32 protein-coding genes (2 of these 32 only partly in view) are annotated in these 57,671 nt (G+C 42.9%); 27 read left to right on the top strand and 5 right to left on the bottom strand.

Translation table 11 applies throughout. The features are described from left to right. The 3 genes from polA to ychF all read left to right on the top strand — a co-directional run. Positions 1 to 971: the final stretch of a DNA polymerase I gene (gene polA / locus IEY67_RS02170; protein ID WP_183670097.1), read on the top strand. It extends 1,810 nt beyond the left edge of the window; the window shows 971 of its 2,781 coding nt (coding positions 1,811–2,781); its start codon lies beyond the left edge, outside the window; its stop codon occupies positions 969 to 971. Between the two features lie 35 nt (positions 972 to 1,006). Then, positions 1,007 to 2,170, top strand: coding sequence for a DUF4934 domain-containing protein (locus IEY67_RS02165; RefSeq protein ID WP_183670099.1), 1,164 nt, complete (start codon positions 1,007 to 1,009; stop codon positions 2,168 to 2,170). Positions 2,171 to 2,706: 536 nt separating this feature from the next. Beyond that, positions 2,707 to 3,810 (top strand): redox-regulated ATPase YchF, encoded by a 1,104-nt coding sequence (gene ychF, locus IEY67_RS02160; RefSeq protein WP_122355306.1) that lies wholly within the window; start codon positions 2,707 to 2,709, stop codon positions 3,808 to 3,810. An 86-nt stretch (positions 3,811 to 3,896) separates the two neighbouring features. On the opposite strand, the gene IEY67_RS02155 is transcribed toward ychF, so the two are convergent. After that, the gene (locus tag IEY67_RS02155; protein WP_183670101.1) at positions 3,897 to 7,883 is read right to left on the bottom strand and encodes a hybrid sensor histidine kinase/response regulator transcription factor; all 3,987 of its coding nucleotides are present in this window, start codon (positions 7,881 to 7,883) and stop codon (positions 3,897 to 3,899) included. 226 nt (positions 7,884 to 8,109) lie between these two features. Between IEY67_RS02155 and IEY67_RS02150 the strand changes: the two genes are divergently transcribed. The 10 genes from IEY67_RS02150 (at position 8,110) to IEY67_RS02105 (ending at position 24,678) form a co-directional block, all read left to right on the top strand. Beyond that, on the top strand, positions 8,110 to 11,394 hold the full coding sequence (locus IEY67_RS02150) for a SusC/RagA family TonB-linked outer membrane protein (RefSeq protein WP_122374656.1): 3,285 nt from the start codon (positions 8,110 to 8,112) through the stop codon (positions 11,392 to 11,394). A 37-nt stretch (positions 11,395 to 11,431) separates the two neighbouring features. Next, on the top strand, positions 11,432 to 13,042 hold the full coding sequence (locus IEY67_RS02145) for a SusD/RagB family nutrient-binding outer membrane lipoprotein (RefSeq protein WP_183670103.1): 1,611 nt from the start codon (positions 11,432 to 11,434) through the stop codon (positions 13,040 to 13,042). Between the two features lie 132 nt (positions 13,043 to 13,174). Beyond that, complete coding sequence (locus tag IEY67_RS02140; RefSeq protein WP_183670105.1) at positions 13,175 to 15,574, top strand: glycoside hydrolase family 3 N-terminal domain-containing protein; 2,400 nt, start codon at positions 13,175 to 13,177, stop codon at positions 15,572 to 15,574. Positions 15,575 to 15,732: 158 nt separating this feature from the next. Next, positions 15,733 to 16,299 carry an RNA polymerase sigma-70 factor gene (locus IEY67_RS02135; protein ID WP_183670585.1) on the top strand — a complete coding sequence of 189 codons (567 nt, stop codon included), beginning with the start codon at positions 15,733 to 15,735 and terminating at the stop codon, positions 16,297 to 16,299. 108 nt (positions 16,300 to 16,407) lie between these two features. Beyond that, a complete protein-coding gene (locus IEY67_RS02130) occupies positions 16,408 to 17,373 on the top strand; it encodes a FecR family protein (RefSeq protein WP_183670107.1) in 966 nt (321 codons plus the stop codon). A gap of 168 nt (positions 17,374 to 17,541) precedes the next feature. After that, on the top strand, positions 17,542 to 20,949 hold the full coding sequence (locus IEY67_RS02125) for a SusC/RagA family TonB-linked outer membrane protein (protein ID WP_183670109.1): 3,408 nt from the start codon (positions 17,542 to 17,544) through the stop codon (positions 20,947 to 20,949). 12 nt (positions 20,950 to 20,961) lie between these two features. Then, positions 20,962 to 22,482, top strand: coding sequence for a SusD/RagB family nutrient-binding outer membrane lipoprotein (locus IEY67_RS02120; RefSeq protein WP_183670111.1), 1,521 nt, complete (start codon positions 20,962 to 20,964; stop codon positions 22,480 to 22,482). Continuing rightward, positions 22,479 to 23,534: an endonuclease/exonuclease/phosphatase family protein gene (locus IEY67_RS02115; RefSeq protein WP_229800940.1), complete on the top strand. Its 1,056-nt coding sequence runs from the start codon at positions 22,479 to 22,481 to the stop codon at positions 23,532 to 23,534. The genes IEY67_RS02120 and IEY67_RS02115 overlap by 4 nt, the downstream gene beginning before the upstream one ends. 146 nt (positions 23,535 to 23,680) lie before the next feature. Next, positions 23,681 to 24,040 (top strand): hypothetical protein, encoded by a 360-nt coding sequence (locus tag IEY67_RS02110; RefSeq protein WP_122374661.1) that lies wholly within the window; start codon positions 23,681 to 23,683, stop codon positions 24,038 to 24,040. Further along, the gene (locus IEY67_RS02105) at positions 24,019 to 24,678 is read left to right on the top strand and encodes an ATP-binding cassette domain-containing protein (RefSeq protein ID WP_122355290.1); all 660 of its coding nucleotides are present in this window, start codon (positions 24,019 to 24,021) and stop codon (positions 24,676 to 24,678) included. The genes IEY67_RS02110 and IEY67_RS02105 overlap by 22 nt, the downstream gene beginning before the upstream one ends. 286 nt (positions 24,679 to 24,964) lie before the next feature. Here the strand turns inward: IEY67_RS02105 and IEY67_RS02100 are convergent, their stop codons facing one another. Further along, on the bottom strand, positions 24,965 to 26,104 hold the full coding sequence (locus IEY67_RS02100; RefSeq protein ID WP_183670113.1) for an acyltransferase: 1,140 nt from the start codon (positions 26,102 to 26,104) through the stop codon (positions 24,965 to 24,967). Between the two features lie 66 nt (positions 26,105 to 26,170). After that, positions 26,171 to 27,298 carry an AraC family transcriptional regulator gene (locus IEY67_RS02095; protein ID WP_183670115.1) on the bottom strand — a complete coding sequence of 376 codons (1,128 nt, stop codon included), beginning with the start codon at positions 27,296 to 27,298 and terminating at the stop codon, positions 26,171 to 26,173. Between the two features lie 205 nt (positions 27,299 to 27,503). On the opposite strand from IEY67_RS02095, the gene IEY67_RS02090 reads away from it, so the two are divergent. From IEY67_RS02090 to IEY67_RS02030, 13 genes are all read left to right on the top strand, one after another. Further along, on the top strand, positions 27,504 to 28,466 hold the full coding sequence (locus IEY67_RS02090) for a fimbrillin family protein (protein ID WP_183670117.1): 963 nt from the start codon (positions 27,504 to 27,506) through the stop codon (positions 28,464 to 28,466). Between the two features lie 594 nt (positions 28,467 to 29,060). Next, positions 29,061 to 29,615 carry an RNA polymerase sigma-70 factor gene (locus IEY67_RS02085; protein ID WP_122355284.1) on the top strand — a complete coding sequence of 185 codons (555 nt, stop codon included), beginning with the start codon at positions 29,061 to 29,063 and terminating at the stop codon, positions 29,613 to 29,615. Positions 29,616 to 29,693: 78 nt separating this feature from the next. Beyond that, positions 29,694 to 30,638, top strand: a complete 945-nt coding sequence (locus IEY67_RS02080; RefSeq protein ID WP_183670119.1) for a FecR family protein — start codon at positions 29,694 to 29,696, stop codon at positions 30,636 to 30,638. Between the two features lie 251 nt (positions 30,639 to 30,889). Continuing rightward, positions 30,890 to 34,192, top strand: coding sequence for a TonB-dependent receptor (locus IEY67_RS02075; protein ID WP_229800939.1), 3,303 nt, complete (start codon positions 30,890 to 30,892; stop codon positions 34,190 to 34,192). Between the two features lie 11 nt (positions 34,193 to 34,203). After that, the gene (locus IEY67_RS02070) at positions 34,204 to 35,931 is read left to right on the top strand and encodes a RagB/SusD family nutrient uptake outer membrane protein (RefSeq protein WP_183670123.1); all 1,728 of its coding nucleotides are present in this window, start codon (positions 34,204 to 34,206) and stop codon (positions 35,929 to 35,931) included. An 87-nt stretch (positions 35,932 to 36,018) separates the two neighbouring features. Then, a complete protein-coding gene (locus IEY67_RS02065) occupies positions 36,019 to 38,751 on the top strand; it encodes a polysaccharide deacetylase family protein (RefSeq protein ID WP_183670126.1) in 2,733 nt (910 codons plus the stop codon). 558 nt (positions 38,752 to 39,309) lie between these two features. Beyond that, positions 39,310 to 39,888, top strand: a complete 579-nt coding sequence (locus IEY67_RS02060; RefSeq protein ID WP_183670127.1) for an RNA polymerase sigma-70 factor — start codon at positions 39,310 to 39,312, stop codon at positions 39,886 to 39,888. 75 nt (positions 39,889 to 39,963) lie between these two features. Beyond that, the gene (locus IEY67_RS02055; RefSeq protein ID WP_122355272.1) at positions 39,964 to 40,938 is read left to right on the top strand and encodes a FecR family protein; all 975 of its coding nucleotides are present in this window, start codon (positions 39,964 to 39,966) and stop codon (positions 40,936 to 40,938) included. Between the two features lie 212 nt (positions 40,939 to 41,150). Then, complete coding sequence (locus IEY67_RS02050) at positions 41,151 to 44,390, top strand: SusC/RagA family TonB-linked outer membrane protein (protein ID WP_229800938.1); 3,240 nt, start codon at positions 41,151 to 41,153, stop codon at positions 44,388 to 44,390. Between the two features lie 6 nt (positions 44,391 to 44,396). Then, positions 44,397 to 46,028 carry a RagB/SusD family nutrient uptake outer membrane protein gene (locus tag IEY67_RS02045; RefSeq protein ID WP_183670132.1) on the top strand — a complete coding sequence of 544 codons (1,632 nt, stop codon included), beginning with the start codon at positions 44,397 to 44,399 and terminating at the stop codon, positions 46,026 to 46,028. 77 nt (positions 46,029 to 46,105) lie between these two features. Beyond that, on the top strand, positions 46,106 to 48,649 hold the full coding sequence (locus IEY67_RS02040; RefSeq protein WP_183670134.1) for a GH116 family glycosyl-hydrolase: 2,544 nt from the start codon (positions 46,106 to 46,108) through the stop codon (positions 48,647 to 48,649). Between the two features lie 4 nt (positions 48,650 to 48,653). Beyond that, positions 48,654 to 49,244, top strand: a complete 591-nt coding sequence (locus IEY67_RS02035; protein ID WP_183670136.1) for an RbsD/FucU domain-containing protein — start codon at positions 48,654 to 48,656, stop codon at positions 49,242 to 49,244. 142 nt (positions 49,245 to 49,386) lie between these two features. Further along, positions 49,387 to 52,992 (top strand): glycosyl hydrolase, encoded by a 3,606-nt coding sequence (locus IEY67_RS02030; protein ID WP_183670137.1) that lies wholly within the window; start codon positions 49,387 to 49,389, stop codon positions 52,990 to 52,992. Positions 52,993 to 53,087: 95 nt separating this feature from the next. On the opposite strand, the gene gadC is transcribed toward IEY67_RS02030, so the two are convergent. Beyond that, positions 53,088 to 54,641 (bottom strand): glutamine/gamma-aminobutyrate antiporter GadC, encoded by a 1,554-nt coding sequence (gene gadC, locus IEY67_RS02025; protein ID WP_183670139.1) that lies wholly within the window; start codon positions 54,639 to 54,641, stop codon positions 53,088 to 53,090. Between the two features lie 199 nt (positions 54,642 to 54,840). Between gadC and IEY67_RS02020 the strand changes: the two genes are divergently transcribed. Beyond that, entirely contained in the window at positions 54,841 to 55,605 is a 765-nt protein-coding gene (locus tag IEY67_RS02020; RefSeq protein ID WP_122374674.1) for a potassium channel family protein, read from the top strand. A 104-nt stretch (positions 55,606 to 55,709) separates the two neighbouring features. On the opposite strand, the gene IEY67_RS02015 is transcribed toward IEY67_RS02020, so the two are convergent. Continuing rightward, a protein-coding gene (locus IEY67_RS02015) for a hypothetical protein (protein ID WP_183670141.1) crosses the window boundary here: on the bottom strand, positions 55,710 to 57,671 show its 3' portion. It continues 1,500 nt past the right edge of the window; 1,962 of the gene's 3,462 nt are visible here — the last part of the coding sequence; its start codon lies beyond the right edge, outside the window; it ends in the stop codon at positions 55,710 to 55,712.

The following is a 57,671-nucleotide window of genomic DNA, read 5'->3' as shown; positions in this document are numbered from 1 at the left end:
ACAGTACCAGCGAAGATGTGCTGGAAAAACTACGATCGAAACATCCGGTCGTAGACAAACTGCTCGAATACCGGGGACTGAAAAAACTGTTGAGTACCTATATCGATGCACTGCCCGAACTGATCAGCCCGGTAACAGGCAAGGTACATACTTCCTATAACCAGACGGTGACCGCCACCGGACGCCTGAGTTCGACCAATCCGAACCTCCAGAATATCCCTATCCGGGATGAACTGGGGCGCGAAATCCGTAAAGCGTTCATTCCCGATAACGCAGATTGTACCTTCTTCTCTGCCGACTATTCGCAGATCGAATTACGTATCATGGCTCATCTCAGCAACGACGAGCATATGATCGAAGCATTCCGCAGCGGAGCCGATATCCATGCTGCCACAGCCGCAAAAATATACGGTATTCCGGTCGAGGAAGTAAGCAGCGATATGCGGCGTAAGGCAAAAACGGCCAATTTCGGGATCATCTACGGCATTTCCATATTCGGCCTTGCCGAACGGTTGAACATTCCCCGGGCGGAATCCAAAGAACTGATAGAAGGTTATTTCAAAAGCTATCCGGGTATCCGCGATTATATGGATGAAAGTATCCGTATTGCCAAAGAAAAAGGATATGTCGAAACAATCTTCAAACGCAAACGTTACCTGCCGGATATCAATTCACATAATGCCATCGTCCGCGGTTATGCCGAACGAAATGCGATCAACGCCCCTATCCAGGGAAGTGCCGCCGACATTATCAAGGTAGCTATGGTACGTATCTTCAACCGTTTCGAAGCAGAAGGTTTGAAGAGCAAAATGATCCTCCAGGTACACGATGAATTGAACTTCAATGTCTGCAATGACGAGCTGGAAAAAGTAAAACAGATCGTCCTGGAAGAAATGGAAGGTGCCATCAAACTACAGGTTCCGCTGATCGCCGATTGCGGCGAAGGTGTAAACTGGCTGGAAGCACATTGACAAGAAAAACAAGTTCCTTTATAACACACTAGGATATGAAATACCTCATTCTTGCTCTAACCTTATCGTTCGTTTGCTCATGTAAGCAGGCGAACGATAAAAATATACAACTGGTCACAGTCGATGTTGCAAAAGACTATCAACCGAAAGAAGTCTGGCTGCAAGATATTGCGGATATAGAATACATTCCTTTGGCAACATCCGATTCAATGCTCGTCAACTCCACACCTTCCGTCGTGTCAGATAAGGGAATAGCAATAAGAGGTGGAAAAATCGGAGAAATCCTACTGTTCGACAAACAAGGACAAAAGCTGCAAGGCCGTATATGCCGCAGAGGAGAAGGACCGGAAGAATACACCGCAGTTATTTTCAACATTGTCGACTGGCAGCGGAAAGAGGTATTTATTGCCGACTTCACCAGCCTGAAAGTGTATGACTTCTCCGGAAAATATCTCCGCACGCTGAGCCGTCAAAGCATAATGGACCTGAATATCATAGACCTGAACACAGATTACCTCTTATGCAGCATTTATAAAGAAGGGGAAGAAAACCCGTATGTCCCTTATTTTCTTCTCTCTAAAGAAGACGGAAAAATAGATACGTTATCGATAGAAATTCCCCGTTGTATAGCCAGCAACCGCAAAATCCTATGGGATGACGGACACACCAGCAGTGCCTACGGAATCTTACCTCAATTATACAATTGCACAGACAAGATCTGGTTAACAGACGTCGCATTAGACACCATCTTCGTAATGCATCCGGACCAGCATCTCGAACCGGTCATGGTACCTCTCCACGCTCCCACCGCAGACCAGGAAGCTCCCCTCCTGTTTTTCCGGGGAATGAACGACCGGTATGCCTGGGTAAGCAGGATACCCCGGCAGGTAACAGTCAAAATGAGCGATATGGCCGCCAACCGCGAGAAAAGGGAAAAGCTGTACATGTATGACCGTCATACCGACGAATGGTTCGAACCAATCTATCGTAACCGGGCCATAAACAATCGTGAAACGGACCCTAAATATATTGATATAACTTCTGTCCCCTACGGTTACGGTTTAGTTCAACTGAATGCCATGGACCTGGTGGAAGCCTACAGCAAGAACCAGATCACAGACGAAAAGTTGAAAGCAATCGCATCCCAGTTGCACGAAGAAGATAATCCTGTACTGATGGTGCTGAAGTTCAAGATGTAAGACTAGAGTTCCACAGCTCCCGATAGTATCTGTTTATACGCAGCCTTACAGATATTTACCCGAAATAAGCAATCTGATTTGATGAAAACAATAGTAAATAGCCGGTGAGATGCCTGTCTCACCCCCTTTTACACCCCCATCTCAACGATCCTCACACCCGGGTGTCAAGGGTACTGACACCCGGGTCTCAGCGGACATTACAAGTTATCTTTCTGATATTAAACTATATACTTTCAAAAAAAGATATAAGTCCACACCTCACGGATGATAGGTATGATAGTTGATATGATAGTTATTACAAGCGACTATCATAGAGTAAATATCTATTTTACAAATAGTTAAACACGAATATGATAGTATGATAGTTACTTTACAAAACATTTATTGGAACCAGTACCTACGAGAAAAGACAGTATATTCCCTGTTCATGAATAATATACAAGAAAGATTGGTTATCTTTGCAAGCTGAAAAAGCTGCCGGGCGGTAGCTTCTACAAAGAAATATTGCAAATAGATAATAAAACAATATATATTTTATGGCATTACAATGTGGCATAGTAGGTCTTCCGAATGTAGGGAAATCTACTCTTTTCAACTGCTTATCGAATGCAAAAGCACAGTCTGCAAACTTCCCGTTCTGTACGATCGAACCGAACGTAGGTGTAATTACCGTCCCTGACGAACGCCTGACCAAGCTGGCAGAACTGATCAACCCGAAACAAATTGTTCCTACCACAGTAGAGATCGTCGACATTGCAGGCCTGGTAAAAGGAGCCAGCAAGGGAGAAGGACTAGGGAATAAGTTCCTGGCCAATATCCGCGAAACAGATGCTATCCTGCACGTACTGCGTTGCTTCGACGACGAAAATATCGTACATGTAGACGGTAAAGTAGACCCTGTACGCGATAAGGAGATCATCGACGCAGAACTTCAGATCAAAGACCTGGAAACGATCGAAAGCCGTATTGCCAAGGTACAGAAACAAGCCCAGACAGGCGGTGACAAACAAGCTAAACAAGCCTACGAGGTGCTGGTAAAATATAAGGAAGCCCTGGAACAGGGGAAAAGTGCCCGCACGGTTACTTTCGAGACGAAAGACGAACAGAAAATCGCTCACGAACTCTTTCTGTTGACCAGCAAACCCGTTATGTATGTTTGCAACGTAGATGAAGCAAGTGCCGTAAACGGTAATAAATATGTCGATGCCGTACGTGAAGCAGTGAAAGACGAAAGCGCGGAAATCCTGGTCGTAGCAGCCAAGATCGAAAGCGAAATAGCCGAGTTCGAAACCTATGACGAACGCCAGATGTTTTTAGGCGAAATCGGTCTGGAAGAATCGGGTGTAAGCCGCCTGATCAAGTCTGCTTATAACCTGCTGAACCTACAGACCTACCTGACTGCCGGCGTACAGGAAGTACGTGCCTGGACATTTGAAAAAGGCTGGAAAGCACCGCAATGTGCCGGAGTGATCCATACCGACTTCGAAAAAGGATTTATCCGTGCCGAAGTGATCAAATACGACGATTATATCAAGTACGGTTCGGAAGCTGCCGTGAAGGAAGCCGGAAAGATGAGCGTGGAAGGAAAAGAATATGTCGTACAGGATGGCGACATCATGCATTTCCGCTTTAACGTATAAAAGACTTTACTGTCCATCAGATAAAAGGGGTGTGTTGCAAAAGTCTCATTATAATCTATATATGAGATCTTTACAACACACCTTTTTCATTTTTTCGAGTTCCTGTACTGCAACGGAGTGACTCCGAAATACTCCTTAAAACATTTCCCCATATAGCCCGGACTGGAGAACCCCGCTTTCCAGGTTATTTCGGAAATAGTCAAATCGCTGTTTTCCAGAAAATAGGCACATCGCCTCAACTTGATCTGCAGGATGAAGTCATTCAAGGTCAGCCCGGTAATACTTTTTATTTTAGCTCCCAGACGTGTACGCCCCACAGCGATCTCACGGCACCACATATCGATATTGAACTCTTTGTTCTCCATATTCTCTTCAATGATCCGGACAGAATCTTCCAGAAGCTGTTGATCCAGGCGGTTCGTCGCCAACTCTGCCGGGGTTGTTTCCGCCTCCGTACGGAAACGGGTCTGCTGCCGTTTCAAGGTGGCGATGATGTTATTACATTTCAATAATAGCAACTCCATGTTAAAAGGTTTCATTATATAGTCGCTGGCCCCGCATTTGAGTCCTTCCAAAGCACTTTCCAGATCGACACGCGCCGTCAGTAAGATGATCGGAATATGGGAAGTTTCCAGCTTCCGCTTCAGCCGCTGGCACATGGCCGTGCCGTTTATCACCGGCATCATCACATCGCTGATGATAAGATCGGGCTGCATCTCCTCCGCCATACGGATACCTTCTTCTCCATCACCGGCTTTATATACTTTATATTTGATCGAGAAAGCCTCTTCGAGTACCTGAAGTAAATCCTCATTATCTTCCACAAGCAAAACGGAAAGCGATTTTTCCGCTTTTCCCTTATCCGTTATCTTGTCAACAGGAACGACCTCCGGCGAGCCATACATTGCAATAGCTTCTTCCGGCTTCGCCTCCTGTACGGGCAACATATCGACCGGTTGCGGTTCCGTCGATTTCTGTTCGGAAGCAAGATGTTCATCCCCGAGTGGCAAAGTGACTGTAAAGGTTGTACCCTCTCCCAGTTCGCTCTTCACCCCGATATCTCCTTTATGCTGCATGATGATCTCCTGGGTAAGTGCCAAGCCGATACCGCTTCCGGAAAGGGAAAGGCCGGTTGCATTGTCCGCCTGATAAAACCGCTCAAATATATGGGCTTGTTGGCTCTGGGGAATCCCAGAGCCTGTGTCGGAGATCCGGATCTCCGCAAATTCCTTTTTACGGAGTATGCTCACGGTTATATTCCCCTCTTTCGGAGTAAACTTGAATGCGTTTGAAAGCAGATTATTAAATACTTTACGTATCTGTACCGAGTCGAACCAAACGGGTATATCTTCATCTACCGTTTCAAACCGGTATTGAATCCGGTTCATAACAGCATAATCCTTAAATGAATCGAATATCTGGCGCATAAAAGCGACCAGATTCTGCTGACTTGCACGAAAAGGCATTTTCCCTTGTTCAAGCCGGCGGAAGTCAAGTACTTCCGTAATAAGCTGCTGCATCTGCGCCGTATATTGCCGTACTTTCAGCAATTTATTCCGGAGTGTCCCTCCCAGATCATAGTTCTGCAGGACCAGGTCGACCTGGCTGATCATCAGGGTGAGCGGAGTACGCAGTTCATGCGATATATTGATATAGAATTTCAGCTTCATCTGGTTCAGTTTCTCTATACGCAATTTCTCCCGCTGTTCGAGTTCCAGGGAAGCCTTCAGGAAAGCACGGCTGCGGTTAAAGCGGATCAGCCAGACCAGAAACGAAAGAACCAGTAAACCATACAGGGTAAAAGCATATACCGAAGCATAAAAAGGAGGACGGACACGGATAGACATCACTATTTGTTTACCTTCCCCTGCCTCCCGCAGCAACAGATTATAATTTCCCGGAGGAATGGAAGTATAAACGATCTGCTGATGCCGCGTGCGTGTCCATTGTTTATCCAATCCCTCCAGTTTATATTCAAATAAATTCTTATCGGCATAACGGTAATTGGTAGAAGTGAATCCCAGCGTTATGTTATTCCGGTCGTAAGGTAAAGTCAGCCGGGAGGTATACGAAACAGCCTCCTGTAAGATATTCGATGATGCAGACGGGTAGACAGGCGCATTATTCACCGACAGACTATTGAACGATATGGTATAAGGAACCGCGACGGTCGACAATCCGGATTCTTTCGTTGCGATCATACCTTCCACCCCACCGATAAATATCATACTGTCTTTGGGAGACAGATACACCCCGCAGTTAGAATTCAGCCGGTGCAACGGAGAGGAAGTACCCAGCAACGTATGCGTACTCTTCCCTGTTTTCATATCCAGCAAAGTTATACCACGGATAGAAGTGACCAGCAATCTGCCCAAAGGAGTGACCAAAGCCCGGAAAGGTTCGTTTGTCAGCAACTGGCCTTGTTCCTGATTATAGCATGCCCAGAAATCATTCATCTGGTCATAGCATAATACTCCAACACCAGTTACTACAAAATAGATATGCCCTCTCCCATCTCCTGAAATGTCAGGAACCGGTCTCTTTCCGATCATATTCCTCACAGAAGGTATTTTCTCTACCGTCCGGGTATCCATTCGGACACAAACAATTTCTTTATTCGCCGGAGCAAGCCATAGCCTGTTTTCATTATCGAGATAGACGGAACGGATAATCCCGTCGGTCTGGTTACGAAGATCGGGATCGGAAAACAAAGGAGACAGTTTCTGCGTCTCCAGATTCAACAGGAACAGTCCCTCCTGCGAGACAACGATCAGATTGCCCTGCCAGGGTATCAGATCCGTAATAATCTGCTGGCTGTCGTTCAGCAATACACCTGTTCCCAGACGTTCCAGACGGCCGGAAGAAGAATAACAATATAAGCCGTGTTGAAAAGTTCCGATATATAACCGGTCGTTTCCGGTATCATACCAGACAGATTTGGTTGTCCGGCAAGGAATACGGGAAAGACCGGAATTGAACCGTTTTACTTTCTGCGTATTGCGGTCCAGGCAGTTCAGCCGTCCATGCTCGGTAGCGATATACAGGTTTCCTTTCGTATCTTCTGCCATCTTACCAAACAGGAAGCCCTCCAGGCTCTCCGGATCGTCGGGAGAAATACCGTAGTATGTATAATCCTCGGTATTCGGATTAAAATAGCTTAACCCTCCATAGTAAGTACCGACCCACATTCCTCCCTGATCATCCTTATAAATTGCATAAACCGACGAATGCTTCAACGACCAGGGGACCTGCTCCTTGTGCGACAGATGGTAATAATCCTGAAGAAACGGGTTCACAACAGTGATGCCGGCATACGTACCGATCCATATATTCCCTTTGATATCCTGGTTGATAGAACGCACCTGGTCGTTAATAAGCGGATGGACGGCATCGTCCTCCCGCAAAGCGATCCACTTACCTTCGCTGAATACCTTAGCACCATTGGCCAACGTTCCGACCCATAATCTTCCCCAATAGTCCACAAACAAAGAAGTGATCGATTCATTCTCCAGCAAATTCTGAAACGTCCCGTCCGAAAAACGATACAACCCTTTCGTTGTAGCCATCAGCCAGCCGTCATTCACATAATACAGGTCTTTAATGATCAGTGTCGAATCAGGTAAAGCACAGAGTTTTTCCGAGACACCATTGGATTTATAACGATATAATTCGTTTCTGTAAGCATAATACAATGTCCCGTCCCGGTATTCCAGGGTATGTGCCAGCACGGTTGTCAGGCGGAACTCTTCGGTCCGCATATTAAAAAATACCAGCCGTCGATTAGCCAGCATATAAATACATGAATCCCCGTCTCCGCATATTCCGTGAATATTATTGTCTTCTACCTCTTCCAGATAGTTAGAAAGACGGAAAGAACGGACAATCCTTCCGTCATACACGTTAAAGTTATCGTTCCCGAACCAGATAGCCCCTTTTGCATCCTGATAAACAGAAATAGCGGAGGGCTGCGTAAAGCCGTCATTCAAATCAATATGTCTGAAATAAAGTTCTTTCGCCGGTAATGGAAACAATATACATAAACAAAGTAGTGTATATAAGAATTTAAGCCCCATAAATGTAGATATTTAATGCAAATTTAACCCATTTTTAGTGGTAAACAACAATAGCAGTGCACGTTAACTAAAAGCAAAATGGTAATATCCGTCAAAAAAATAGTAAAATCCGTCACCAACGGCATTTACCATTCTATCAACAGATTCTAACACACCTTTCTGTCAGCACCTTATAGCTTTGCAGCATTGAAATGAAATTTTCTTGAATCTAATTAAAGATTTGTTTATGAAAAAAGTATTGAGACCTATCGGACTTATTTTACTATCCGGCGCTCTCTGTTCTACCGGCCAGGTATTTGCAGCAGACGGCAAACCGGGAACTGTAACCAACATCGCTCAACAAAAGAAGCAGGTAAAAGGTACAGTAATTGATGCTTTCGGCCCTGTAGCGGGTGCTTCGGTTTCCGTGAAAGGAACCAGTGAAGGAACTATTACGGACATGGACGGAAACTTCTCCATCAACGTAGCTCCGGGAAGTACCCTGTCTATCTCTTTCATCGGTTATGTAACACAGGATATCAAGTACACCGGACAAGAAAGCTTGAACATAACACTAGCAGAAGATGCCCAAAAGATCGACGAAGTAGTTGTAACGGCTATGGGTATCAAGAAGGAAAAACGTGCCCTCCCTTACGCCATGAGTGAACTGAAAGCGGAACAGATCCAGACTGTCCCTGTACAAAACGTAGCGACCTCTTTATATGGTAAAGCTGCAGGGGTACAGATACAGCAAACGGCGATGGGACCGACGGGAGGTACCAAAATTCAGATCCGCGGTATCAACACAGTGGAAGGAAATACTCGTCCGCTGATCGTCGTAGACGGTATACCTATCAACGATACCGATTCGCAATGGGCCGGTCGTGAACGTAATGAAATCCAGCAAGGTTCTGCCCTCAACGACATCAATCCGGATGACATCGAATCCATGTCGATCCTGAAAGGGGCAAATGCAGCCGCCCTGTACGGCTCGCGTGCAACCAACGGTGTTATCGTGATCACTACCAAACGCGGCGGCGAAGGCAAAGGTCTGGGTATTCAGGTAAGTACCTCTTATTTGTATGACCAGCGTGCTTATATGCCGGAATTCCAGAATGTATTCGGCGGCGGTTCTAATCCTTACTTCACCACGAATGCAGACGGACAATACATATATAACGGCGATACTTACCGCAGCTTCGGTCCGCGTATGGACGGTACGGAAGTGCTTTGGTGGGACGGCGTAAAACGTCCATACTCACCGCAGCCGGACAACTACCGTGACGTATTTAAAGACGGTTTTACCAACAACAACAGCATCGCCATCACCAACGGAACGGAAAAGAACAGCATCCGTCTGGCTTATACCAATATGAATTACGGCGGTTACCTGGAAAACTACAAACAGAACAAACATAATTTCAGCTTCTCCGGTAATTTCAAAGTACACGAACGCCTGACATTCGATGCTTCGATCTCATTTAACATGTCTGATACCAAGAACATGCCGACCCGTATCGACCGTGTTTCAAATTATCCGATGCCTCGTAACGAGATCACCCAATTATGGAAAGATCATTATAAGAGTGAGGACGGTTATTTCCTGACCAAAGATATCCAGAATATCAGTTCGGGAAACCGCGACAACATCATCAAATACCTGATGTGGCAACAGAATGAGAACGAATATACACAGAAACGCGAACGTCTGATCGCTTCGATATCAGCCAATCTCAAAATATTCGATTTCCTGAACTTCCGCCTGCGTGGTGGTACGGACCGTTACCGCGATGACAAGGAAAACAAAGAATACTTTGAAAAGGCATCCGATCCGGCAGATATGACCAATCTTCAGGGAAGCTACCGCAAGGAAGATGCACACTACCAGAAAAACTATGTGGAAGGTTTGTTGATGTTCAATAAACCGATTGGCGAAGATTTCGATGTCAGCGCTACCCTCGGTATGTCGGGCGAAGATATCTCGGAATCAAAAATGATCTGGGAATCCGAAGGATTGAAATACAATGGCATGTTCTCAACCGAAAACAACAAGAAAGATCCGAAGAAAGCCAGCAAAGATAAAGTGATCAACCAGGGCGAATTTCTGGGAGCCGTATTCGCTTCCGCCCAATTGGCTTACAAACGTTTCCTGTATCTGGACCTGACGGCCCGTAACGACTGGTCATCCCGTCTGTCTGCCGGAAACCGCAGTTTCTTCTACCCGTCTGCCGGTTTGAGTTTCGTATTCACCGAGGCTCTGGATATGCCGGATTGGCTGAATTACGGTAAATTAAGAGGTTCATATGCTATCGTGGGTAACACGACACCTTCTATCTACTTCACCAACTCGGAATACCAGTACGGATTGTTCAACAACTCAGCCATTACCAACGAGTTCAAAGCGGATGTTCCGCCGACCAATATCAAACCCGAAAAGACTTACTCATGGGAGTTCGGTCTGGAAGGACGCATGCTGGACGGACGTATAGGTCTCGACCTGGCTTACTACACCAACCGGACAAAGAACCAGATCATCACCGTTCCTGTTGCTCCTTCCACAGGTGCTACCGGTATGAAGATGAATGCCGGAGAAATCGGTAACTATGGGGTGGAACTTCAGCTAACAGGAACTCCGGTCCAGACAAAAGACTTCAGTTGGGAAAGTATTCTGAACTTTTCATATACACACAATGAATTGATCTCTCTGGTCGACGGAATGGAAGACCGCCAGATCAGCAGCCCCTGGAGTGCAGCCATCTTTAAAGCCGTACCGGGATATGCAACACCGAGCGTATTTATCAAGAAGTGGATGCGCGACGACCAGGGACGTATCATTGTCGATAAGAACGGACATTATCAGCAGGAATCGGAATTTACTTATGCAGGCAGCGCTGCTCCTAAATTCATCGGTGGTTTCACAAATACCTTCCGTTACAGAGACTTCTCCCTGAGCGTGCATATCGACGGTTCATTCGGAGGAAAACTGCTTTCATTCACCAACAACTACCTGAAAGCATCAGGTGCAGGCAAGGAATCGTTGTGGGGACGTGACGAAGAATACGGCGGACTTCCTTATTATATTGACAAGAATACGAACCAGAAGATACCTTTGGAAAACCACAGCAGTTCGGCACCGGCCAACGCATTGGACGGCCGCGTTCGCCACGATGGTATCATCGTTGAAGGTGTGAATGCCAAAGGAGACAAGAACGATATTATCGTATCGGCTGCAGACTACTACAATAACCGCTATAACAAAGCCGGCTCAGAAGATAACTTGTATAACAATACGTATATCAAAATGCGTGAAATGAAACTGTCTTACCGTGTTCCGAAAAACATCGTCGCTAAGATCGGTTTACAGAACCTGAATGTTTCTTTGGTGGGTAGTAACTTGTTCTTTATCTACAAGAACGTGCCTAACGTAAACCCGGAAGCAACCTTGGGTACAGGCGGTACGAATCCTTATGTGGAATATACTTCTTACCCGTCAGCCAGAAGTTTTGGTTTCTCAGTCAACACAAGTTTCTAAATTAAGTTAGTTACACATACAAAAAACAGTATTTTTTATGAAAAACTTATTATATAGCCTGCTTTTAGGTACTGCCGTTGCACTCTCTTCCTGCGAAAGTAAACTGGATGAGAAGCATAACAATCCGGATGGATTTACCAGTGCCGAGATTGAATATCTCTTCAGCAAAGGTGCACTGAAAACCATAGAGATCGACTATGGCGATACCTGGAACTATAATTTCCGTCTGCTCGGAACCTATCTCCAGACAACAGCCAGACAGGCCGGAAAAGACCGTGTCAACCTCTATCAGAATATTCAGGACGACAAAGGACGCTGGGAAAATTATTATGTTACACGCATGAGTACGCTGACTGAAATAGACAAGATTTACGCGACCTTGTCTCCGGACGAACAGGCAAAATATCAGAATTATGTCGAAGCCGGTAAAATACTGAAAGCATACAATACGGCTATTGCTACCGATTATTTCGGGAATATGCCTTACACCGAAGCATTTACTGCCCGTAATGTAGTGTATGGAGGAAGCGTTATTCTCAGACCTAAATACGATACACAAAAGGATATCTATTATGCTATCCTGGACGATCTGAAATCGGCAGCCGCCTATTTCAAGACAGCGACCGGCGATGATACATTCAAACGCCAGGATATCATTTACAGCGGTAACTGCGACGGCTGGTATAAGTTTGCCAACTCATTGCGATTGCGTTATGCAATGCGTATCTCCAATGTCGACCCGGAGAAAGCCAGACAGGTGCTATCCGAACTTTCACCGGACCAGCTGATCACCACCAATGCCGACAATACGTATATCAAGGTATCCGGTATCGACACAGCCCCGGACGGTCTCTGGCGTGCAATGAGAGAAAGTCATTCAAAAAGTCATAGTTACTATATGTACGCCCCTGAACTGACTGTCAATATGCTGAAAGAAGCAAACGACCCTCGTTTACAGGTATTCTACCAACCGGCAACGAACGATGACGGAGATGTGTATGAAGACAGCAAAGAGATCATCGGTTATCCTTCGTCTGCCGACAAAGCCATCGCATTGGTTAACGGCCCGGACGGAACACGGCTTTTCGAAATCTACGGATGTTTGAACACGGTTACTTTCCGTAAGAACTATCAATTACCGGTAGGTATCGGTATGACGGCAGCCGAAGTTTATTTCTGCTTGGCAGAAGCCGCACAACGCGGTTTATTCAGCGGAAATGCCGAAGAGTTCTATAATAAAGGGGTTAGCTTGTCTATTCAGAATTATTACGAATATTATAAGAACAGCGATGCGGATAAAGGAAAAGATATGAATATTGCCAACAGAGACGTATCCGACGGTACTTTGGGCAGTTGGCTGGCTACTTCGACTTTCAAATTCAACCCTTCAAAGGCTTTGGAACAGATCGCTACCCAAAAATGGCTACACCTCGGCTTCCTGCAGATCTATGAAAACTGGGCGGAATACCGCCGTACAGATTTCCCGATCCTGGATGAAGACCGCGAAAACGGCGCTCTGCTGAATAAGGAAAATGCACCTGTACGTTTCCTGTATCCGGCGAAAGAAGCGTCCATGAATACAGAGAACTACAACGCACAGTCGGAATACAATAAGATCGACGCCCGTTTGTGGTGGGATGTAAAATAAGTCTCACTCCCTGAACATTAGGCATTGACCGTATGGTTGATAATTGTTACCTTTGCGCTAATAATTACCGGCCATACGGTTTTGTATTATGGATATAGTCAATAACGAATATTATAATCCCCGAAGAAAAACATGAATTTAAAGTATTTATTACTAGCTGCCGCCTGTCTGGGGACGGGAGCCGTACAAGCCAAAGACTCGATCTACAAAAAAGGGTGGATAGATCTCAACAAGAACGGCGTGAAAGACGTCTATGAAGATCCTGAAGCTCCCATCGAAGCACGCGTACAGGATCTCCTGAACCAGATGACATTGGAAGAAAAAAGCTGCCAGATGGCCACTCTTTACGGTTTCGGACGTGTCCTGAAAGATTCTCTTCCCACTGAAGGATGGAAGAACGAGATATGGAAAGACGGTATTGCCAACATCGACGAACAGTTGAACGGCGTAGGAAGTGCCCGCCGCAGGACACCGGAAATGATCTATCCGTTCAGTAACCATGCCGAAGCGATCAACAAAACGCAACGCTGGTTTATCGAAGAAACACGCCTGGGTATCCCCGTCGACTTCTCCAACGAAGGAATCCACGGGTTGAATCATACCAAAGCGACTCCCCTGCCCGCTCCTATCAGCATCGGCAGTACCTGGAACCGCGACCTGGTGCATCAGGCCGGAGATATAGCCGGTAAAGAGGCAAAAGCTTTAGGATACAACAATGTGTACGCACCAATCCTTGACGTAGCCCGCGATCCGCGTTGGGGACGGGTATTGGAAACTTACGGAGAAGACCCTTATCTGGTAGGTGAACTGGGCGTACAGATGGTAAAGGGAATCCAGCAGAACGGTGTCGCTTCCACTTTGAAGCACTTTGCCGTTTACAGCATCCCTAAAGGCGGACGCGATGCAGCCGTTCGTACCGACCCGCATGTAGCTCCCCGCGAATTGCATGAAATACATCTTTACCCTTTCAAGAAGGTCATCCAGAAAGCGCATCCGAAAGGCGTAATGAGTAGCTATAACGACTGGGACGGCGTGCCTGTAACAGCCAGTTATTACTTCCTCACCGAGTTGTTACGCCAGGAATACGGTTTCAGAGGATATGTGGTCAGCGACAGTGAAGCTGTAGAGTTCGTACAGACCAAACACCATGTAGCCGATTCGTATGAAGAAGCCGTACGCCAGGTGGTAGAAGCCGGATTGAACGTCCGCACCAACTTTACCCACCCGAAAGACTATATCCTTCCGGTACGTCAACTGGTTAAGGAGGGTAAATTGTCCATGAAGTCAGTCGACCGCATGGTTGCCGATGTCTTACGCGTTAAATTCGAACTGGGATTATTCGATTCTCCTTATGTAAAAGACCCGAAAGCTGCCGATAAGATCGTCGGTGCTGACAAACACCGTGACTTCGTACTGGATATGCAGAAACAATCACTCGTTCTGTTGAAGAATGAAAACAACCTGCTGCCACTGGATAAGAACCAGACAAAGAAAGTGCTTATTGCCGGTCCGCTTGCAAAGGAAACAAACTATATGATCAGCCGTTACGGTCCGCAGGGATTGGACAATATCACGGTTTACGACGGCATTAAGGATTATCTGGGCAATCAGACCGAAGTTGTCTACGCTAAAGGTTGTGAAATAAAAGATGCCAACTGGCCTGACAGTGAGATCGTCCCCACCGCTCTGACAGATGAAGAAAAGAAAAGCATCGCCGAAGCAACGAGTGCTGCTGCCGATTGTGACGTGATCATCGCTGTATTAGGAGAAGACGAATCCTGCACGGGCGAAAGTAAATCACGCACCGGACTCGACCTTCCGGGCCGTCAGCAACAATTGTTGGAGGCACTGCATGCAACCGGCAAACCGGTCGTGCTTATCCTGATCAATGGCCAGCCACTGACCATCAACTGGGCAGACCGTAACATTCCTTCTATCCTCGAAGCCTGGTTCCCCGGCCAGTTGGGCGGAGAAGCGATCGCACAAACATTATTCGGCGAGTATAACCCGGGCGGACGTTTGTCTGTCACCTTTCCGAAATCGATCGGACAGATCGAGTTCAATTTCCCGTTCAAACCGGGTTCACAAGACGGACAATACTTTGCTGGTCCCAACGGCTCAGGAAATACCCGTGTAAACGGTGCCCTCTACCCGTTCGGCCACGGATTAAGTTACACTACCTTTGCGTACTCGAACCTCGCAATCAAGCAGGAAACACCGTATTCGCAAAGTCCGGTAACCGTCACTGTAGATGTCACCAATACAGGCAAACGTACCGGCGACGATGTAGTACAGTTGTACATCCGCGATAAAGTCAGCAGCGTCATCGCTTACGAATCCGTCTTACGCGGTTTCGAACGTATCTCCCTGCAACCGGGTGAAACGAAAACCGTCACATTCGTCCTTCTTCCCGAAGATCTCCAAATCCTCGACAGACACATGGAATGGACCGTCGAACCGGGTGAGTTTGAAGTCAGGATCGGCGCTTCTTCCACTGATATTAAATTAAAGGATACTTTTGTTGTAAAGTAAAAGAAAGGTAATCATAGCCTATCCGCATATTTTATTCCCTCTTGCTTTCGAAACAATCCACAGATTTCGTAAAGTAAGAGGGAATATTTATTTGAAAAAAGAAAGATTAATTATCTTTGCCACAGAGATAAAGGAGAAAAGGCTTGAAAAATCACAAGATACAACAGAGAAACTCACTGGAAACACAAAAGTGTTTCTCACAGATCTACTCGACATACTTTATCAAAATGACACGCTTCTCACAAGCTTATGTCATTGCTGAAGAAGATGCAGAGAATATCGTACAAGATATTTTTCTCTACCTATGGGAACATCCGGAAGTTTTTAAAACGATTGATAATATGGATGCTTTCCTGTTTACCCTGGTCAAAAACAGATGCCTAAATTTCCTTAAACACAACCTGTATATAAATGAAAAGAAAAGAACTTTAGAAACAGCTGAAGAACAAGAAATGCAAATGAATTTATATTCACTCCAACAATTTGACGAATCATTTCTCACGATTTCGGAGGTTGAAAATCTGATTGACGAAGTGATCGGCAAATTACCGGAACGTTGCAGGGAGATATTTATCCTCAGCCGCATGGAGGGATTAAAATACAAAGAGATAGCCGAACGATTAAACATCTCCGTCAATACGGTTGAGAATCAAATGTCCATTGCTTTACGCAAATTAAAAATCGAGTTAAAAGATTACCTCCCTCTCCTGCTTTTCATAATATAAGAAGGACGGTAATATTCCTCCCCGTATAAAAAAACTACTTTTTTTCATTTTCCTTTGGTGGTAACTTCCGATGCTTTTGTCTTTAATATAGAGACAAACAAATATGCCATGAATGACAGATTAGATAAATATTTTTCCGGAGAAATGTCCACTGTTGAAAAAACAGCGTTTTTCCAATCGCTGGAAACAGATCCGGAAGCCAAAAAGGAATTTGCACGCACCAAGAATGCACTCGCAATCTCCGAGCTGGTCGACCGGAAGGAAGATGAAGAAAAGACCATCAGAGGAATCCGTGAGTTCGACAAGCGGCTTGGTAAACGCTCCGCCAGACAATTCCGGATCAATCTCCTGAAATATGCAGCGATAGCACTGATCCTGATAGCCGGTTCCTGGTTTGCCTCCCAACAGTACACCCGTCATCAGCAAAAGATTCTATTTACCGAAATAAACGTACCTAAAGGACAGCGTGTAAATATGACATTGGCCGACGGTACATCCGTCTGGTTAAGCCCACGAAGCAAAATCAGAATACCCAATGAATTCCAGGGAGATAACCGTACAGTCGAGTTAGACGGAGAAGGATATTTCTCTGTGACAAAAGATCCCAAACGGCCGTTCATCGTCAAGACGCAGCAGTTTAATGTGGAAGTATTGGGTACGGAATTCAATGTATTTGCCTATACTGAAATACCCCGCTTTGAAACCAGCCTCGTCGAAGGTTCCGTGCTTGTGTACAACAAAGACAACAGGAATGAGACAATCCGGCTGAAACCCAGGGAAAAAGTATCGGTCATCAACGATATCATGGTTAAATCGAGTTCTGATTTTGATAACAAGGATTATCTGGAAAGCGGTATATTCAGCTTCAGGTCAAAGCCTTTTGTCGAAATACTGGACTGCCTGTCACTCTGGTATAATGTCAGGTTCAAAGTGACCGGAACAGTAGCTCTTACCCAGAAAATATCTGGTAAATTCCGGCAAAGCGAGGAAATAGAAAAAATACTGGGTGCTTTACAAAACGTTTACCATTTCAATTTTAAGAGAATATCTGAAAATGAATTTGAAATCTATTGATCAATAAATGTCTAACCGATAAAAACGAATGCCCATGAAGTAAAAAAACAGCTATCACGATAGGGCCTAAAAAGGGTAAGTGCTGGAATCACTTACCCTATAGAGCCAATACTATCAAATCCATTTCGAGACAGATAACAGTATCAACTTTAAACTATCAGCAAAGTTATGAAAAAAAACTTGTTGCAACTATGCTATGTATTTAAACATGATGAATTAACACACATTATTCGTATTATGAGATTATCCGTGTTTTTTGTATTCGTACTATTTTTCCAGCTACATGCAGTCAATATGCATTCGCAGGAAGCACGAATCACCATCACCAAAAATAATCTTTCATTCGGAGAACTGATTACCGAAATAGAAAGACAGACCGATTATTTGTTCCTGTACGGCGATAAGGATATTAATCTATCCCAACCTGTCCGGGTCGATGCGAAAAACAAAACAGTGAAAGAGATTCTGGACGATGTCCTGGCAAATAAAGGGCTTACCTATAAAGTACTGGATAACTACATATCTCTACATTCAACAAAAAACAAACGTTCCATATCCTACTCCGAGTCACCGGCCGACACTCCCCAGGTTCCCGTTATCAAAGTTACAGGGACCGTGGTAGACCAATTGAACACGCCCATTATCGGAGCCAACGTGCTTCTTAGAGGAAGTACTTCAACCGGGACAGTGACCGATATCGACGGTCATTTCTCGATCGAAGTTCCGGCAAATGCCCATCTTGTATTCTCTTATATCGGCTATCAGAACAAAGATGTCGCCGTCAATAACCAAAAGACTTTATTAATATCCTTGCAGGAAGATTCTAAAAACCTGGAAGAAGTTGTAGTCACCGCCTTAGGTATCAAACGCTCGGAGAAAGCGTTAGGATACGCCGTACAGAAAGTCGGGGGAGATAAAATGACGACCGTAAAATCAGTTGACGTAGGAACTGCGCTTACAGGAAAAATCGCGGGTTTGAATGTTCAGAACAGTACCGAATTCAATGAAGCTCCCTCCATCCTTCTACGAGGTGAAGAACCTCTATTGGTAGTCGATGGCGTTCCCTACAATAATATCACATTAAGAGATATCGCATCCGATGATATAGAATCTGTCGACGTTTTAAAAGGAGCGACAGCATCAGCCCTTTACGGCTCCCGGGGTGGTTCCGGAGCTATTATGGTTACCACCAAAAAAGGAAAAGAAGAAGGGTTGAATATAGATATTAACAGCAGTACCATGTTCGAATCCGGCTTTTTAAAATTACCCAAAGTACAGACTTCTTACAGTGCGGGAGCCTATGGTAAATATAATTCAAACGAATTACTTTGGGGAGATAAACTAGATATTGGCAGGACTGCAGAACAATACGATCCCTATACCTATGAATGGCGGGAAATGCCCCTGGTATCGAAAGGAAAGAATAACTTCAAGAACTTCCTTGAATTCAGTTTTGTAACAAACAACAATGTGAGTGTTACCCAGAAAGGGAAATATGGCAGTTTCCGGACTTCATTAACCCATATTTACAATAAGGGACAATATCCGAATACCAAACTGAATAAACTCACCTATACCGTCGGCGGAGATATGAAATTCAAAAATTTCTCCGTAGAAGGAGGATTGACATACAACAAGAGGTTTTATCCCAATGATTTTGGAACAGGATACGGTGCAGGTGGCTACATATACAACCTGTTGGTATGGAATGGAAGCGATCTGGATATAAGGGATTATAAAAACTACTGGATAAAAGACAAAGAGAATGAGCAACAAAATTGGCCCAATACACTCTGGTATGACAATCCCTATTTCATCGCAAATGAAATAATCCACTCCAGTGATTACGACATAGTCAACGGTTATTTATCAGCAAACTATTCAATTAAACCATGGCCGAAAGTATCGCTTCGCTCCGGACTGGATATGTATAGCAACCGGGAAAAATGGAGAAATTCTATCGGAGCAGCAGGTGGTTGGGAAAGAAAAGGATATTATGCAGAAAAACGTTCAGGAGGATATAGTATTAACAACGATTTCCTGATCACAGCCGATCACAAATTCGGAAATATCTCGGTAGACGGTTTTGTCGGAGGAACAATCTATTTCTATCAGAACGACTGGCTGCAAAATGAAACACAAAACGGATTGACCGTACCTGGTTATTATTCACTGTATGGTTCTGTCGATCCGGTTAAAATGGGAAGTGCTTTAGAAAAGAAACAGGTAAACAGTATATATGGTAAAGCCTCTGCAGCATGGAAAAGTACATTCTTTCTAGATATAACTGCACGAAATGACTGGTCATCCACCTTACCATCCGAGACCCGTTCGTATTTCTATCCTTCCGTATCAGCCAGTGTTGTTCTGTCCGAATTTATACCTATGCCTTCATGGATTGATTTCTGGAAGATGAGAGGATCATGGACACAAACAAAAAAAGATTTGTCAATTTATGATACCAACAGGGCATATACCATTAAAAACAATAGTTGGGACGGTCTGAACGGTGCTACTTATCCTACAAAGATCAGAGGGGCTCTTATCAATCCCAGCAGTACACGTTCATTTGAAATCGGTACGGCACTACATTTCTTGAAAAACAGATTGAATCTTGATATCGCTTATTATCAGAAGCTTTTCTATAACCTGACGACAGATGCACAAATAAGTGATGCCAGCGGATTTCAATCTACTTTGATCAATATAGACGAGGAACATACCCGTAAAGGAGTAGAAATCTCTCTCAATGCCAATATTTACAAAGATAAGAACTGGGATTGGAACGCAACGGTCAACTGGTCATCAGACAGATATTATTATTCAAAAATCGATCCGACATATTCAACACAGAAAGACTGGGTAAAGAAAGGAGAACGCTGGGACTGGCTCGATTGCTATGATTGGGAACGCGATCCGGATGGAAACATCATCCATGAAAACGGCTATCCTATCGCTAGCCAGTACACATCCAAAGTAGGGCATACGAATCCTGACTGGATATTCGGATTCAATAATTCCTTGAAATATAAAAATGTAACTCTATCCTTTACCATCGACGGCCGGATCGGAGGAATGTCTCATTCCGTGATCGACCAGGCTCTGTGGATGTCGGGTGCCCATATAGGAACTGATAATCAATACAGATATGAAGAAGTTGTAAATGGAAACAGAACTTTCATCGGCGAAGGAGTAAAAGTCGTTTCAGGTAGTGTCGACCGTGATTCGAATGGAAATATCATCAGAGACGACCGTGTGTTTGCTCCTAACGACAAAGTTGTCTCATATGAGAGTTATATGAATCTATACAGTGGTACAGGAAATGTCTGGCAAGCCAGAAAACAATATCTCTATGACCAAACATTCATTAAGTTGAGAGAACTGGCACTGACATACAACCTTCCATCGGATTTATGCAACAAACTAAAAATAAAACATGCTTCCGTCTCATTAATAGGAAATAATCTGTTCATCTGGACGAAAGATTTCAAATATTCCGATCCTGACAAATCGAAAGAGAATCTGAATTCTCCTTCTTTACGGATGATAGGATGCAATTTAAAGGTTAATTTCTAAAAGATACTGAATATGAAAAAGATAAAATCAATAGTATACTTCATCCTTTGCACGATGATATCGGGTTGCTCCAATTTCGATCACCTGAATACGAACCCGAATACCGTAGAAACAGCAACATCTTCCCTATTAGCAACTTCAGTCATACTGGATATAGTCAGCCCTGACGGATACGCGGCAAACTTTATTCAGGATGCCTGCTTAGCCAAACAAATGATTTGGCTGGAGTATTTGCATGACTACAATTATAATGTGCTGGGACGAGCCAGCTTTTCCGGATACACTATGCTCATCAATGCAGATAAAATGAAAGAACTGGCAAAAGAAGAATATAAAGATGCATATGAGGCATTAGCTCTATTTGCCAAATCATATAAGTTATTCTATTTATCCATGCAAGTCGGTGACATACCTTTCAGCGATGCCCTCCAGGGAGAATCTGACAATACCAAACCGCGGTATGACTCCCAGGAAGAAGTGATGAAAACAATCCTGGACGATCTTGAAACAGCCTCCCGCTTGTTTTCTCTTGCCAACTCATTCGAAGGAGACCCGGTATTCCAGGGTGATGTTTCCAAATGGGAAAAGGTGACCAATACATTCCGGTTAAAAGTCTTGATGTATTTGTCGAAAAAGGAGAACGATCCCGGATTAAATATTAAAGAGCGTTTTGCCCGGATCTTCAATAATGAACCATTGATGACATCTAACAAAGATAACCTTCAGTTGGTATTTTCCGATAAATCAGGACAGCTGTATCCATACAATAAAGCAACATCAAAACATCATGTTTATGCTACAATTTCCAGCATCGTCATAGATACATTAAAAGCATATAACGACTACCGTCTTTTCTATTATGCCCAGCCGGCTAAAACGATGATTGACAAAGGGCTGCAACCAGACAATGCCGACGCCTATATCGGTCTTGATCCGGTAGCTGATTTCTCGGATATAAAATCTGAGTATGCCAAAGGAGCCTATTCGGCAATTAATTTAAGATATACCGATATTCCGGCCGGTGAACCTTATACACGTGTCGGTTATGCAGAGCAATGTTTCATTCTGGCAGAAGCTATACTGAGAGGCTGGATCAATGGAAATGCAACGGAATATTACAATGCCGGAATCAAAGCTTCGATGACATTTACCGAAGAAAACACGCCTGATGACGAAATGTATCACCATGGTAAAAAAATTACGGAAGACTACATCGGCACTTACCTGAACAGTGAACCTGTTATGCTAAAAGGCGATACGGAGCACAAGATCAAACAGATCATCATTCAGAAATATCTTACTTATTATATGCAATATCCTTTCGACGCATATTACGAATACAGGAGAACCGGTTATCCGGTTTTACCGATAAATCCTCTTACTAACAGGAATGCGGAAAAAGATAAAATTCCTGTCCGGTGGATGTATCCTACAAAAGAATTTGATTACAACAAAGAAAATGTGGATAACGCTGTTGCGTCACAATATGACGGGATCGATAATAATAACAAAATAATGTGGATACTGAAATGAAAGGGATCATAAACCTGGCGATCATTTTTTCCATGTTGCCCTTCTTTGCTTACAGTGCCACAGAAAAAAACGATACGCTGAAAGTACTGCAATTAAATTTATGGGGACAAGGGGAAACCGTACCCAACGGAGTTAAGGGCATTGTAGATATCATCGATCAGACAGATCCGGATATTGCCTTTCTCTGTGAGATATTCAGCCAAAAAGAAAAGCATTTTATGGATTATCTCACCAGTGAACTGAAAAAGAGAGGTAAACAGTATTACGGAGAAAATCTTAAACAGACAATGGGTGTCCTGTCAAAGATTAAAATGGATGAAGTCAGTTCATGTTTCACACTTGAGGATAAATCAAGGCCTAATCCGGTTTGTAAAGCGACAATCAGTCTAGGTTCAAAAAAGTTGATTGCATATTCCGTACACTGGGACTGGACACATTATGAATGTTATCTTCCACGAGGCTACAGCGGTACAACCTGGAAAAAGCTGCCGGAACCAGTATATGATGCAGACTCCATACTGGCAGCCAACAGAATCTCTTTCCGGGACGAAGGTGTCAAAGCCTTATTAGAAGATGCCGGAAAAGAAATTGAAAAAGGCAACCTGATCATATTGGGCGGCGATTTCAATGAACCGTCGCATCTGGATTGGCAACAAGATACCAAAGATATGCGGGATCATAACGGTTTGGTTATAAACTGGGACTGCTCCGTATTACTATATGAAGCAGGGTTCAAAGATGTTTACCGTGAAACATATCCCGATGCAGTAACATATCCCGGATTTACATTCCCTGCCGGAAATAAAGATGCAGACCTGAATAAACTGGTTTGGTTGCCTGATATGGACGAAAGGGACAGGATAGATTTCATCTATTATTATCCTGATCCTTCACTGAGACTGGAAAACGCTGTCATCGTTGGTCCATCCCAGAATATACTGAAAGGAGAAATCGTTGAGAATGATTCTGAGGATCAGTTTATAAAACCGACCGGGATATGGCCCAGCGATCATAAAGGAGTTTTCAGCACATTCTTAATAAAAAACAATTGATTAATTCAATATAACAAACATAAGTCAACAAAAGGAGATGAATAAAATCATCTCCTTTTATACTTTATTAAAAAGAATCTCACCTCTATTCCCTCCGATTTGAATATCTTAGCAAAAAATCAGTTATCCTCTTAAACCGATCGATTATGGATAGCCTGCAAAGATGGAAAACACAATACCGGTTTTACCGGACATTCTTCCTCAGTACATTAAAATTCAGTGTCCTGGTCAGCTTTCTCTTTGCATCTATGGGCAGCATTACTTCCTTTATTCTATATAATGGCAGCATTATGGATTCTGTCAAACTCTGGTTTCGCCTTATTCCCACGGTCGGACTGGGATTCGATTATATTTATAAAGAACTGACACACAAAGAAGAATACTTTTTCTATTACAATCAGGGCATCAGCAAATATCAACTCTGGATCGTTACATTTATCGTCATGTTCATCTGCTGTAATCTACTCAATCAAATTATCCAGCTATGCATACAGGCCTTGAAATAGACAGCGTACTTAAGTCGTTCGGCGAACGGACGATACTGGCAGATGTTTACCTGAAATGTTGCCAAGGAGACATTATTGCCCTTTTCGGACGGAACGGAACCGGCAAATCCACCTTACTGAATATCATCTTCGGTACGTTGAAAGCCGACCGGAGTTTTATCCGGATCGACGGAAAAGTCATGAACGGACCAGCTTTCCGCTCCCGTTTGCTTGCCTATCTGCCCCAGCATCCTTCCTTACCATCCCATCTGAAAGTATCACAGATTGCAGACTTGTGTATCGCCCCGGAAGACAGAAAACGTTTCCTGGCAGATAAAATACTATTCCGTATACGCACTTCCCGCATTTGTGAAATATCGACGGGAGAACAGCGGTATCTGGAAATCAAAACGACCCTATTCAGTCCGGCCCCCTATATATTGCTGGACGAACCTTTCAGCGGTGTCTCTCCTGTAGTGGCAGAACAGATACGCGAGCTTATGTCCGAAAGCGCACGGGAACACGGGATCATCCTGACAGACCATAATTTTCGCGAAGTACATAAAATAGCGAATCGCCTGACGCTACTTAACGAATGTTACCTGAAAGAGGTCAAAAACATCGAAGAACTGATACCTTACGGGTATTATCAACCATAAAAAAGGGATACCCTCACGGATACCCCTTAACACTGAAAAGATTTGTTTTTTATTCTAATCCATACTTTTGTATTGCATATTCACCCAGAACTTCCAGGTAATGCAAACACTTACTAACTACTTTTTTCATAGCGCTCCTCTTATTATTTAAAACGATCTATAAGCAAAACATGTTGTTGAAATATGTTTTACAGCACAAAAGTAGTAGTAATATAGATACGTTATACCGACCTTTTCCGGTTTTAACATCATTTGCACAAAAGCGGGACCTACTATCCGAGAGCCTTTATCCGATAATGTATTTCGAATAAGGCAGTTTACTCAATAAATAAGTAAACATCCAGGATGCAGCCAACGTAAAGATTGCCGATACGGGAACAATAGCCGGTACGGGAACACCCAGCCACAGTGTCAACAGATAGGACGGTCCTATGAAGAAATAATGTACACAGTAAACTCCGAAGCCTAACTTCGTAAGGTTTGCCAAAGCCCCGCAAATAAAGGGAGATGAGATACGGGCTTTCTGGACTAACAAGAAAATAGCTGCCGTCATCAGCATGGCATTCGGAGAACAGTAAGTGAAAAACAACTCCATGCCTTCCTCACTCACATGCGGATCGGAAGTCATATAACGGAAACCTGTAAAAGTGACCAGATAGCCTATCAGAAACAAAGGAATGGTGACTGCCAACGTTTTACCGGTCGACCAGTCATTCCCTTTTCCTAAATAATGGCCCAACAGCAAATAACCGTTGAAGCCGGCAAAATAATAGAACAACCCATAAGCATTCCATGAACAGGTCCCGAACAAATAATGGGAAACAAACTCCATCAAATAAGGGATGAACAGGGATACTCCCCAAATTCCAAGGAACCAGCGCTTCCCTTTGTCAGAAGCTTTCTCCACCCAGGCAGAAAAGACAGGCATATAAAGATATAGTCCGATCAATGTATAGATATACCACATGGGGGTCGCATAAACAGTAAATGTAACCGGAATCATCGCAATTTCTTTCAACGCATCTGTCAGGGAAGCAGAAGGATCGGGCGCATAGGGAAAGAAATCGGTCACCAGTTCAGCACTTCCTCCCGCCCACTGGATAAACCAGGGTGCCAGGTTGAACAGTACCGACCAGATCAGAAAAGGAAAAAATACACGTGGAATACGTTTTTTATAAAAAACAGAAGCCTCCTGTTTTACCGGCAACAGCAAAAAGCCCGTCATCATTACAAATAAAGGGACACAAGCCCTCAGCATCGAGCCGTAAGCCGATCCCCAGAAATTGAAATCAGGATTAGCACGCGACTCCGGAGAGGCGTTGAACGGGTCTGTACAATGACAGGCAATTACCATCAGGATAGCAACGAAACGAAGAACATCCAGCCAAACTATATGCGGACGTGTAACAGTAGTAGTGTTATTCATGATAAGATTATTTCTTCAAACTGGACGTAAAAATAAATAATCTTATCAGATAATACAAGGCTGACTTTATCCGCGCTTATATTCAGAAGGAATAATCCCCGTATGTTTTGTAAAAGCACGGCGGAAAGTACTGATCGAATGAAAACCGGAACGTTCGGCTATTTCCTGGATACTTGCCAGCGGCTCGGCATCCATCAGACGTTTGCTTTCTTCAATGCGGAACTGGTTCACATAATCAGAAAAAGACATCCCCAGCTCCTTATTGAATAATTGTGAGAGATAGGAACGACTGATAGGGAACACACGTTGCAGATCAGTCAGGCGCAAGTCATCGTTCAGATAAGGTTTTTCACGTTCGAACCAGGTATTCACCTCTTCCGCATAGCGTTTGAAAAGAGCACCACGCTGCTCCTCGTCATCATCATCTTCCTCTTCGTCATCGTTCGAGGGAAGATCCCATCCGTTCCTAAAAGTATGTTCGATCCGTATATTCTTAAGAAATAAAGCCTTATAGAAAAAGTAAAACCAAACAATCAGCATGATAGCCTTTATAACGACGTAGAGGATCGTCCGGTCGGTCAATAACAGGACTGCATAAAGGAAATAGAGGATAGATAAGACGAGCATTGTCCGCTTCAACCATCGCAAGTCATAGTTTTCAGGGTCTGAAACATTCTCGCTCAAATAAGCGGTATATTCATCGGCATATTTTACAACCAGATATATCGGCAGGATCATATAAAAAAGAGTAAGTGCAAGCACCAATAACCGCAGGAATACATCCATATTGAAATACGTAAACACATCTTTTATCGAATAAAAAATATGTATTTCCCCGCCCGATAAACGATAAGTAAGATAAGATAAACCGCCTATCACAACGGGCGAAAGAAAAACGGCAAATCGCCTGAAAGTAAGAAAACCGGGGCGCAGCTTTTCAATCACATAACTGGCAAGACAAGCAGTCACAAAACAACTAGCAATAAGTACGTCGGGATGGAACGCTTCCTTTACTTCATCCACGTAAGAATTAACAGAAATTCGGATTACAGCCATCAAGGCCCACATAATCATACTCCATGCCAAAATAAGTCGTGCCCTGTTACCAAATGACCTCAATAGCATCATAATGCCTCCTAATACGCACAGGCCTATTATTTGCATACTCAATAAAAACTGTATTTTGTCCAGCATATGTTACCGCCTCGTTTTAGTATAAACAATTTGAATCCTCAAATGGTTGATTTGCACTCTATTTAGACAATTTGACGCCTCTGGATTATTTGCACCATGCGTTTTTATACCATTTCATCGTGGTTTTATACCGTATGATCCCTCTTTCTCCTCAAACTGCCGGATATTTGCAATATGAAATTTGATACAAAAATAGCATAAAAGTATGAGAAATTTATTACTATTTATTACACTGATTTCCTGTTTGGCCGGTTGTTCTCACGAGAGCAATTTCGTAGCCATTGAGAGTATTAGCGCGAAAGAGAAACCATTAAAAATTATTACACGTATTTTAACTACTAAATCTGCGAATTTCGTACAGGAATTCAAGGAAGGATCGGAAATAGGACTACTGATCACACGCGAAGACGACGGTGGTCTTTATGACGAGGATAGTGATTATATAAATGTAAAAGCGCAAGCAAATTTAATTAGTAATAAAATCTCCTGGCAACAAACGCCGGAAGTCACCCTTAACTTCGACCCGGCCATCGTGTATGCCTATTATCCATATCAGTCGCAAATGAGACTGAGCACGGCAAGTATCCCTGTAAAGATCTCGCCGGACGCCACTCAGACACGCGACTATATGTACGGCACACACGCTTTGGGCCAAAAAGCATTGAACAGCATATCCCCTATGGTCTTGCTGAATATGGAACATGCTTTGTCGCTCATCTCCTTCCAGATAAACCTGGAAAAAACAGAAGAAGGAAGTTATGAGTTGGATGCCGTCCAGCTGGGAAATAAAGCCGGAGGAACAGCATTGATATGTAAAGGGATGATGGACATCAGAACCGGACAAATCACCGGAACGGCCTGTTGCAGTGTCGCCACCCGGCTCAATCTGGAGGAACCTGTTACACTGACAAAAGAGTTCTGTGATCCGCAACAGATCATGGTGATCCCGACAAGATCAGCACTTATGGCTGAAGGTGACATCGAGGCACTTTTTACGATCAACGGAACTTCGTACAAATATAAAATTCCCGCAAAGACCGTATGGGAAAAAGGATATAAATACCTCTACAAATTAACTCTCAGCGGAGAGGCTCTTACATTGAAAGAGGTATCCGTTACCGACTGGATGCAGGGTAACGGTGAAGATGCTACAAGCAGCATTATGTAAGTTTTATTTTATGTTTTGGTTATGGTTTAGAATCTCTGGGTAATCGTATTTTGTTGTGATGCCGATGATCTGCTGACCGGATGTACGGACAACAAGCCTGATTGGACAGACAGTCCGGCATCGCAAGAAGAAATACGGTTACCGCAAAGAAGGAAATAAAGCCTCGTTCCCTACCACGACATCCGGTAGCAGGGCTGAAGAACATCCTTCCGACAGGATTCTATAAGTGTAAACGCCGTGGCAAGCAGTCCCATTCTTCTTGCCACCGGCCACTACACCGATCCGAACATCCGGGAGCTGACAGCGGTCAGTCCTTTGAAAAAGAATTAACGAACTAACTCGTGAGAGTTACGTATACATTTAATTAATACTAAAATAGTAGTAATGAAGCCGGCCCCGAATACCGCGTCCTGCACTCAACTGGACGCATATTCCCTCTCAACTTATCGCCGACAACACTCTTTTATTTGACTATAAACCTTGCCGGGGCCGGTTTTCATTATACTACTATTACAATTTCACAGGAAATAGATAGGAAAATTAAAAATCCTATTTACATTTGCAAATAAACGTATATCTAAAGACGTTCAATAAATGGCGAATCCGGATGCAAATAACTTCAACTCATTATATACAAAGTATTACAGAAAGGCCTTTCTGTTCACAAAATCCTATGTACATGATGAAGCTGTTGCAGAAGATATCGTATCCGAATCGTTCATCAAATTGTGGGAAAAACTAAAACAAGAAGAGATCGACTATAGTGACTATCTTTTACTATCCATATTGAAAAACAAAGCTTTAAATTATCTGAAACATGAAGCTATCAAGGCTGAAACCATTCATTCTTTGACTGATATCAACCAGAGAGAACTGGAAATCCGCATATCCACCCTACAAGCTTGCGTCCCCGAAGACATCTTTTCAAAAGATGTCGAAGAGATCATCACAAAAACACTAAAGATATTACCCAGCCAAACACGCCGCATCTTCGTTCTGAGCCGGTTCCAGCACAAAGGGAACAAAGAGATCGCCCAGATTCTGAATCTGAGTGAAAAAAGTATTGAATATCATATATCCAAAACATTGAAAGCATTGCGTATTAATTTAAAAGACTATCTCCCCCTATTTTATTTTTTATTTTTTTGATCGTCAATTTAGGGATGAAGGTTTCTGAGTTGTTTTAAAGATAGAGGGCAACCTAGAAACATTCATACTGACAGATCAATGGAGCAGAAATTATTACATAAATATATTGCCGGTGATGCCAATCCACAGGAGAAGGAAACAGTAATTCGCTGGATAGAAGCAGATAAAAAAAACATGGAAGAATTCCTATCTGCCCGAAAATTATATGATCTTACTGTTTGGCAGAATGATCTGGTAACAGAAACTTATGCAACAGCCGGTAGACTTCGTAAAATCTGCATCGAATTTGCTAAAATTGCAGCCATCTTTATCGGTTCCATTATTCTCGTCACAATTTTCTATCCGGCAAATGAAACCGTACCAGAGGAAACCGGCATACAAAAACTATATGTGCCGGCCGGTCAGAGAGCAGAACTAACTTTATCCGATGGCACAAAGGTCTGGTTAAATGCCAAAACGACTTTTTCATTTCCGGACCATTTTGATGATCATCAAAGAAATGTGATACTGGACGGAGAAGCATATTTTGATGTCGCACATAATGAAAAGTCCCCTTTCGTCATTCAAACGGAAAAATACAATGTCAAAGTACTAGGTACGGAATTTAATGTCCGTGCCTATAAGGAAGATGAGATTTATGCCTTCGAAACAGCCTTGATCAACGGCTCCGTTGAAATTGAAACGGCAGACCACGCCGTGAAAAAGCAATTACAACCCAAAGAAAAAGCCTATGCGGAAAACGGACAATTAGAAATAAAACCGATCACAGAATTCGATCAATACCTGTGGAAAGAAGGGTTAATCTGTTTTGACGACAACAATCTGGCAGAGATATTCAAAAAATTGGATTTCTATTATAATATTCCTGTCAAAATCGAAAATACGAAGATATTAGACAAGCGGTATACAGGGAAGTTCAGGTCCAGCGACGGCATCGAGCATATCCTGAAAACTTTACAATTAAAAACAAAGTTCCGCTATGAAAGAAAAGAATATCCGGATAATATAATTGTAATCAAATAAAATATTCACTTTAAATCTACATGCCTATGAAATATCAATAAAAGCAATTTGAAAAATCCGGAATGTGCTGTAACACACTCCGGATGAAGTCAATACCAGAGAACTTTCAAAAATCTAATAGTATTAACTAAGCATACAAAAGTATGAAAAATAAATTGTATTGGGATTATTGTATCCTATTAATACCGAATAAACACATTTTAAACATTATGAAAATAGCCTTTATATGCCTTTTTATTTTCATAAGTGGTATGTTTGCAACTGAAGCGGAATCTCAAAACGCAAGAATTTCTTTAAAACAGACAACCAGTGTACTGGATCTGATCAATATTATTGAAAATCAGACGGATTATCTCTTTGTCTATGACAAGAAAGACATTGATCTGAATCGTCAAATATCCGTCAAGGCACAGAATAAAACAGTTGCAGAGATCCTTCTGACAATATTTAAGAATACCGACATTGTATATGCAATGCAGGGAAACAATATTGTCCTGATGAAAAAGAGTTCCGAATCCATACCGGTCATCCAACAACGGACGGTACGAATAACAGGTATCGTAACAGATGAAAAAGGGGATCCGCTGGCAGGTGTCAACGTTTCGGCAAAAGGGACAACTAACGGAACGATAACGGACATAGACGGACGCTTTTCCATCATGGCAGAACCTGAAACCATCCTGCAATTTTCCTATATAGGTTATATGAATCAGTTCATTAAAGTAGGAAACAGTACTTCTGTCACGATCTCCATGAAAGAAGATACCCAGGCATTGGACGAGGTTGTGGTCGTCGGTTTCGGTACACAGAAAAAAGTAAATTTATCCGGATCGGTATCTTCGGTCGATATGAGTACATTAACAGAGAGCCGCCCTATAACAAACATTTCAAATGCTTTGGCAGGATTAGCTGCCGGTTTACAGGTGACATCATCCAATAACCGCCCCGGAGACGATAATGCCAGTATACTTATCCGTGGTAAAGGAACATTAAATAACTCCTCCCCCTTAGTAATCATCGACGGAATGGAAGGAGAAATGAATAGTTTAAACGTACATGATATTGAAAATATATCTGTATTAAAAGATGCCTCCTCCGCAGCGATTTACGGTTCACGGGCTGCAAACGGCGTTATTCTTATCACGACTAAGACCGGAAAGGAAGGAAAGCTCAAAGTTTCATATAACGGATATGTCGCTTTCCAGAGCATTCGTCCCGGTGTATTGGATCCTGTCAGTAATTACGCCGATTATATGGAATACATTAACAGCGGCTATAACAACAGTAACCAGGCACTCCCTTATTCTCAAACCTCTATCTCTGCATGGAGAGGCGATAACGGGCAAAACCCTCTAAAATATCCGAATACAAACTGGATAGAAGATACCTTTTCCACCGGAGTAGGAACAAATCACACATTGTCTATGAGCGGAGGAACTGAAAAGATCCAGTTCTACGGAGCATTCGGTTACTTTGACAATCCGGGAGTGCTCGAAAATGCAGGATACCGGAAATATAACGCCCGGACAAATATCAACGCACAGTTGACATCCTGGTTGAAAATGGGAATGAATGTAAGTGGCTTCGTGGGAAAAGCAGAGCCAGGTAATGCCGGACAATCCGCTACTGAAGCCGGAGAACAAGCCAGTGTCGGTGCATTCACATGGGGATGGGCGACAAGCCCTGCCATGATTCTGAGACATGACGGCAGATACGGAGGTATCCAGAATGTCGAGGATGACGTATCGGAATCCGGGAATAATGTATTAAAGGTCTTAAATTCCACAAAAGGAGAAAATACGACCAGAAATATAAAATCCCGTTTCCATATCACCCTGCAACCAATTAAGGATTTATCCGTCACAGGTTCATATTCGTATGAATACACCGAACAAGGAATCAAAACAATACCTGTATTCAACGACGTATGGGACTTTGGTAAAGATCAGATAATCTTCAAAGGAGAAGGCGAATCTTATATTACCGAAAAAGAGTATAAGCGGGAACGCAATTATATGGATATTGTTGCCAACTACAATCACCGTTTCCTGGACGACCGACTGGGACTGACGGCCATGGTTGGTGCCAGCCAGGAGCAATATAAATACGAATGGTTCAATGTTACCCGTAAAAATCTGACAGCACCAAACGGCACGGTACTGGATGCTGCCAACGGGCAAATATCGACAGGAGGAAATATGACGCAATGGGTTATGCGTTCGTATTTCGGCCGTTTGAACCTGGATTGGGAAAACAAATATCTGTTAGAATTTAACTTACGTTCCGACGGTTCTTCCAGATTCTTATCCGACTCACGCTGGGGATATTTTCCTTCAGGTTCAATTGCATGGCGTATGGATCAGGAAGAATTCCTGAATAGCACGGATTGGCTGAGTAATTTGAAAATACGCGCCTCTTACGGTTCTTTAGGTAATAACTCCGTAGGAAATTACTCTGCAATTTCCAGTTACGGTTCCGCCAATTATGTACTAAATAACGGAGTATCAACGGGTTGGGCGATAACGGCCCTTGCCAATGCCGGACTGACCTGGGAAAAAACGAAAGTAACCGATATCGGTTTCGATTTCGGAGTTTTAGATAACCGTCTCTACGGAACCTTCGACTGGTTCAATAAAAAAACGGAAGGTATCCTGATACAGCTGCCATCTCCTTTAGTGCACGGTTCCGCTACAACTCCAACCTCAAACGCGGCCGAAGTGACCAATAAAGGAATTGAATTAACTTTGGGATGGAGAGACAAAGCCGGAGATTTCGATTATGGGATCAATCTCAATTATACCCATGTGACCAACAATGTTGATAAGTTTAAAGGAGAAGATTATAGCCTGAACGGAATATACATGACCAAAGAAGGGCTTCCTATCAACTCCATGTATATGTATGTTGCAGATCGTATTATCCAGACAGACGACGATTTAGCTATCGTAAACGACATGTTAGCCAAAAATCCGGACGCTTTCAGTCAATTAGGAGGCGTTCCTCAAAAAGGTGATATCCTGTTTAAGGATTTGAACGGCGATAATAAAATCGACCCGACCAATGACCGCGACATAGTGGGAGACACCAATCCGAAACATATGTTCGGACTTAATCTGTCTGCAGGCTATAAAGGGTTCGATTTCTCCATCTTTATGCAAGGAGTTATAGGAGCTAAAGGATACCTGAATGAAAAATACTTTACATCAACAGTACAAAGAGGCTATCAGATAACAAAAGAAATAGCTGAAAATAGTTGGACGGATGGCATGACAAATGCCAAATATCCAAAGCTAACCTATCAAACGGCAGTCAACAATCAGGCCAACACACTTTGGATTCAGAAAAAAGATTATCTGAAAATCCGCAATATTCAATTAGGCTATACATTGCCTAAATCTGTGTTGAGCAAGGTGCAGCTCGAAAAAGTCCGTTTCTATGGCAGCCTGGAGAATTTCTTTACATTCACCGGCTACAAAGGGATCGATCCGGAATTGGATGACCTGAGTTATCCAACGATGAGACAAGCTGTTATTGGAGTAAATATCGAATTTTAAAATAGATCGACATGAAAAAATCAATAAAATATATAAGTTCAGTTCTTACAAGCCTTGTATTATTGAGCGGATGTTATGATCTGGATCAATATCCGGCCGACAAGGTTAATTCCGGTTCTTTCTGGCAGGATGAAGCAGACGCCCAGGAAGGTATGATGGGAGTATATGCAGCCATGAAGAAAGACGAGGTTTTCAGTATTTATTATACCCGCGATTGTTTGAGCGACATCGGTATCGGGTTGAACTGGGGACTTTATGGTTTCATAGAAGTGGCGCAAGGCCAAAGCAACTCTACTACCGGATTATACAAATCTGTATGGCAACGCCTATACGACGGTATCGCCCGGGCAAATACGTTAATCACCAATGTACCTTCAGTCGATATGTCCGACGATCTAAAAACTCAATACCAGGCTGAGGCACGGTTTATGAGAGCTTTATATTACAATGAACTTTTGAATCTTTATGGAGGAGTTCCCCTGTATGACGAAACGACTAGCATAGAAAAAGAATATGACAACATGTATAAAACCAGAAATACGGAAGCAGAAGTCCTCGATTTTATTCTGAAAGATCTGGAAAATGCATGCACATATCTCCCCAAAACATGGGACGGAGGAAATAAAGGACGTGCCACAAAAGGTGCAGCTTACGCATTAAAAGGAAAAATACTGCTTTATGCCAAACAATATGCGGAAGCAACCAAAGCTCTGGAGGAAGTTCGTAACGGAGGTTACGGATATGCTTTAAATCCTGATTATGCAGAATTGTTCAAGCCGGGTGGCGATGAAAGTTCAGAAATGATATTTGCCGTTCAAAACCTGGGCGGAGCAAGTACGGCTTATGGTATGCCTGTTCATTATATCGCCAATCGCGCCTCATACGGAGGATGTATCAACTGCCTGGTTCCCTCTGTCGAACTGGTGGACATGTATGAATATAAAGACGGACGCCCATTCGATTGGGATGAATTGTTTCCCGGTTTTTCAACCAATAAAAGTATAAAAGAAAAAGTCTTTTATTCCACCTTCGACGAAAAAGGCCAATACGTTGCTGCATATCCTGAAAATGTGGATAAACTACGGAAAATGTATTCAGAGCGGGATCCGCGTATGGAGTCTACCATTATTTTACCCTATACGGAAAACCTGTACAAAGGTTGGGTTAACAATGCGAAGAAAGACTGTGAAATGGTACTCGCCCCATCGAATCCGGCCAATGAAACATACGGATATTGCAGAAATGCCTTCGGTCATAATACCTATTTATACCGTAAATTCACACCAGAATATGATATGGACGGGTTAATAGCCGACCGCTTCCATTCACCGGTGAATTTCCCCATCATCCGTTATGCAGATGTATTGTTAATGCTGGCAGAATGCTATAATGAGACATCGAACCTATCCGGTGCTGTCGAATTGATCAATCAGGTACGGGAACGTGCCGGGATCGCACTTTTAAATTCCGGTCCTGCTTATTTAAGCGTAACAACAAAAGACCTGGTATTTGAACGTATCCAGAAAGAAAGAGCTGTGGAATTTGCAGCCGAGGGTCTTCGTTTCTACGACCTGAAAAGATGGGGATTATATATTTCCAAAACAAATGGTCAAAAACAAACCGATCTGGTAGGTTCTGTCTTATCCACTAAAGTAACAGAACAAAAAAATATGTACTGGCCGATTCCTCAGGAAGAAAGAGATATGAATCCGAATCTGACGCAAAACGCATCCTGGTAACAAACCATATGTATAGAACTAAGTAATGAAGGCTGTCTCAATCATTCTTTGGGACAGCCTTTATTGAATAATTATAAACTCAATCACATGAAAAATATATCCATTATTTTTTTATTATTCTCTTTGATCGTACACGATACGCATGCCCGGATACATTGGCCGGAAGGGAAAAAAGCAGCTGTAATCCTCACATATGACGACGGTTTAAAATCTCAGCTTCAAATTGTAATACCACAATTGGAAGAGCACAATTTTAGAGGAACTTTTTTCTTGTACGGGCAGGTTGTCAAAGAAGAAGATATCCCGGAATGGCGTAAAGCCAGTCAAAGGGGCCATGAACTCGGAAACCACAGTATGTTTCATCCCTGTCTCTCCCAGACCACCGGGCAGACCGCAGAACCTTGCCGTTCTTTGGAATGCTATTCGGTAAAAGATATGCTTATCGAAATCGGAATGATGAATAACTTCCTGTATGCAATAGACGGAAAAAAAGAACATGCGTATGCTTACCCTTGTTCCCAATGCGTAGCCGGAGGAGAAGATTATTCAAAGCCTCTGTTAGCTTCAGGCCTGTCGAGATTCGCACGCGGAGGAGATCGCGGAATCATAACAAATACCGACAGCCTGAACTATGCGATGATACCGACACTTCCCGCCCATACCGGAATTTCTGCTGATTCATTGATAGCCTATGTACAGGAAGCTGTTGAGAAAGGAGGACTCGCAATTATTGTCTTCCATGGTGTCGGAGGAGATTATCTGACAGTTGATGCAAATGAACATAAAAAATTAGTAGACTTCCTTGCCTCCCGTCCGGATATATGGGTCGGAACATTCTCTGAAGTTTTGAATGCGATTACGACAGGGAAAAACACTCCGAAAGAGCAGAGCACGGTACGGATAGATACCAACGGTGATTTCATAACGTATGTCTCCCCCTACTATGCGCTATCATGGTCCAAAAATTTCCCGATGATGTCCTATTGGAATATAGAGTCAGGAGGACGTAACCGGAAATACCTGGATAAATCATTATTACGTCCCGGAAAAGGAGGTGTACTCATAAACCGGGACAATTCTTCCTTTCTGACTCAAAATCCGGCAATATACAAAGGGATGGAAACTTGTTACGAGAACGTTACTTTTCCTGATAAGACAGTAATGAACTGCTCGGTCATACCGACCAATGAACGACAATTTTCTATTACGATCGGAGGAGGAGGTAACAAATTCAGCCATGAATTTTTCCGGATCCATACAGCTCCGGATATCGCTCCCATGTCAGTATGGGCTGAGAAAACAGAAAATAAACCATCGACATTATATGACACACCTGTTACGATTTATACCCCACAAATAGTAAAAGCCTCTTTTCGATTACCGGCAGTACTTCATTTCCCTGATTATGGCCTGGTTAAAATAGAAGCAGATCAGGATGAAGTTTATATTCAGGAACATTTTGTTCCCGATTATGAAAATACGGGATTATCCTTAGGACCATTTAACAGAGGCGGACATGCCTGGAGAAAATCAGTGCATCTAGGTTCGGTTATTCTTTCATTCCATTCTGAAAAACCGATAAATAAAGCATGTCTGACCTTCACAGTATTGGATGAGAACTATCCGCAAATAGCGGGCTGTGATTTTTCAGATCCCCGCTTCAACGGGTTAAAACGATGCTGGCAAAATTCATTTACAGTGAATCCGGTACACCAGACAATGGGAGACAACATTATTTTGGAAGGTATCGGACATCTTTCCCTGGCATTCAAAGCGGATATGATCCCGTTCACACCTGAATTGCCGGGAACATACTCCATGAGAGCTGCTTTACGAACTTCTATAGAAATAGCGTTGCAGGAACGGATCGGGGAGAATAACCGCATTAAAGATTTTGGTTGGGAATGTACGGAAACGACATTGATCTCTTTGCATAATTATTTACTTGCAACGAACGACTGGGATTTTATTCGTCATTATTTACCTCAAATCAACCGGTTAGTAAAAGGTGTACTGGATGCAGACACAGACCATGACGGGATATTTGAAGCCCCCTTCCACGGAAATCAATTCGAAGAAGGAAGAAGTAGCTGGAACTGGTGGGATGACTTTGCTTTCGGTCATAAAGATGCTTATTTGAATATATTAGCCTATAAAGCACTAAACGGCATGCACCAGATATATACTTTACTGGATATGAAAACGGAGGCAGACTCCATCCGGACCCGTTTAGACCTGTTTCATGGCGCTTTTAATCATACATTCTACAATAAAGAAACAGGGATGTATGCCGGATGGATAAGTCAGGATGGGAAAATCCATGATTATCAATTTTCATTCGTCAACTCTATGGCCATTAATGAAGGACTTGTTGAAAAAGAGCGTTCGAAAAGGATCATCAAAAAGTTATTGAAAAACATGAAAGAGGCAGGATATGATTTCGTTTATGGTGTTCCAGGCCCTACAGTTCCCGTATCGAAAGAAGATAAAGGTAAATGGGATGAAATGACCCGCTGGGGACGTTATGAAAATGGAGGACTATGCGGGCAAACTGCTTATCATTTTATACAAGCGCTCTACAATACAGACATGAAAGAACAGGCAGATGAAATCTTATTTAAAATGATGGATACCTATGAACGGGAGTATACTCATTCCGGTCTGTTTCCGGGATATTTGCAAAGTGTGGATTGGCGGACCAAAGGAGGAGCTCCTACCGGCTACAATTACCTGGCAGATAATTATTACTTTCTGTTAGCTGCAATAACAGGTTATTATGGTATTAAATATCCGGAATTAAAAAATCCCGGTAACCGATAAAGAATTTCATGCCGATGTAACCGGAAAAAGTATGCTTACTAATTTGAATTAGTACGGCGACTAATCAGCGGTTGACAACCTTCAACCGTATGGTTGATAATTATCGGCCATACGGTTCACAATCATCAGCCGTATGGCTGACAATTATCAGCCGCTGATTTCTTCAGAATGTACCAGGGAAAGGATAAGAGCATCTATCTGAATACTAACAGATTAACTTAGAACGGCAATATAAAGATAATTTTCCGTAAAGCAATAGGAAATAAAATTAATTTACGGCTGAAAATTTGTAATAGTTAAATAAGCACTTCTCAGATGTATCTAAAAACAAAAATAAACGCACTAATAACCTGAGTTCTAGAAGAACTATTATATTTATTGAAATACAAATATAAGTTATTTATAAGATAAGTTCCTAATTGTGTGGAATAAATCATTTGATCCAAAGAACAGTATACAAAGTTTTTTTATAAATGATACAAATATTTATACATCTGATTATCAATTATATAAATAGATATTTTAGATGTAGTTCTTCTAGAACAAAGTTATCAATCAATGAAAACAAAGGTATTGGGCGAACAAAGAGAGGATGTCAGATTTGAAGACATTTACCTCTCTTATTTCTCAAAAATGAAACACTTTGCCAAAGAGTACGTCATCCTGGATGAAGATGCCGAAAATATTGTGCAGGATGTCTTCGTTGAACTTTGGGAAAACAAAGAAATGCTCAATATGCATATGAATCTCATCGCCTACTTATTCACAACCATCAAAAATAAATGCCTGAATCAACTGCGCCACCAACTTGTCGTACAAGATACAGCCAGTAAACTACAGGAAGAATACGCTATCTCCCTACGAATGAATTTAGATTCACTGGAAGCCTTCGATAACAATCTTTTTTCCGATCAGGATATTGAAAAACTCATTAGCCGCGTATTAGACTCCCTTCCCGAAAGATGCAGGACGATATTCATCATGAGCAAAATTGAAGGTAAAAAACAGAAAGAGATTGCCCAGGAACTGAATATTTCTATTAATACCGTTGGAAGTCAAATAGGTATTGCCTATAAAAAACTAAGAAACGAACTCAAAGATTACCTCCCGATACTGCTGTTTCTACTTTCCTTATAAGAATTTCGAAAAAAATTATTTTTTGTTTAACGATTTTCTTTCGTTCAGGTGTCTACTATATATAAGGACAAAATTATGAATGAACAAATAATAAAATATTTCCAGGGAGAGCTCGATACTACAGAAAGGTTACAGCTTTTAAGACTGGTGGAGACTGACGGTGAATTGAAAAAACAATTCATCGAATATAAAAATATGAATGCCTTGCTGACTCTTTCCGACCGATCAGACAATAAGGAGGAGAATAAGCAAGGATATATATTATTCAACAAAATCATCCGGACAAAAAAGATACGTAAAACCATGTTGCATGCAGCCAGTTATGCTGCAGCCATTGCATTGCTCGTTTTATCGACCTATTGGCTCACTGCCAGCCATTATGAGGCGCAACAGCCTGTAGCGAACATCGAAAACACCCTTTATGTACCTGCCGGTCAACGTGTAAGACTAACTTTGCAGGACGGAACCGAAGTCTGGCTTAACTCTCAGACCAAATTGACTTACCCGGCTTTATTCTCCGGAAAAGAAAGACGAGTGACCGTGGAAGGAGAAGCCTTTTTCGATGTCGCTAAAAATCCGGAAAAACCGTTTATTGTATCTTCCCAGGGAGTAGAAATGAAGGTCTTAGGTACAAAGTTCAATGTAGACAGTTATCCTGGCGAAAAAGATATTCAAACAAGCCTGCTCGAAGGATCGTTACATGTCTATTTTCCACATTCCGGGAAGAAAGGAGTGATCCTTAAGCCTGATGAAAAAGTGACAATAAAAGAAAATCAAATGCAAATCAGCTCTATACCTCATCCTGACTATTTTCTTTGGAGAGATGGAATATATAGTTTTGAGAATGAACTTCTTATCGACATCCTGAAAAAGCTGGAACTCTACTACGACGTAAAAATAGAAGTCAAAGACCCCTCTATTTTCAAATGGGAATACACAGGTAAATTCCGTCAACGGGACGGCATCGACGAAATTCTCCGGATGATACAGAAAATACATAAATTTAAAATACAAAAAGATGAAGAAAGCAATATCATCACATTAAATTAATTGAATGTCGAACCTTTTAAATAGTATGCCTATGGGAAAACTCTTTTAGAAAAAATAACGGCAGATGTTGGAACCATCCGCCGTTAAGAAGCAAGTAAACACTAGCAGTTAAAATTAGTATTCACCTAACAATTAGCAAAGATATGAAAATAAAAACTTTGTTACCACTCTTTATTGTACATGATAAACACTTTAAAGAATATTTTAGAATCATGAGAATATCACTTGTTATGCTCTTCGTCTGCATTTTCCAGATGGTTGCGGTCAATTCTGAAGCACAAAATACCATCATAAAACTGGAGACAGACGTACTTTCCGTTGGTCAACTTATTAATCAAATAGAAAAACAGACTGACTATCTGGTTGTATTCAGAAACCGGGAAGTAAATACCGAACGTTCAATCACTGTTCACAAAAAAACAGGAAAAATCATTTCTTATCTGGAAGATGCATTCAAGGATACGGATATTGCTTACGAATTTGACAATAAATACATTTTATTACTCAAAAAGAATGGTACGGACAAACCGTCTCTTATCAGCCAGCAAGGCACAAAAAAAATAACAGGCGTCGTGACAGATGTAAACGGAGAGCCTATTATTGGAGCCAATGTTTCTATAAAAGGAGCTACTACAGGGACAATCACGGATATGGATGGAAAATTCAGCTTGGATATACCTGGTAATTCCACATTACTCATCTCCTATATCGGCTATATTCCCCAGGAAATCCGCATAGGTAACCAGAGCATGGTCAAAATCAGTTTGAAAGAAGATACACAAGCACTGGATGAAGTCATTGTAGTCGGTTTCGGCACACAGAAAAAAGTGAATCTGACCGGTGCCATAGGAACGATAAAAACAGATGAAGTATTGAAAGCACGCCCCGTAACCAATGTCCAGGAATTGATGGCCAGCTCCGTTCCGGGCATGATGGTCAGTAAAGGTAGTGGTGCCGCTGGATCAGGAGCCAGCATTAATATCCGGGGTACATCCACTATAGGCAGCAGTTCCGGTGTATTAATTCTGATCGACGGAATACCGGGTAACATTTATACCCTGAACCCCAACGATATCGAAAGCATTTCCGTACTAAAAGATGCTGCGTCTGCTTCCATCTACGGATCACGTGCAGCCAATGGCGTTATTCTCATTACTACAAAAACAGCAAAGGCTTCCGATCGTCCGGTAGTGGAATTTTCTACAAATATCGGTATTCAGAATCCACAGTTCAAACTTGATTTTGTAGGTGCGGAAGACTATATGAGATTGTACGACGAAGCATTGATGAACGATGGAAAAGACGCTTATTTTGGAGAACAAGGTATTCAGGATCTGCGAGCAGGAAAGTATGCGGACAATAAATGGTATAAAGAGATTTACAATAAAAATACCCTTATCAACAATACCCATATCGCCTTGTCGGGAAAGGAAAGGTCAATCACTTACCGTGTTTCCGTGTCGAACGACTATCAGGAAGGAACATTGCCGAATAACAATTATAACCGTCTCATTTTTAAACCGGACCTGCAATTTCAGATATTAAAGAATCTGACGGCCCGTTTAAATATGCAATATACGCAAACGAATATCAAAAATCCGAACGGAGGAACAGAATACTGGCAAAGCCAATCCAGCCGGATATCTCCGATTACAGCGATCAGAGAACCAAACGGACTGTATGCAATCGGTTCTTCCATGGCAAGTAATCCGATAGCCGGAGTAAACGAAGCAGGTTATTCCAAAGAAAGGCATAAAGAAATGCTGGCTATTTTCGATGTTGTCTATTCTCCTTTGAAAGACTGGAATATTAAAGGTAGTGTATCCGGCTATACCCATGACCAGACGAACAAGGACAGGGTCAATACATACTACCTGTACGATGCGGACGGAAATATTGCAAAAACAGAGAATATGGTATCGTCACTAAAAAATACGAATGCCTATGATTTCCGTACCCAGTTACAATTTACGACAGATTATGCTTTCAGTATCAATTCGAAACACAATTTCAAAGTGCTGGCTGGTTATTCCCAGGAATATTACAAATATGAAACATTCTGGGCTTCCCGCGACAATATGCCTTTTGACAATATTGACGTTCTCGATACAGGCAGCAGTAATAAACAAAATGGAGGAAATGCAAAAGATGTTGCTATCCAATCCTGGTTCGGTCGTTTGAATTATGACTATGAGGGCAAATACCTGTTTGAAGCGAACATCAGGGGGGATGGTTCGTCACGCTTCGCAAAAGGACATCGCTGGGGTACATTCCCATCATTTTCTGCCGGATGGAATATCAACCGTGAATCGTTCATGGAAAATATCGACTGGCTATCCGAACTGAAGATCAGAGCTTCCTGGGGTAAACTGGGAGATGCAGAAAAGGTCGGTTATTACCCGACAGCCCAGGTGCTGGCTTACAATCCTAAGATTTATGCCTTCAACAATAACCTGGTCGGCGGCGCATACAATAACGTCGCAATCAATAAGGATATCTCCTGGGAAGTTTCAACATTCACAAATGTCGGACTCGACTTTGGTTTCCTGGATCAAAAGATCAAATTAACCGTAGATTACTTCAACAACCTGAGAAGCGATATCCTGTACACACCACCGGTTCCGACAGAGTTCGGATTATCGGCACCTCTTTCCAACCTTTTGAAAATGAGAAATCAGGGTATGGATTTTCTGGTAAGTTACGATGACAGTCGAGGTGATTTTTCATGGGGTATCGATGCGAATGCCAGCTTTTCAAAAAATAAAGTGTTGGAAATGGGAGAATCAGATAAATGGATAGAAGGAAATGCCATCACTTACCTGAACGACCGTTACCAGCTACCTTATGGATATGAGGCCGAAGGTTTGTTCCAAAACGAAGAAGATATTGCCAATCATGCTAAACAGGGTAATGTACTGCCAGGCAATATCAAATTTAAAGATCAAAACGGAGATAAGGAAATCAATGGAGAAGACCGTACCGTTTTGAACAGAAAAATACCTGTAAATTACGGTATCAACTTGCGTTTCGGTTACAAAGGATTCGACTTCTCCATGAATATGTATGGCCGTTTAAATGTCAAAAAGTATATCAGCGGATACGAGGGATGGGCTTTCTATCTGTCGCAGAATGCACGTCCAATGCATATGGATGCCTGGAGCGAGTCAAATCCTGATGCAACCTATCCACGCCTGACCCTGACAAATACAGCCAACGATACTCAATACAACAGTTACTGGCTCCGTAAAGCCGACTTCCTGAAAATTCAGAACGTACAGATCGGTTATACGATCCCGAAAACACTACTGGAGAAAGTAAATATTCAATATCTCAGACTTTACTTGTCCGGACAAAACCTGGGAACCATTACCGGTTATGACGGCTTCGACCCGGAAGGTAGCTGGTACCCGCTATCGAGAACATTTGCATTTGGTTTAAATCTTCAATTCTGATAAAATATGAAAAAATACAGTATCTATATCATGTTGGCCTCAGCGCTCATATTAGGCAGCTGCAGCGATTTTCTTGACAGAGATCCGTTATCCCAGGCTTCAGAAAATACCTTCTGGCAAACAGAAGCAGACGCAGAGAAAGGGATAAATGCTCTTTATCCTCTTTTACCCGGCGAACGCGACTTCTGGAGAGACTGTGAAAGCGATAACTCTCTAATGACAAATTCATGGGGCGAAAGTGGCCTGGGTTACATTTGCCAGGGTATCCATAACGCCGCAACCGGTTACCTGAAAGAAGAATGGACTTACGGCGATATCTACCGCATCCTCTATTATCTCGACAAACTGAACGGTATGACCATCGATGAGACGAAAAAACAGCGTTTCGAGGGAGAAGCACGTTTTATCCTGGCATTGAAATATTATAGAATGACACGTCATTTCGGTGATATTCCATTGATCAAAGAAAAACCGATCGAATTAGAAAATGCAGCACTACCCAGAAGTTCTAAACAGGAAGTCCTGGATTATGCACTGGAAAATGTAAACAAAGCTATCGAATATCTGCCGGATAGTTACAGCGGAGCCAATACCGGCCGTATCAATAAGGCAGCCGCGCTTACATTAAAAGCAGACATGTATCTGGATATGGCCAGTTACAAAAAATTCCATAATAACCAGGATGCTGCCGACCTATGGAAAGAAGCTGCCGATGCTGCCCAGAAAGTGATCGATATGAACATGTATGATCTTGAAGAAGATTTTGCCTACATCTTCAAATCAGAAGCCAATAACAATAATAAAGAAGTTATCCTGGCTAAACAATACCTGGAAGACGAGATTACTCACATGTTGCCGATCCTTTGTTCGCCTGCCGGAACAGGAATAACCGGACAAGGCTGGGCCAGCTTCTGCCCTACACGCCAGCTGGTCGATTCGTACGAAATGACGAATGGTGAAAGCATCTACGAATCGAAAGAGTATGACATGAACAATCCATGGGAGAACCGGGATGCACGCCTGAAGAAGACATTCTTCCTCCCGGGTTACGAATGTCTCCGTCCGAACGGTAAATATGAACCTTATATGCCCCATCCGGCCTTTAACAACCCTGAACGCATAAACAATGAGGGAGGCGGCATTACGGGATATATGTATCTGAAATATAACGATCAAACATTAGCTAAGCCAGCAAACTCATGGACCAACTTCAGCCTTTACCGGTATGCGGAAGTCTTGTTGATCCAGGCGGAAGCATTGAATGAGTATGATCCGGGCAATGCAAAAATTGCCACGAATGTGAACAAGGTAAGAGCACGTGCCGGTTTGCCTTCTGTCGATAAACTACTGGGCAAACAGGAACAAATGCGTGAAAAGATCCGTGGAGAGAGACGTCATGAATTCGTAGCGGAACATAAACGTTACTTCGATATCCTCCGCTGGAAAACCGCAGAAAAAGTTCTGAATGAACCCGGATATGGCATTAATAAGGATGAAAAGGCTGCGATCGGAGACTATACGCAGGAAAAATTCCTGGGACAAAACAGGACTTTCGATTCTTCCAAGCATTATTTGTGGCCTATCCCGCAAAACGCCAGAGATAATAATCCGAATCTGACACAGAATCCGAACTGGTAATCTGATTATAAAACCGAAAGGCTGGTTAGTAAGGCATAGTATAACCAGCCTTTCAATTAATATACTTAATTTTACGCATGAATAAATTCAAATTGATCGTAACCGGAACATTACTTTCCGGTATCATAGCGGCTCAGGAATGGAAGCCGCAACAATGGCCCGTACTTAAAAAATACGACCAGGGACACCTCTACCAGATCGCATTGCCGTTAGGTGGAATCGGGACCGGGACAGTATCACTCGGTGGTCGCGGAGAACTCCGGGATTGGGAAATTATGAATGTTCCGGCAAAGAAATACAGTACGGTAACAACCGGTAATAATGCTCCGTTTTTTGCAATCTATGCCAAACCGCAGAACCGGGAAGCTACTACTACATTACTGGCGGGGCCTTTATATCCCCAGGAATATCTTCATTATGAAGGCCGTCCGGTAAATCATCATGGTCTTCCCCGCTTTGCACAGGCGTCATTCGATGCTGCCTATCCTTTCGGGCAAGTACACTTGTCTGATAAAGATCTGCCTGTAAAAGTGAAAATAAAAGGTTTTAACCCGCTGATTCCGGGCGATGCGGAATCGAGCGGACTACCTGTAGCAGTTCTCTCTTACGAAGTTACCAACACCACCAACCAACCGATGGACGTTGCCATCTGTGGTTCCATGCGCAACTTCATAGGTAAAGACGGAAGTAAATTCCGCACAGACTGGAAAGGTGATTACATACCTGTCGGCGTGAAAGACAATAAGAACAAATACATTGAAAGCAACGGAATAAAAGGAATCTATCTTTATTCGGACGGTGTGGATAAAAACGATCCGGCCTGGGGAACTGTCGCCCTTACCACCCAGGCAACCGACGGCGTAACCTACCGGACCTCCTCCAAAGCCGATAGCTGGAACAATGGCATCCTAAACTTCTGGGACGATTTCAGCGCAGACGGCATGCTGACGGAACGGAACAAACAGGAAGATGAAGACCCGATGGCCTCTTTGTCTGTAAAAAAAACCGTAGGAGCACAAAGTACGGAAACATTTACTTTCTATATCACCTGGAATTTTCCGAACCGGAAAGCCTGGTCTTCCACTGTTGTCGGCAACTATTACAGCCAGCAATATCCCGATGCCTGGAAAGCAGCAGAGACAATTATACCACAAATACCCGGACTGGAAAAGAAAACATTATCCTTCGTTAACGCCCTACTCAATACATCTTATCCGGATATTGTAAAAGAAGCAGCTCTGTTTAACCTCGCCACTTTGCGGTCACAGACCGTATTTCGTTTACCCAGCGGGCATATGATGGGATGGGAAGGTGTAATGGACCGTTTCGGTTCATGTGCCGGTTCATGCACTCATGTATGGAATTATGAAGTGGCAACTCCTTATCTGTTCGGAGAACTGGCAAAAACCATGCGGGATGTAGAGTTCAATTATGCCACCAAAGAAAATGGTTTGATGAACTTCAGGGCCTCTTTGCCGCTCTCGGAAGCGAGTAAAGAGAACAGTGCAGCAGCTGACGGACAAATGGGCTGTATTATGAAGATATACCGTGAATGGCAGCTTTCAGGCGATACCGATTTCCTGAAAAGCAATTGGGAACAGATAAAGAAAGTTCTTTCCTATGCCTGGACGGAAAAAGGATGGGACGGCAATCAGGATGGTGTCATGGAAGGTTCCCAGCATAATACTATGGACGTGAACTATTATGGTCCAAACCCTCAAATGGGCTTCTGGTATATGGGAGCATTAAAGGCTGCTGAAAAGATGGCTATAGCCATGAAAGACAAAAACTTCGCGAAAAAGTGTCACACGTTATTTGAAAAAGGCAGTAACTGGATGGATGAGAATTTGTTCAATGGCGAATATTATGAACATAAAATCACCGATCCGGAAACATTTGAATATCTGGACATAAATAATCCTAATGTCAAGATCCCGCCTTTCCAGCTAGGTCCCGGTTGCCTGGCAGATCAGTTGGTCGGTCAATACATGGCACATCTGTGCGGATTGGGTTACCTGGGGAACAAAGATCACATTCATACGACTATGAACAGCATTATGAAATATAACTATGTAACAGACTTCAGCCGCCACTTCAATAATATGCGTTCTTATGTAATGGGCAATGAATCCGGCCTGCTTATGGCTTCCTGGCCCAAAGGACGTTTGGAAGTTCCATTTCCTTACTTTGCAGAGGTAATGACCGGATTTGAATACTGTGCCGCCGTAGGTATGATTTACGAAGGCATGGAAAAAGAAGGCCTAACCTGTATCCGGTCTGTACGTGAACGCCACGACGGAGCCAAACGGAACCCTTTCAGCGAACCGGAATGCGGACACCATTACGCCCGTTCAATGGCAAGCTGGTCTGCCATCATCGCCTTAAGCGACTTCCAATATTCGGGTGTCGATAAAAGTATGAAAATTACGGACCGCCCCGGAAATTATTTCTGGAGTAACGGATATGCATGGGGAACTATCCAGGTTACTGAAAATGATGTTACCATCGAAGTGATCAACGGTTCACTCCGACTGAAATCTCTTATCGTCGGTAATAACAAAGAGATGAGACTGAAAGATTTTAACCTGCCGGAAGGAGATAAACAAATTATCAAACGATAGAATTATGAATAAACGGATCATAATATACTGTTTATTGGCCAACTTGTTTCTAAGCTGCAGCATTCAAAAAGAGCCTGCAACAGAGCTACAGACTCAGTACTCCGCAAATTGGCAAACCGCCTTGCAGGAAAAACTTCCGCTGTTAGGCCACCGCAACTGGATAGTCATAACGGACATGGCTTACCCATTACAAGCCAAAGAAGGCATCACCACCTTGTATGCAGGCGAACCCTATACAGAGGTGCTAGGCACAGTAAAAAAGATGTTGGATAACTCTTCACATGTGTATGCCCATACTTACCAGGATAAAGAATTATCTTTTCTGGAAGAGGACATTTGTCCGGGAATAGCAAACCTGAAAGAGGAAATGAAAAAGGTATTATCACCATCTGAAATAATGCATATCGAACACGATAACCTGATTGGCCGCCTGGATAGTATCAGCAACCTATTCGAAGTGGTTATTATTAAAACAGGATTGACAAAGCCCTACACATCGACCTTTTTTGAGCTTGATTGCAAATACTGGGACAATCGCAGACAATCCATACTCAGCGGGCGGATAGCTGACGCAAAAAACGTCCCGCAACACTGATTATAGCAAGACAGGGAGATACCATAACATAGTATCTCTCTGTTTTTTAGATCAAAACACATAATAATAATATCATATTTGAAACATTCTTCTCCTGATTAGTTCCTATTTTTGTTTTATTATGGACATAAACTAATCACCCATGAAAAAGCTCCTTATCCTCACCTTATGCGTTCTGTCACAGATCCTGTCTGCCCAGACAAGACAGTTGGCTCCCGGTCATCCGGACCGTTCCGGTAAAACAGATTTGAAAAGCGGATTTGCAACACCTCCCAAAGGATATGGAGAAGTGCCCTTTTACTGGTGGATGGGAGATACACTGACCAAAGAACATCTTATTTATCATCTGGACCAGATGGCTGCCAAAAAAGTCACCAGCCTACAGGTCAATTATGCCCATTCGGATAAAGGAGGAGTCAGCTACGGTCTTACTTTTCCTTCCAAACCGGCCCTGTTCACGGAAGAATGGTGGGAGCTGTTCGGATGGTTCATGGATGAAGCGAAAAAAAGAAATATGACCGTCAGCCTCAGCGATTATACACTGGGAGTAGGCCAAGGTTCCTATGTCGACGATGCCTTGAAGGAAAATCCGGGACTAACAGGTGCCGAACTGAAATTCGAAAGCGACACCATCCGCGACAAATATGAAAAGGCCTGCCACGAACAATTACTTTCCCTCTATGCCTACCGGTTGGGAACGGATGGAAAGATCATTGAGAACTCCGGCATCGACCTGTCCAAAAAGGTCACAGGCAATAAAATAGAATGGCAGTCACCCGAAGGAGACTGGATCGTAACACAGGTATACAGTACTACTAAAACACCTTCACTCGATCCGATGCACCCTCTCTCAGGAAAAAGCTATGTCAAACATTTCTTCCAACGGTTTGAAGACCGTTTTCCGGAACAATCCAAAGGAGGACTCAACTTCTTCTTTTCCGATGAGTTGAACTTCAACCTGCATGGCTATATATGGAACGCAATCTTCCGGGACGAGTTCAAAAAACGGAAAGGGTACGATATTATGCCTTATCTTGCCGGCCTGTTCACAGATATCGGTAGTACCACTCCTAAAATACGGTTGGATTACAATGATGTCATGGTTTCGTTAAGCGAAGAAAACTTCTTTATACCGGTATATAAATGGCATGAAGACCGTAATCTGATCTACGGCTGCGATCACGGCGGACGGGGAAAAGATGTCAGCGAGTTCGGCGACTATTTCCGTACCCAGCGATGGAACCAGGCGCCCGGTTGCGATCAGCCGAATCTCGGAAAAGATATAATAAAGAACAAAGTAGCCTCTTCAATTGCCCATCTTTACCAACGTCCCAGAGTATGGTTGGAAGGTTTCCACAGTAGTAACTGGGACACCAATACAGCCAATCTGACCGATGCCACATTTGCTAACTTCGTGATGGGACAAAACTTACTGAGCCTGCATGGTTTCTACTACAGCACGATGGGAGGATGGTGGGAATGGGCACCTCCCTGCAACCACACCCACATGCCTTACTGGGAAGAGATGGGACCGTTCCTGGAATGTACCGAACGTCTTAGCTATATCCTTTCGCAGGGATATCACCGGGCAGATGTCGCTATCCTGTATCCGGTAGAAGCAGTCGTAGCCGGTTATGACAACACAGCAGTTCAGAAAGCATTCAGCCTGGGAGAATATCTGTATAAGGAAGGCATCGATTTCGACTTCATGGATTATGAATCGCTTGCCAAAGCCAGTATTAAAAACGGTAAGATCAATATCTCCGGTGAAGAATTCAGGGTATTGATCATCCCGTCCATGAAAGCGATTCGTCATTCTTCTCTGGAAAAGGCCCTCCGGTTCAAACAAAACGGGGGGATCGTCATCAACCTGGGAGAGCTGCCCGAAGCAACAGAGAAGAAAGGACTGAACGATCCCGAAGTCCGGTCGATACTCAACAAACTGTTCGGGCCGGATAGCAGGAATGCATTTATTGCTAACGAAAACAAAGAGGTCCTGGATATTATCGACACAAATCTTACCCGCGATTTCCGTATCCTGTCACAGCATCCGCAAAAAGATACACCCTATATCATGCACCGCAAACTGGGAAACAAAGACCTCTATGCCGTGTATAATGTGCCTTCGGGCAGCGAATGCTTTTTCCGTGCTACCGGAGGACTCGAACTATGGGACTCCTGGACAGGAAAAACAAAAGAAATCACTGCCTCAAAAGTAACACCGGAGGGAACCGTTATCCGGATGCCGCTGGAAAAGCAGGATCTTCATCTATTCGTCTTCGACCCGGCTAAAAAGGTAGTAATTGCAAATCCTGACCAGAAAAAAGTTGCCAACACCATTTTGCTGGACGGAGAATGGTCATTCGACCTCAAACCCTCCCTAAACAATAAGTTCGGTGATTTCCACTGGCCTGCTACGGATGAACTTCTGGGAGCCTATATCTATAAAGCCAGATACAACCAGGCTTCTTCCGAAACAAAAGACTGGCAATCTCCTTCTTTCGACGATTCGGAATGGAGAAACCAGACTTTCACTTACGGTACCAAGTTTATGATACTGGAAGCCGTACCCGAATTATCGGAGAAAGAGCTTCTCTCCCATCTTCCTTACCAGAGTAACAGGATAATCATCGACAATAAAGGATATTCCTGGAAACCTTATGACTTCTCATGGCGCTGGGGAGTTGAAAACGACTACGGGCATCAGGGATGGCACGGACTGAAAGCCACTGTGCACGACGAGTTTATCCGTATGGGCAAACTCGAAAAAGAATTCAGGGAAACAATTCGTGTAGAAGATCCCAGCGGGAATAAAAACTATTACCTCTATTCGAATGTCCTGGCACCCGAAGCCGGTAACTATCAACTGGTATTCGGAGAACTCAAGCCGGCTAAGGTTTATATAAACGGAAAAGCAAGCAATCCATCCGCTTCTACCGTTCCGCTCAATAAAGGGACCAACGAAATCGTCCTCCATTATGACACATTCGGAGTGACCTATTGTGTGATACGCAAAGCCGGAGATACCCCGCGCATAGTAAAAGAAACTATCGCAGAAAAGCCGCTTGCGATGAATTTCCGGGGAGACTTGTCACTATTGCCTTTCGACGTAAAGAGAACCGAAGAACCGACTTACGGACAATATCGTTTTACATCGGCTCCCGGCCTTCAAAAACTGGAGTTCTCGGCCTTCGGTGAAACAAAGGTATGGGCAAACGGTAGCCTGTGCGATCTGACCGTGAAAGAGAGACGTCCGGACGGCCTGACACGTTACGAGGCAACCGTAACCAACCCTTCCAGACGTATATCGACGATAGCCATATCGATAAAAGAGCCGTGGGGTAATGCCGGAGGTGCCGCTATCGACGGACCGATCAGGCAGACCTGCGGAGACGGATTGATATCTGCAGGAGACTGGACACAGATAGAAGGTCTTTCTACCTATTCCGGCGGTGCCTGGTACCGGAAAAATGTCCGCCTGGAAAAGCGTTCCGGCGATAAAATATACCTGAATCTGGGACAAATCATCTCTACAGCCGAAGTCTGGGTAAACAAACAAAAAGTCGGGTTAAAGCTAACGCCTCCCTGGCGTTTCGACATCACAGAATATGTAAAAGACGGAGACAACCGGATCGAAATACTGCTTTACAATACGGCAGCCAACTACTACCTGTCTGTCCCGACCATGTACCGGGGAAGTACGAAAGCCGGTTTACTGGGAACTGCTTCCATCGAAATAGTCCGTTAATCCGCACCCGCACTAAGTATAATAAAGGGGCGAGACCTTCCCAGGTTCCGCCCCTCTTCTCTTTAGTACGTAGAATAGAAATTACATAAGTATGATTACGTGGGTGTATTTGTTGTACTGGTTGTATTCTTTGTTGCGTTTGCGCTATTTGTATTGGCAGTCTGAGCAGTAGTTCCTGCTGCAGGAGCCTGTACTTTTGCTTCTTCCCAATGGAACGGTTCGAACTCTGAATTCGGATCGACCCAGGATGCTTTTTTAGAAGCATAGATAATAAACGGAGCAACTACGACAACAATAGCACCGATGATCAATACGGCAAACCAAACGGTATTGCTACCGACAGAAATCTGACTCGGTGGAATAAAGCTTAATATAAACGCCAGTAATGAACCACAGAAACCAAGACCGCCGATAAACCACATCAAACCGTTACCATGTTTACCGATACGGAACGGGCGATTGGCTTTTTTCATCCGGTAACGCAATGCGATTGCACCTGAGAACATCAGCAGGTACATAACCAGATAAAGGATCACGGTCAACTGCGACAGGATCTGATAGAAACTCTGTACGGAAGGCATTACAACGAACAATAAGCTCAGGAATGTAACAGCCAGTCCCTGTATCAACAGAATATTCTTCTGAACACCTATCTTGTTTGTTTTTTGGAAGAATGGAGGCAGATAACCGGCTTTACCAACAGTAAAGATACCTTTTGACGGACCGGCAACCCATGTCAATACACCTGCCAGCACACCGAATGCCAATGCGACCGCAATGATCGGAGATAACCAGGAAGCATGGATGAATTTGAAATAGTTATCGAAACCAACCAGCAAACTCTGTGTCAGGTTAATATCCTTTTCCGGGATGATGATACCCAGTGAGAAAGTACCCAGAACGAAAATGATCACAGTGATCAGCGCACCGATAAATACAGCTTTCGGATAGTTCTTGGATGGATTTTCCACATCTTTCACGTGAATACCACCCATTTCCATACCGGCATAAAACAAGAAGATACTGGAAGCAAGCACCAGGTTATCGAATTTAGAGAAATCCGGGAAGAAATCACCGTGGAAGTCCATGTTCGAATGACCGCCCATAGACAGGTAAACAACTCCTAGAATAATCAGCAAGGCAGCCGGAAGGATCGTCCCGACAATACCGCCTACTTTAGCAACTTTACCTACCCAGCTCAATCCTTTCAGTGAAATAAAGGTAGCCAGCCAGTAAATGATCAACACTACAACCAGTGTATACATTTTGTTTGAAGCCAGAGTCATGTCGTGTGCATCGTTCATTCCGATAAAGGCGATGGAAACGGCACCGAAAGTCAATACGGTAGGATACCAGATCGTACTTTCAATCCATTGTACCCAGATAGCAAGGAAACCCCACTTCTTTCCGTAGGCTTCCCCTACCCATCGAAAAACCCCACCTTGTTTGTCCTGGAACATAGCAGCCAGCTCGGCAGCCACCAACGATGTCGGTATCAAAAAGACAATTGCCGCAAAGAGATAATAAAAGGCTGAACTTAATCCGTATACAGCCTCGGCTGGTAGTCCGCGGAGAGACACTACCGCCGTAACATTCATAATTGCAAGAGTAAAAACTCCAAGTTTTACTGCTTTTCCTACATTTGCCATGAATTTACTGTTTAAATGTGAATTTTGTTTTGTTTAGTTTCGCTTTAAATATGTCAGTAAAACAAATCGGTATTGTGTTAGTTTGTCAACAAGATGTCAAACTAGGTTAATTAACAGAATAGTGTTAAAAACAAAATCAGTCTTTCTACTGTTAGATAGCCTAAAATATTTCTATCTAAACGCCTAAATATTAAACGCAATGAAGTCTGCTTTCAGTGATATTATTTATGAGAAAAGAGGAATATACGGAGTATTGCATGTTGTCATTTTGTTACTTTCGCTATTCCTTATTGTTGTAATTTCAATCGATACATTCAAGAATATTCCCTTTATGACGCAGGGGTCATATCTGAAAATACAATTCTGGATATGTATGTTCTTCATTGCCGATTTCGTTTTAGAGTTTTTCTTATCAAAACGTAAATTATATTATCTGCAGAGCCATTTTATCTTCCTGATCGTATCCATTCCTTATCTGAATATTATTAATTATTACGGGATCGAGTTCTCTCCGGAGATCACCTATTTCCTGCGTTTCATTCCGCTGGCACGTAGCGGCTATGCGCTGGCTATCGTGGTGGGCTGGCTGTCATCGAACAAAGCTTCGGGTTTGTTCGTCTCTTATCTGACCATGCTGCTGGCAACGGTTTATTTCTCCAGCCTGATATTCTTCGTGATCGAGCACAAGGTAAACCCGCAGGTAACCGGCTACGACGACGCCCTCTGGTGGGCTTTTATGGACGTGACGACAGTCGGTTCGAATATATATGCCGTCACCCCGACAGGAAGGATATTATCGGTCCTGCTGGCTGCATTGGGGATGATGATGTTCCCTATCTTTACCGTTTATGTAACCAGCCTGGTACAGAATGCGAATAAAAAAAAGAATGAATTATATAATGGAGACAATACACCGCAACCGAAACAACAGACGGTATCAAAGCCTGCAGAAGGAGAAAAATAACATGCCAGGAAACTACTTTCTCCGATCGCTGACGTTCGATATAAAAAGCAGGCATGGACTTCTTTTATCTTATGAAACCCATGCCTGTTTAATACTTTACTTTACTATTTTATTACAATCTTCTGACTGAATCCCTCAAAGAAAATAATATATGCCCCTTTGACAGGAATATCTATTTCAGTGTAGGTTCCATTCAGCAGGCTTGTCTTAACGATACTTCCTCCGAATGAAGTTATATATAAAGGTATATTTTTCATCTCCTGATGCTTGATGCAGAGTTTATGATCCCTTATTACTATTTCTACCCGGTCGGAATGAATATCTTCATTTCCGACAGAAGTATTGACAGTTACAGTTATAGTCTTATTTTCATATACATTGTAAATAGTATATACAGAATTTATAGGTATCAATAATTCTCCATTGGCTATCACCTGTAACTGGTTGGCTTTATACTTACTCTCCAGTCGGAATCTGAAATCATTTCCGGCCAGTACCCTTTCCGGATTATAACCCGTTTCAACCACCATTTTTACATCTTCTCTCGGTTTTACGAATGTTATATTAAATACTTCAGATATAGTAATCTCTATAATTTTATTCGAACGAATGTTTGATATGGTATATATACCCCAAATGTCAGGAGAAAGAAGAATACCGTCAACCCGTACCAGTATCTCCCAACCTTTATGTAAGGCATCTGTTACAATATGGAACTTAAAATCATCCCCTGGATTCACTGTATTCTTATCATAGCCGGATTCCGGAACTAACGTTGCTCCTTCATCTGCATTCCAAATAATATTGAACACTCCTTCAATGACTGGTGGTGTTACCTCTATTCTCACAACCAAGTTGGCATGTACATTTACAATAGTATATACCGATCCGCCGGCAGGAGTTATAAGCGTATTATTGACAAACACCTTTACAATATACTGTTCATACCCAGCTTTCGGTTTGATACTAAATTTAAAATCAGCACCTTCCAGTATAAGTGAAGCGTCATATCCGTCAACAGCTTTAATATCAAAACCGGTTTGAGAAGGAAGAGTTACCGTATATCCTATTTTATTTTCCAACGTTATTGTCAATACTATATCTGCCTGAATGTTGGTAAGTGTATAGACCCCATTCGCATCGGGAGTTATCACGATAGAACCTTGCTTTACAATTACTTTTTTATTGGAAGGAAAGACGATTGTAAACTTGAAATCAGCACCTTTTACGATAGAAGTTGCATTATATCCGCTTTCCGGTTTGACTGTTACACCGGAGGGTATATTCCAGGTTACTTTATAATTCGTACTTTGTATTTTTACTACCAAAATTTGATTGTTACTCCAGATAAACTGCCAGTTTTCCGTTATACAAACAAACTTATTTAAATACGATTCAGAAAGAACAAAACCACTTCCTCCTTTAACTACGACAGTGGATGATTCACCGTCGGTTAATATCTGCAATAGATATTTAGGAACACTCGTCATCGTTATCGCGGCACTTCCGGAAAGATAGACTCCGGTATCTATCTTCACTGTTCCTGACAGGTAAAACAGGCCAAAAGAACTCACCTGGCCGTGAATTGTACCATTGGTTAAATAGAGTATACCGCTACTCGATATGCATCCGGTAATAATCCCCTCATTTTTCAACGTACTTCCTGCTTCTATATAAATCAAATTCAAGTCTTTGGAGTTACTGCTGATAGTAGCTGTCGAACGAATTACCAGTGTTCCATTGCTGCCTACTGTAATGAATTTACCGGAACTGCTCCATCCGGCAGAGAGTGAAATATTATCCAGAATAAGTCCGCCTTTCTTGATGTTTATCTTAGCAGAACTGTTAGAAGATACCAGACTTCCTCCATTGAAGGTTATATATTTACCATCGATGGTAAGAGGCTTTGTCAATGTCACATTCTTGATGGGTATGATCGTTGGGGCAGATTCAGAACCTGGGGATGCAGCATCAAGGGCTTTTTGCAGTTCATCTTCTGTCTCTATTACAGAGGGTGTCTCTCCACCTGTCTTTTCATAAAGGATCTGATTGTTTTTCCACACCAA

Origin of the sequence: Parabacteroides faecis (assembly GCF_014647375.1) — a bacterium.
Lineage (GTDB): Bacteria > Bacteroidota > Bacteroidia > Bacteroidales > Tannerellaceae > Parabacteroides > Parabacteroides faecis.
This window is presented reverse-complemented; position numbering and strand designations above follow the sequence as displayed.

What these genes read in the sequence shown, in the direction of transcription:
- IEY67_RS02165 (WP_183670099.1), top strand. Translation starts at nt 1,007, where the DNA reads ATGAAATACCTCATTCTTGCTCTAACCTTATCGTTCGTTTGCTCATGT.
- ychF (WP_122355306.1), top strand. Translation starts at nt 2,707, where the DNA reads ATGGCATTACAATGTGGCATAGTAGGTCTTCCGAATGTAGGGAAATCT.
- IEY67_RS02155 (WP_183670101.1), bottom strand. Translation starts at nt 7,883, where the DNA reads ATGGGGCTTAAATTCTTATATACACTACTTTGTTTATGTATATTGTTT.
- IEY67_RS02150 (WP_122374656.1), top strand. Translation starts at nt 8,110, where the DNA reads ATGAAAAAAGTATTGAGACCTATCGGACTTATTTTACTATCCGGCGCT.
- IEY67_RS02145 (WP_183670103.1), top strand. Translation starts at nt 11,432, where the DNA reads ATGAAAAACTTATTATATAGCCTGCTTTTAGGTACTGCCGTTGCACTC.
- IEY67_RS02140 (WP_183670105.1), top strand. Translation starts at nt 13,175, where the DNA reads ATGAATTTAAAGTATTTATTACTAGCTGCCGCCTGTCTGGGGACGGGA.
- IEY67_RS02130 (WP_183670107.1), top strand. Translation starts at nt 16,408, where the DNA reads ATGAATGACAGATTAGATAAATATTTTTCCGGAGAAATGTCCACTGTT.
- IEY67_RS02125 (WP_183670109.1), top strand. Translation starts at nt 17,542, where the DNA reads ATGAAAAAAAACTTGTTGCAACTATGCTATGTATTTAAACATGATGAA.
- IEY67_RS02120 (WP_183670111.1), top strand. Translation starts at nt 20,962, where the DNA reads ATGAAAAAGATAAAATCAATAGTATACTTCATCCTTTGCACGATGATA.
- IEY67_RS02115 (WP_229800940.1), top strand. Translation starts at nt 22,479, where the DNA reads ATGAAAGGGATCATAAACCTGGCGATCATTTTTTCCATGTTGCCCTTC.
- IEY67_RS02110 (WP_122374661.1), top strand. Translation starts at nt 23,681, where the DNA reads ATGGATAGCCTGCAAAGATGGAAAACACAATACCGGTTTTACCGGACA.
- IEY67_RS02105 (WP_122355290.1), top strand. Translation starts at nt 24,019, where the DNA reads ATGCATACAGGCCTTGAAATAGACAGCGTACTTAAGTCGTTCGGCGAA.
- IEY67_RS02100 (WP_183670113.1), bottom strand. Translation starts at nt 26,104, where the DNA reads ATGAATAACACTACTACTGTTACACGTCCGCATATAGTTTGGCTGGAT.
- IEY67_RS02095 (WP_183670115.1), bottom strand. Translation starts at nt 27,298, where the DNA reads ATGCTGGACAAAATACAGTTTTTATTGAGTATGCAAATAATAGGCCTG.
- IEY67_RS02090 (WP_183670117.1), top strand. Translation starts at nt 27,504, where the DNA reads ATGAGAAATTTATTACTATTTATTACACTGATTTCCTGTTTGGCCGGT.
- IEY67_RS02085 (WP_122355284.1), top strand. Translation starts at nt 29,061, where the DNA reads ATGGCGAATCCGGATGCAAATAACTTCAACTCATTATATACAAAGTAT.
- IEY67_RS02080 (WP_183670119.1), top strand. Translation starts at nt 29,694, where the DNA reads ATGGAGCAGAAATTATTACATAAATATATTGCCGGTGATGCCAATCCA.
- IEY67_RS02075 (WP_229800939.1), top strand. Translation starts at nt 30,890, where the DNA reads ATGTTTGCAACTGAAGCGGAATCTCAAAACGCAAGAATTTCTTTAAAA.
- IEY67_RS02070 (WP_183670123.1), top strand. Translation starts at nt 34,204, where the DNA reads ATGAAAAAATCAATAAAATATATAAGTTCAGTTCTTACAAGCCTTGTA.
- IEY67_RS02065 (WP_183670126.1), top strand. Translation starts at nt 36,019, where the DNA reads ATGAAAAATATATCCATTATTTTTTTATTATTCTCTTTGATCGTACAC.
- IEY67_RS02060 (WP_183670127.1), top strand. Translation starts at nt 39,310, where the DNA reads ATGAAAACAAAGGTATTGGGCGAACAAAGAGAGGATGTCAGATTTGAA.
- IEY67_RS02055 (WP_122355272.1), top strand. Translation starts at nt 39,964, where the DNA reads ATGAATGAACAAATAATAAAATATTTCCAGGGAGAGCTCGATACTACA.
- IEY67_RS02050 (WP_229800938.1), top strand. Translation starts at nt 41,151, where the DNA reads ATGAGAATATCACTTGTTATGCTCTTCGTCTGCATTTTCCAGATGGTT.
- IEY67_RS02045 (WP_183670132.1), top strand. Translation starts at nt 44,397, where the DNA reads ATGAAAAAATACAGTATCTATATCATGTTGGCCTCAGCGCTCATATTA.
- IEY67_RS02040 (WP_183670134.1), top strand. Translation starts at nt 46,106, where the DNA reads ATGAATAAATTCAAATTGATCGTAACCGGAACATTACTTTCCGGTATC.
- IEY67_RS02035 (WP_183670136.1), top strand. Translation starts at nt 48,654, where the DNA reads ATGAATAAACGGATCATAATATACTGTTTATTGGCCAACTTGTTTCTA.
- IEY67_RS02030 (WP_183670137.1), top strand. Translation starts at nt 49,387, where the DNA reads ATGAAAAAGCTCCTTATCCTCACCTTATGCGTTCTGTCACAGATCCTG.
- gadC (WP_183670139.1), bottom strand. Translation starts at nt 54,641, where the DNA reads ATGGCAAATGTAGGAAAAGCAGTAAAACTTGGAGTTTTTACTCTTGCA.
- IEY67_RS02020 (WP_122374674.1), top strand. Translation starts at nt 54,841, where the DNA reads ATGAAGTCTGCTTTCAGTGATATTATTTATGAGAAAAGAGGAATATAC.